45 protein-coding genes are annotated in these 57,671 nt (G+C 41.5%); 25 read left to right on the plus strand and 20 right to left on the minus strand.

Features of this window, described 5'->3' with window-relative positions; genetic code table 11:
• The 8 genes from VK664_RS24710 to VK664_RS24745 all read left to right on the plus strand — a co-directional run.
• On the plus strand, nt 1-465 hold a 465-nt coding region (locus tag VK664_RS24710; protein ID WP_461401397.1), incomplete at its 5' end, for a peptidoglycan recognition protein family protein.
• A 2,191-nt stretch (nt 466-2,656) separates the two neighbouring features.
• The gene (locus tag VK664_RS24715) at nt 2,657-3,049 is read left to right on the plus strand and encodes a GlcG/HbpS family heme-binding protein (protein ID WP_461401398.1); all 393 of its coding nucleotides are present in this window, start codon (nt 2,657-2,659) and stop codon (nt 3,047-3,049) included.
• Between the two features lie 36 nt (nt 3,050-3,085).
• Entirely contained in the window at nt 3,086-3,898 is an 813-nt protein-coding gene (locus VK664_RS24720; RefSeq protein WP_461401399.1) for an SDR family oxidoreductase, read from the plus strand.
• Nucleotides 3,899-3,965: 67 nt separating this feature from the next.
• Nucleotides 3,966-4,436 (plus strand): Dps family protein, encoded by a 471-nt coding sequence (locus VK664_RS24725; RefSeq protein ID WP_461401400.1) that lies wholly within the window; start codon nt 3,966-3,968, stop codon nt 4,434-4,436.
• Nucleotides 4,437-4,862: 426 nt separating this feature from the next.
• Complete coding sequence (locus VK664_RS24730) at nt 4,863-5,744, plus strand: helix-turn-helix domain-containing protein (protein WP_461401401.1); 882 nt, start codon at nt 4,863-4,865, stop codon at nt 5,742-5,744.
• 139 nt (nt 5,745-5,883) lie between these two features.
• Nucleotides 5,884-6,717 carry a type 1 glutamine amidotransferase domain-containing protein gene (locus VK664_RS24735; protein WP_461401402.1) on the plus strand — a complete coding sequence of 278 codons (834 nt, stop codon included), beginning with the start codon at nt 5,884-5,886 and terminating at the stop codon, nt 6,715-6,717.
• 22 nt (nt 6,718-6,739) lie between these two features.
• Nucleotides 6,740-7,720 (plus strand): aldo/keto reductase, encoded by a 981-nt coding sequence (locus VK664_RS24740; RefSeq protein WP_461401403.1) that lies wholly within the window; start codon nt 6,740-6,742, stop codon nt 7,718-7,720.
• Between the two features lie 46 nt (nt 7,721-7,766).
• Nucleotides 7,767-8,102 carry an NIPSNAP family protein gene (locus VK664_RS24745; RefSeq protein ID WP_461401404.1) on the plus strand — a complete coding sequence of 112 codons (336 nt, stop codon included), beginning with the start codon at nt 7,767-7,769 and terminating at the stop codon, nt 8,100-8,102.
• Nucleotides 8,103-8,231: 129 nt separating this feature from the next.
• Here the strand turns inward: VK664_RS24745 and VK664_RS24750 are convergent, their stop codons facing one another.
• A complete protein-coding gene (locus VK664_RS24750) occupies nt 8,232-8,681 on the minus strand; it encodes an ester cyclase (protein WP_461401405.1) in 450 nt (149 codons plus the stop codon).
• A gap of 176 nt (nt 8,682-8,857) precedes the next feature.
• A complete protein-coding gene (locus VK664_RS24755) occupies nt 8,858-13,078 on the minus strand; it encodes a sigma-54-dependent Fis family transcriptional regulator (RefSeq protein WP_461401406.1) in 4,221 nt (1,406 codons plus the stop codon).
• A 343-nt stretch (nt 13,079-13,421) separates the two neighbouring features.
• On the opposite strand from VK664_RS24755, the gene VK664_RS24760 reads away from it, so the two are divergent.
• Nucleotides 13,422-14,162, plus strand: coding sequence for an SDR family oxidoreductase (locus VK664_RS24760; protein WP_461401407.1), 741 nt, complete (start codon nt 13,422-13,424; stop codon nt 14,160-14,162).
• Between the two features lie 102 nt (nt 14,163-14,264).
• Nucleotides 14,265-15,017 (plus strand): SDR family oxidoreductase, encoded by a 753-nt coding sequence (locus VK664_RS24765; protein WP_461401408.1) that lies wholly within the window; start codon nt 14,265-14,267, stop codon nt 15,015-15,017.
• 511 nt (nt 15,018-15,528) lie between these two features.
• Here VK664_RS24765 and VK664_RS24770 read toward each other — a convergent pair.
• The gene (locus VK664_RS24770) at nt 15,529-16,731 is read right to left on the minus strand and encodes a ScyD/ScyE family protein (RefSeq protein WP_461401409.1); all 1,203 of its coding nucleotides are present in this window, start codon (nt 16,729-16,731) and stop codon (nt 15,529-15,531) included.
• A gap of 649 nt (nt 16,732-17,380) precedes the next feature.
• On the opposite strand from VK664_RS24770, the gene VK664_RS24775 reads away from it, so the two are divergent.
• Nucleotides 17,381-19,930, plus strand: coding sequence for a TonB-dependent receptor (locus tag VK664_RS24775; protein WP_461401410.1), 2,550 nt, complete (start codon nt 17,381-17,383; stop codon nt 19,928-19,930).
• 183 nt (nt 19,931-20,113) lie between these two features.
• On the opposite strand, the gene VK664_RS24780 is transcribed toward VK664_RS24775, so the two are convergent.
• On the minus strand, nt 20,114-20,770 hold the full coding sequence (locus VK664_RS24780) for an SdpI family protein (RefSeq protein WP_461401411.1): 657 nt from the start codon (nt 20,768-20,770) through the stop codon (nt 20,114-20,116).
• A 21-nt stretch (nt 20,771-20,791) separates the two neighbouring features.
• A complete protein-coding gene (locus VK664_RS24785) occupies nt 20,792-21,058 on the minus strand; it encodes an autorepressor SdpR family transcription factor (protein WP_461401412.1) in 267 nt (88 codons plus the stop codon).
• Nucleotides 21,059-21,375: 317 nt separating this feature from the next.
• Between VK664_RS24785 and VK664_RS24790 the strand changes: the two genes are divergently transcribed.
• From VK664_RS24790 to VK664_RS24800, 3 genes are all read left to right on the plus strand, one after another.
• Nucleotides 21,376-21,510, plus strand: coding sequence for a hypothetical protein (locus tag VK664_RS24790; protein ID WP_461401413.1), 135 nt, complete (start codon nt 21,376-21,378; stop codon nt 21,508-21,510).
• 16 nt (nt 21,511-21,526) lie between these two features.
• Nucleotides 21,527-21,898, plus strand: coding sequence for an SDR family oxidoreductase (locus VK664_RS24795; RefSeq protein WP_461401414.1), 372 nt, complete (start codon nt 21,527-21,529; stop codon nt 21,896-21,898).
• Nucleotides 21,899-21,997: 99 nt separating this feature from the next.
• The gene (locus VK664_RS24800; RefSeq protein WP_461401415.1) at nt 21,998-23,482 is read left to right on the plus strand and encodes a Gfo/Idh/MocA family protein; all 1,485 of its coding nucleotides are present in this window, start codon (nt 21,998-22,000) and stop codon (nt 23,480-23,482) included.
• A 208-nt stretch (nt 23,483-23,690) separates the two neighbouring features.
• On the opposite strand, the gene VK664_RS24805 is transcribed toward VK664_RS24800, so the two are convergent.
• From VK664_RS24805 to VK664_RS24815, 3 genes are all read right to left on the minus strand, one after another.
• Nucleotides 23,691-25,145, minus strand: coding sequence for a RagB/SusD family nutrient uptake outer membrane protein (locus tag VK664_RS24805; protein WP_461401416.1), 1,455 nt, complete (start codon nt 25,143-25,145; stop codon nt 23,691-23,693).
• 49 nt (nt 25,146-25,194) lie between these two features.
• On the minus strand, nt 25,195-28,479 hold the full coding sequence (locus VK664_RS24810; protein ID WP_461401417.1) for a SusC/RagA family TonB-linked outer membrane protein: 3,285 nt from the start codon (nt 28,477-28,479) through the stop codon (nt 25,195-25,197).
• Nucleotides 28,480-28,920: 441 nt separating this feature from the next.
• On the minus strand, nt 28,921-29,280 hold the full coding sequence (locus tag VK664_RS24815) for a hypothetical protein (protein ID WP_461401418.1): 360 nt from the start codon (nt 29,278-29,280) through the stop codon (nt 28,921-28,923).
• Between the two features lie 113 nt (nt 29,281-29,393).
• Here VK664_RS24815 and bla point away from each other — a divergent pair, with 113 nt between their 5' ends.
• Nucleotides 29,394-30,200 carry a subclass B1 metallo-beta-lactamase gene (bla, locus tag VK664_RS24820; protein ID WP_461401419.1) on the plus strand — a complete coding sequence of 269 codons (807 nt, stop codon included), beginning with the start codon at nt 29,394-29,396 and terminating at the stop codon, nt 30,198-30,200.
• A 17-nt stretch (nt 30,201-30,217) separates the two neighbouring features.
• Here bla and VK664_RS24825 read toward each other — a convergent pair whose 3' ends face one another.
• Nucleotides 30,218-30,484: a helix-turn-helix domain-containing protein gene (locus VK664_RS24825; protein ID WP_461401519.1), complete on the minus strand. Its 267-nt coding sequence runs from the start codon at nt 30,482-30,484 to the stop codon at nt 30,218-30,220.
• A 208-nt stretch (nt 30,485-30,692) separates the two neighbouring features.
• Here VK664_RS24825 and VK664_RS24830 point away from each other — a divergent pair, with 208 nt between their 5' ends.
• Both VK664_RS24830 and VK664_RS24835 read left to right on the plus strand, forming a co-directional pair.
• On the plus strand, nt 30,693-31,202 hold the full coding sequence (locus VK664_RS24830) for an SRPBCC family protein (protein WP_461401420.1): 510 nt from the start codon (nt 30,693-30,695) through the stop codon (nt 31,200-31,202).
• A 213-nt stretch (nt 31,203-31,415) separates the two neighbouring features.
• Nucleotides 31,416-31,889 (plus strand): Dps family protein, encoded by a 474-nt coding sequence (locus tag VK664_RS24835; RefSeq protein WP_461401421.1) that lies wholly within the window; start codon nt 31,416-31,418, stop codon nt 31,887-31,889.
• Nucleotides 31,890-31,904: 15 nt separating this feature from the next.
• Here the strand turns inward: VK664_RS24835 and VK664_RS24840 are convergent, their stop codons facing one another.
• The 6 genes from VK664_RS24840 to VK664_RS24865 all read right to left on the minus strand — a co-directional run bounded on the left by VK664_RS24840 (nt 31,905) and on the right by VK664_RS24865 (nt 42,112).
• Nucleotides 31,905-37,016 (minus strand): adenylate/guanylate cyclase domain-containing protein, encoded by a 5,112-nt coding sequence (locus tag VK664_RS24840; protein WP_461401422.1) that lies wholly within the window; start codon nt 37,014-37,016, stop codon nt 31,905-31,907.
• 6 nt (nt 37,017-37,022) lie between these two features.
• The gene (locus VK664_RS24845; RefSeq protein ID WP_461401423.1) at nt 37,023-39,146 is read right to left on the minus strand and encodes an NAD(P)-binding protein; all 2,124 of its coding nucleotides are present in this window, start codon (nt 39,144-39,146) and stop codon (nt 37,023-37,025) included.
• 2 nt (nt 39,147-39,148) lie between these two features.
• Nucleotides 39,149-39,943, minus strand: coding sequence for an acetoacetate decarboxylase family protein (locus tag VK664_RS24850; RefSeq protein ID WP_461401424.1), 795 nt, complete (start codon nt 39,941-39,943; stop codon nt 39,149-39,151).
• 244 nt (nt 39,944-40,187) lie between these two features.
• Entirely contained in the window at nt 40,188-40,796 is a 609-nt protein-coding gene (locus VK664_RS24855; protein ID WP_461401425.1) for a hypothetical protein, read from the minus strand.
• The gene (locus VK664_RS24860) at nt 40,789-41,280 is read right to left on the minus strand and encodes an RNA polymerase sigma factor (protein WP_461401426.1); all 492 of its coding nucleotides are present in this window, start codon (nt 41,278-41,280) and stop codon (nt 40,789-40,791) included. Before VK664_RS24860 ends, VK664_RS24855 begins: the two co-directional genes overlap by 8 nt.
• Complete coding sequence (locus VK664_RS24865) at nt 41,270-42,112, minus strand: alpha/beta fold hydrolase (RefSeq protein WP_461401427.1); 843 nt, start codon at nt 42,110-42,112, stop codon at nt 41,270-41,272. The genes VK664_RS24860 and VK664_RS24865 overlap by 11 nt, the downstream gene beginning before the upstream one ends.
• Nucleotides 42,113-42,233: 121 nt before the next feature.
• Here VK664_RS24865 and VK664_RS24870 point away from each other — a divergent pair, with 121 nt between their 5' ends.
• A complete protein-coding gene (locus VK664_RS24870) occupies nt 42,234-44,825 on the plus strand; it encodes a cation-translocating P-type ATPase (RefSeq protein WP_461401428.1) in 2,592 nt (863 codons plus the stop codon).
• 252 nt (nt 44,826-45,077) lie between these two features.
• Here the strand turns inward: VK664_RS24870 and VK664_RS24875 are convergent, their stop codons facing one another.
• The 3 genes from VK664_RS24875 to VK664_RS24885 form a co-directional block, all read right to left on the minus strand.
• Nucleotides 45,078-45,992: a hypothetical protein gene (locus tag VK664_RS24875; protein ID WP_461401429.1), complete on the minus strand. Its 915-nt coding sequence runs from the start codon at nt 45,990-45,992 to the stop codon at nt 45,078-45,080.
• Nucleotides 45,993-46,091: 99 nt separating this feature from the next.
• A complete protein-coding gene (locus VK664_RS24880) occupies nt 46,092-47,768 on the minus strand; it encodes a M56 family metallopeptidase (protein WP_461401430.1) in 1,677 nt (558 codons plus the stop codon).
• A 15-nt stretch (nt 47,769-47,783) separates the two neighbouring features.
• Entirely contained in the window at nt 47,784-48,191 is a 408-nt protein-coding gene (locus VK664_RS24885; protein ID WP_461401431.1) for a BlaI/MecI/CopY family transcriptional regulator, read from the minus strand.
• 205 nt (nt 48,192-48,396) lie between these two features.
• Between VK664_RS24885 and VK664_RS24890 the strand changes: the two genes are divergently transcribed.
• The 7 genes from VK664_RS24890 to VK664_RS24920 all read left to right on the plus strand — a co-directional run bounded on the left by VK664_RS24890 (nt 48,397) and on the right by VK664_RS24920 (nt 55,865).
• Nucleotides 48,397-48,963 (plus strand): helix-turn-helix domain-containing protein, encoded by a 567-nt coding sequence (locus tag VK664_RS24890; RefSeq protein WP_461401432.1) that lies wholly within the window; start codon nt 48,397-48,399, stop codon nt 48,961-48,963.
• Between the two features lie 110 nt (nt 48,964-49,073).
• A complete protein-coding gene (locus VK664_RS24895; RefSeq protein WP_461401433.1) occupies nt 49,074-49,643 on the plus strand; it encodes a helix-turn-helix domain-containing protein in 570 nt (189 codons plus the stop codon).
• A 216-nt stretch (nt 49,644-49,859) separates the two neighbouring features.
• The gene (locus tag VK664_RS24900) at nt 49,860-52,121 is read left to right on the plus strand and encodes a heavy metal translocating P-type ATPase (protein ID WP_461401434.1); all 2,262 of its coding nucleotides are present in this window, start codon (nt 49,860-49,862) and stop codon (nt 52,119-52,121) included.
• Between the two features lie 86 nt (nt 52,122-52,207).
• Complete coding sequence (locus VK664_RS24905; RefSeq protein WP_461401435.1) at nt 52,208-52,423, plus strand: heavy-metal-associated domain-containing protein; 216 nt, start codon at nt 52,208-52,210, stop codon at nt 52,421-52,423.
• Nucleotides 52,424-52,590: 167 nt separating this feature from the next.
• Nucleotides 52,591-53,088, plus strand: a complete 498-nt coding sequence (locus tag VK664_RS24910) for a DUF3347 domain-containing protein (RefSeq protein ID WP_461401436.1) — start codon at nt 52,591-52,593, stop codon at nt 53,086-53,088.
• Between the two features lie 68 nt (nt 53,089-53,156).
• Entirely contained in the window at nt 53,157-55,421 is a 2,265-nt protein-coding gene (locus VK664_RS24915; protein ID WP_461401437.1) for a multicopper oxidase family protein, read from the plus strand.
• Between the two features lie 93 nt (nt 55,422-55,514).
• Entirely contained in the window at nt 55,515-55,865 is a 351-nt protein-coding gene (locus VK664_RS24920; RefSeq protein WP_461401438.1) for a four-helix bundle copper-binding protein, read from the plus strand.
• 154 nt (nt 55,866-56,019) lie between these two features.
• Here VK664_RS24920 and VK664_RS24925 read toward each other — a convergent pair whose 3' ends face one another.
• On the minus strand, nt 56,020-56,583 hold the full coding sequence (locus VK664_RS24925) for a D-sedoheptulose-7-phosphate isomerase (RefSeq protein ID WP_461401439.1): 564 nt from the start codon (nt 56,581-56,583) through the stop codon (nt 56,020-56,022).
• A gap of 12 nt (nt 56,584-56,595) precedes the next feature.
• Nucleotides 56,596-57,522, minus strand: a complete 927-nt coding sequence (locus VK664_RS24930; RefSeq protein WP_461401440.1) for an ROK family protein — start codon at nt 57,520-57,522, stop codon at nt 56,596-56,598.
• Nucleotides 57,523-57,671: the final 149 nt, after the last annotated feature.

Below are 57,671 nucleotides of genomic sequence, written 5' to 3' on the forward strand. Positions count from 1 at the left end.
ATTACCGTTCACCATGAAGGAGGCAAAGTGCTGGAAGCCTCCGCCGATGGAGGACAAAGATTGAAAAATATCCAGACCTGGTGCATGGGTTCAGACCGCAACTGGACAGATGTACCCTATCATTATTTAATTGCGGCTGACGGTACAATATATGAAGGCCGAAATGTTAACACTGTAGGCGAAACCAATACAGAATATGATCCCACAGGGCATTTGCTGATCTGCTTCCTGGGCAATTACGGTCAACAGAAGTTGAACCCGGAGCTATTAGATGTATTGACGCGGCTCATAGCTCATTTCTGTAAGAAATATAATATCTCTCCTGAAACCATCGCCACGCACCGCGATTACAGCAAGCAGACCACTTGCCCGGGAGAAAACATCTATCCCTATTTCCAAAACGGTTATATCAAAACGAAAGTAAAGGAGTTATTGCAGCACTCTCCGGCACCTCCGGCTTTATGAATCAATGCTTCCAACCGATTAATTATTACACTGGTTGATCAACTATCTACATCTGCATCTCATTCATACGGCCACCATACATTGTAAGATATGGGAACTTCTATATTGGAAACTTAAATACATTCCCCATTGTTTCGGGAAGTCCAAAATATTCAAGATCAGTTTAAGCGGTGATATACAGGAATGGGCCACAGGCTTTACTACCATATTGGGTCTGGCCTATGATAAAAAAGGCAATCTATATGTTTTGGAAAATACTGTTGGCGCCCCACTCCCTGCACCTGGTTTGGTCGGATTGTAAAAGTTGATCAATCCGGTAACAAAGAGGTCATTGCCACAGGCCTGTCTGTGCCAACCGGTTTAACATATGGTCCTGATGGTAACCTGTACGTTTCTAACCAGGGATTCGGTCCTTTATCAATCGGGGGCGGACAAATACTTAAAGTGACACTCAATAAATGTGAATGTGACGATAAGTATAGTAAAGGCAAATGAAAAGAGACATTTGATATGATTGAATGATAATTGTCTTATCATCAGAAGTAATGGTATATCGAATAAGACAATTGAAAGTTCAACTTATTGCTTAATGCCCGCAGAGGCTCTGACTAATCGGAGCCACTGTTATTTCTGCGGGGTGATATTTGATCAGTTTTAATTTAACAATCTGATTCAACAATCCAATTTATAAGAAAACTCATTGCTGGTTTTGCTGTAAGTCTGGATGAATATATCGACGCAACAATTTCCGCATGCCTCGTAATATCCTTTAACTGCCGGCTCTTTTAATATCCGTCTCCAATAATTATCCCGTCTTTTAAGATGACGCTTCCTAAAGGGCTTTCACCTTCTTCTGCTGCCTTTTTAGCAAGAGCAACACATCTTGCGATAAAACGATGATGTTCATTCATAGTAACAAAAGTACCTAATCCAAGTCACTGCATTGCGAACTGCACCGATCCTTGGGGTTAAGCTATTTGCGTGCGTCGCCCACTAGCCCGATCAACCCAACCAAAGGAATCATTTTCCTGTCATTTAAAACTACCTGTACTTTACTGATTTTTTTATTTCATCATTTTTCAAGACTTAATCAGCAAGCCTATTCGTGCTACTAAGTTTTCCTGGTTAAATAAAATGACTTATTTAATCAAACTATCCTACCACAGAATTTACACATTTGTTTTATATCAGAGTGATTATTTTATGGTAATTCTTTTGCGAAGTAATACAAATCAGGTTATGCCGAAAATGATGTCAACTGAAAAAAGAAACACTTTTCACATATTATTTAACCGGCGATTCTTGTTTACATGTCTCTTAGCTATAATTCTCCTAGGTGGAACAAAACCCTTTGCACAAAGGGATGCAACTCCTACTGCAGTTTGGATTTTGCCCGGAGTGATTTATCAGGCTCCAAAGCAATTAAAATTTTCCTGTCAATACGGAATAAACTCAAACCAATCCATTAACGCCATCTATGTACAGGCCTTTATAAATACAGGTAAGCATGTTACGCTGAACCCTGCTTATTTATACTTGCGGTCATCTCCGCTCGGATCACGCCACCTGCATGAGCATGGTTTTATGAGTGCCGTCATTTTATCATTGCCTTTAAAACATGTTTTAATAGACGACAGAAATCTTATTTGGAGCCGTTTCCGGCGAGGCACAGCCAGCTATCATTTTTACCGGAACCGGCTCAGAATAATTAAGCCTTTTACATGGAAGTCCCGAGAGTGTAAAGTATATGCCTATGATGAGGGATGGTTTTTTATAAACAAAGGCCAATGGACGAGGAACCGGCTGGCAGCCGGCTTTTCCTGTGATGTAGTGAGCTGGTTTATCGTTGATGTTTCATTTGTGAGACAGCATGATAAAACGAGTAGAATCATGAACTTGTTTTTTATAATGGGAACGATTCAGTTAATGCACAAAAGGAATCAATAACACTCCGCCTTCATCAACCAATTCACATTATATGCCAAGTCTGAAAATGAAGCTTGTTGTCCTGTGCGTTCTCTCTTGCTTATTGCAGTAAGAAAAATGAACGTAACAGGCAAGGAAGTTGACTCAATCGGGAAAATGAAAAATGATTTTGCGCATCAACTTTACATCAACAAAGAGCAAAGGGGATTGATAGATAAAAAGATGCTTTGGTTAAAACAATTTTCAGCATTTAAATACATTAAAAATGGACATCTCTCTACACGAAGCTCAGACTGCTATTCAGCAAGCAAAAGGCAAAGCCGAAGAAATTAAAATTCCAGTGAACATTGTTGTTCTTGATACCGCAGGTTATCTGAAATCATTTATCCGCATGGATAATGCGTTCTTAGGATCTATTGACATAGCCATTCAAAAAGCCAAAACATCCATGTTGTTTAGGGCGGACTCTGAAGCAGTAGGCGATTTTCTTAAACCGGAAGCAGCCGCATATGGATTAGAAAATACGAATGGAGGCCTGGTTGGCTTCCCCGGTGGAAAACCTATCGTCAAAGACAAAGAGATCATCGGTTATATTGGTGTATCTGGGGGGGCCGTACCGCAGGATCTGCTGATCGCCACTGCTGGCAGCCAGATTTAGATAAATCATTTCTCACCATAAAAACAAAGTTAAATTATGAAAGACAAAAAGAAGATCCTTATAACCGGGGCCGGCTCCGGTTTTGGAGAAGGAACAGCAATTGGGTTAGCCAGGTTGGGGCACCAGGTAATTGCTTGTGTCCAGATTTCCCCGCAAGTATCCGAATTGCGCAGAAAAGCAAAAGAATTAGATCTTGAGGAAAACCTGCGGGTGGAAAAGTTAGACATACTGGATCCATATGATATAAATTATGCCCTGACATGGGATTTTGATATCCTTTTCAGCAACGCTGGTATTGGCGAAGCAGGTCCGGTTTTTGAAATTCCGGTCGACCTTGTTCGCAGAAATTTTGAAACCAATGTCTTTGCCCCGCTCAATCTTGCCCAACAGTTCGTTGCAAAACTGATCAGAGAAAAAAGAAAAGGTAAAGTGGTGTTTACTTCTTCGATGGGCGGGTTGTTTACACCGGAAGGTTTCGGCATTTATGTATCCACGAAACATGCGCTTGAGTCCATCGCTGAGGCGCTATCCGCGGAATTGAAAAAGTATAATATCCAGGTGCAGACCGTTAACCCGGGAGCCTATCTGACCGGCTACAATGAAACCATGGCAGATAATCCTTTCCGTTGGCTGGATGATAATAAGCATATCACGAAGAGAGCGGAGATGAAAGCGATTTTCGACTCGCTTTTAGGAACTCCACAAGGCAGGCTTGATCCCGCGGAAATGATTGACGCGATGATTAAAATCGTGCCTTCGGAAAAAGGGAAGTTCAGGAATGTGGTACCGCAGTTTGTGGAAGATATGCTGAAAGAACATCAGCAGAAAGCATGGGAAGTGCAGATCTAATTACATATTTTAATCTTAAATTAATTGGAAGACCGCTGTATCCTATGAATTTTTTAAAAAAAATAAGATGAAACCAAATCTTGGAATTTTAGAGACCCATTTGCAGGCAGTTAGCCAGGAAATGAATAAGTTGCTGGCTGATGAAGTCGTATTATATATAAAAACCAGAAATTATCATTGGAATATTGAGGGTCCGAATTTTAATGAAATGCATATATTTTATGAACGACAATTCCTCGAACTGGATAAAATTATGGACCAGATTGCCGAAAGAATACGAACCATTGGCCATTATACCGAAGCCAGGCTCGAGGATTACCTGAAGCTGACTAAACTGATTGAAACGCCTCATACCAATTTTCAAAACGATCAATTAAAATACCTTCTTGCTTCTCACGAGACCATTATCAATAACCTTCGTCGGCTAATTCCACTTTTTGCTGATAAACATAAAGATATTGGTAGTAGTGATTTCATAACACAGCTACTTGGAAAACACGAAAAGATGGCCTGGATGGTCAGAGCCTATCTTGGTTAAAATTGGATTTAATAAATGTTTTAATTTTGCGTAGAGACATTAATAGCGATTTCTGACAAATCACTTGTATATGTTGACAATACTTTTGCTATGTTGACAATGGGATGCAAGTAAAAAGCAGACACTCTTCGTTGTATCCGCGGATTTAATATGACTCTTGCAGTCAAACTCGTATGGGTTTAAGTTACAGGTAACCCCCGATATTTAAAGATCCGATTCGCTAAATAGCGAAATATCGTGACCGGAAAATTGGTGCTATTGTTACAAGTTATTACAATTCAAGTTGTTATTTTTTGGCATTTGCTTTGAAATTATTGAATCAGTTATTCCTGATTATATCCACATTGCTGATTTAAATTCCCGCAGTTCCTAAGTTCAATCAGGCAATTTTAAATTGAATAATTGTATAAATTTAATTCTGATTGTATGAACCAGCCAACTAACAACTCAACAGGATTCTTTCAAACCTCGGTGGCAAATCATAAGATTCTCCAATTACACGGTTGGCCGGCAATTCAATCGGTCACCCACGATGCGTACCGGAAGGGTTCCTTGTTTTTGAGTGATAGTTCATTGATTTTTGTGGTAGAGGGGGAACTAAAAATCCGCTACGGAAAAATGGAATATCAGCTTGGTAAGTACCAGTTAGTCTTTCTACGAAAAGATATTTTGGTGGAATATGAAACTGGTGGAACAAGTTCGGTTGGCACTGAAAGGAGTGAATATATTTTTGTTTCATTAAAATATGAACTCGTAAAAGAGTTTACCAGGTTAGCGGAATTATCTGTGAGCACAAAAGAAACATCAGCGGTTACGATAAGTACTGTCGACCAAAGATTATTAAGGTATATTGATTCACTCAAATATTACTTTAATGAACCGAAGAAGGTTGAAGATAACCTGGTCAAAATTAAATTATTGGAATTATTATTTTACCTGGCGGGGAGTAACAAGGCCGTTTTGGAGCAGGTGCTTGATCTGAGGGAACGTTTTCGAAGTGATATTACTGCTACAGTTGCGGATAACATAATGAATTCTCTTTCTTTAAATCAATTGGCTGATTTATCAGGAAGAAGTTTATCTAGTTTCAGAAGAGATTTCATGGCCATCTACAACATGCCACCTTCGCAATGGATTAGGCAAAAACGATTGGAAAAGGCGCAGGAGCTTTTGCAAAGTACCACTATGACAATCACCAATATTTGTTACACATTAGGTTTTGAAAATATAGCGCATTTTTCAAGAATTTTTAAATCTCATTTCAAGTATTCTCCATCGGAGTACCGTATTAATGTCCTTGTCGCATGACTTCAGCGCATAAATTTTCTTTATTCTTAAGCCCCTTTCAAACTAACCACGAGCTAGTGTTTCGTTTGTAGAAAAATATCACCTGGTAACCTGAATCAGCAATGATCAAATTAACATAAACTCACTTAAATTAACAGCCGTGAACACAACATCATTTAAAGCTGCCAAAGGCACGGTTCTTTTGATTACATCAAGCACGGATTCTATAATTTTAAAAGACGGCACAACCGCTGATACGGGTTTTTATTTAAATGAGCTAACAATTCCCATACAGGCAGTTGTCGACGCCGGTTATGATATAGTCCTGGCAACTCCCAAGGGAAATAAACCGGTAATGGATCGCTCATCTGCTATTGCCGCACATTTTGATAACAGCGAAGAAGCCCTCAAGAGGGCATTGGAATTTGTTGAAAAGTATCCAGCAATGCAAAATCCGGTTACGCTTCAGTCTGTTGTGGAGAATGGACTTGACCAGTATACCGGCGTGTTTGTGCCAGGTGGGCATCCGCCGATGGTTGACCTGATGCAAGATCCGTATCTTAGTGCAATTCTTGAACATTTTCATACCAACGCAAAGCCTTCCGCATTCCTTGGCCATGGTCCCATATCTATTGCATGCTCAGTAGGGGATGCCAGGGCTTTCCGTACTGCGCTCACAGAAGACAACATACCAGCAGCGAAGAAGGCATCAGAGGATTGGCAATATGCAGGCTACAGCATGACGGTTTTTTCCAATGATGAAGAACATTATGCAGAAAAGAATGTGTTCGGCGGTCATAAAGCCCCATTCTATGTTGCCGATGCTTTGAAAATTGCAGGCGGGAAGGTGGAATTCGCAGAAGGTGGGATTTTCAAACCGCACGCGGTCGTAGACCGGGAACTGATCACGGGACAAAATCCACCCACAGCGCATGAGTTAGCCAGACTTTTTGTAAAAGCCCTAAATGAAATCAATGCCAGGGTTGCAGTTTAAAAAGGTGATAAATAATAAAGCTATGAAATATAGAAAATTGGGCAATACTAACGAACAACTATCTGCTATAGGATTGGGCACCATGGGTATGAATCATGCCTACGGTGAGCCGGATGATAAAGAATCAATTGCTACCTTGAACCTGGCCATTGATCTGGGCATTAACTTTTGGGATACAGCTGATATCTATGCCAAAGGCGAAAATGAGAAACTGGTATCTGAGGTTTTGGCTCCGAACAGAGATAAAATTTTTATTGCAACAAAATTCGGATTCAGATGGGATGATAACAAGGTTAACTCGTTTGATGCGTCTGCTGCTTATATTAAGACAGCCGTTGAGCAAAGTCTGAGGCGCCTGCGTGTAGATTATATTGACCTGTATTATGCGCACCGTGTAGATCCGCAGGTACCTATTGAAGAAACAGTGGGTGCTATGTCCCAATTGGTTAAAGAGGGTAAGGTTAAATACCTTGGGTTGTCGGAGGCCTCTGCCACATCGATTAAAAAAGCTCATGCCGTACATCCGATTGACGCGCTGCAAAGTGAGTATTCTCTGTTAACAAGGGACGTAGAAGCGGAAATACTTCCTTTGACCAGGGAACTGGGCATCTCCTTTATCCCCTTCAGCCCGCTAGCTCGAGGACTGGTAACCAATACGCTCGATATCCGTACACTTGCGGATAACGATTTTCGCAGGACTTTGCCCCGCTACCAGGAAATGTATGCTGAAAATAACAGGAAATTGGCCGAAGGATTTGCTGCAATAGCAGAATCTAAAAATGCTACTCCAGCCCAAATGGCACTTGCCTGGGTTTTGAGTCAAGGTGAACACATTATACCTATTCCCGGTACTAAGAAAACCAAATACCTGATGGAAAACGCTGCCGCTGTGGATGTGGATCTCACTCCGGACGATTTGCAAACAATCGCTCAACTTCTTAAAAAATATCCAAATACCGGCGCCAGATACTCCGAACAACATGAAAAAATGACAAATAATTAAGTACTAAGAGCCTCTTTTATATATTGCACCGATTAACAAAAAGACAATGAAAAATGTCAATCGACTTTATGAACTAAGAACCTATTTCGCAAACCCAGGCATGTTGGATAAGTTGGTAAGTAGGTTTGAGCATCACACTTTCCGTTTTTTTGCTAAACACAAAATGCAGGTGGTTGGGTTTTGGCTACCACTGGATAATCCGGAAAATAAGTTAGTTTATATCCTCTCATTTGCTGACCAGGAGGCCTGTACGAAATCCTGGTTGGCTTTTAAAAACGATTCTGAATGGATGGCAATAAAGGAGGAAAGTTCAAGTCACGGCGAACTGGTAGCTTCGATAAAATCGGTATTTATGCATAAGCCTGATTTCCTCCCCGATTAGATAAAATTTCTGTCCTGATTTAATAATTTAATACATAGACATCATCCCGATCCTTATTTTTTATAGAATCGCAAATCGTGCGAAGCTTATAATGATCCGTTCCAACTTGCGAGTTTTATGTATGCTTCTTCAAGGTTGTTTTGTAAGTTGTTGATATACTTCCCAGGCACTTCGTTCCACTCGGTTATGCGCTAATTTGTTATCCCGAACTTCCCATATAGCGATTCCCGTCATATTTATAGGCTGGCGGTTGGGTTTCAATCCAAACATGCCGTTATGGAAACCAGTAAATCTCCATCTTGACACTACTTTTGAGCCATCCTTACTTTCAAAGATATCCAGGCTTTCTAAATTGCTGTCGCTGATTGTTTTCAGAAATCCTGCGACCCACTGCTTAAATTGCTCGCGGCCTTTGATTTCTAAACCAGCAGTAGTAATCGTAAAATCTTCGACCATAAGTTCATCAATCAGGTCTAAATTATAAGGGTAGCTCCAAACGTTATTCCAAAAATGAAGGACCTTATCCATCGGAGATAATTCCGACAAAGGCTGTTGTTGATATGTATTTGAATTTGTCATAATTATAAATTTATACTACTGTTTGAACAATAACTGAGGATAGCTTTGTAACTCTACTGACAATATTAACAAGTACTCTCTGCGGACGAAGTTAACTATCCGTTATCGTCTTGCTTTGACGATAATGGTCAATTTATTTAGCTGGACAAACTCAGTAAGGGCAAGTGTTGCTTTTATCAATGATGGTCTCTTCTGATGCCCAATTTTTTCATTCGGGAGCTCAGGGTGCTTGGCGGAATTCCCAATAATTCGGCAGCCCCACCTTCACCGGAAATTCTGCCCTTGACTTGTTTCAAGACTTTCAGGATATATTCCTTTTCGTTTTCGAAAATGGTTTGAATGGTAAAACCTTCGGGGTCGGCCCTGGTAGCTGATGTCGGTTTTTGAGGGGGAAGATGTATTTCTTTAATGGTGTCTCCCGTAGTAAGTAGTACGCTTCTTTCAATTAGATGTTCCAGCTCTCTGATATTACCGGGCCAATGATAGTTTTTTAATTCCTGCAACGCTTTGTGGCTTAAGGTCGTTATTTCTTTGCCGGCCTTTTTGGAAAACCGCAGGATAAAATGTGCAGCTAATTCCGAAATATCTTCTACTCTTTGTCTTAATGGCGGCAATTGAATGGGGAAAATATTTAACCGGTAAAACAAATCGCTCCTGAATTTTCCTTCCTCCATTAACTTTTCAAGATCACGGTTGGTAGCTGTAATGATACGTACATCCGTTTTGATAGTCGTTTTGCCTCCGAGACGTTCTATTTCTTTTTCCTGGAGCGCTCTGAGTAATTTTACCTGCAGTTCCAAAGGCATTTCTCCAATCTCATCAAGGAATAAAGTACTGTGATTGGCCAGTTCAAATTTGCCGATCCTTCTATCAAAAGCTCCCGTAAAACTTCCTCTTTCATGACCGAATAATTCGCTTTCGACCAGGTTGGCGGGCAATGCTGCACAGTTGATTTTAATCATCAACTTATTCTTTCGGGGCGAGGCGTTATGAATGGCACGCGCAATCAGTTCTTTCCCCGTCCCGGTTTCGCCCAGCAGCAGGACAGTACTATCAGAAGCTGCAACTTGTGATACCAGGCGAAAGATCTTTTTTATCTCCTGGCTTTCACCAATTATTTCCGCGTAGTTGTGTACAGTTTCAATCTCTTCTCTCAGGTATATTTTTTCTTCTTCCAGTTGCAGCCTGTACTTCTGGATTTCCACCAATTGCTGGTTGACCTTTTCATTGGCGATAATATTGGCAACTGCAATGGCTATCTGGGAACAAATGCTTTTTAAGAGATGAAGGCTTGAAGCCGGAAGGCCCAAGTCATCGGTTTTGAAGCAGAGTAAAGCAATATTTTTATCTCCTAATCGAATTCTCAAGCCAGTTAGGTTTCTTAAACCGGAAGCGAGGGCCGCATCGAGGTAAACAGGAGGCTTGTTCAGGGTGGCCCATTCTGCTACCTTAAAAGTCACCGGCACTTCGGACTGAAGAATTTCGTTGAGAACACCATCATGTACATTAACAGGTGATTCCAAAATTTTTTTGAACGCTGGATTCTTGAAGACTTCATTCTCCAGGTCATAAAGGAATTGAGTCACAGTTTGCCCGTCTTCGCCCAAAATACTGATCACATAGTTTTCAATGGAGAATAACTTATTTAATTGCTGTTTTAATACTTTGGCAAAAATATATTTGTCCCGAACAGATGCAATGGCGTTACTGAAATCCAAAAGCATGGACTTTTCTTCTTCTCTTCCTTTTACTTCATCGTTGGCGATGATATTGGCAATAGCAATAGCTATTTGTGAGCAAATACTTTTGAAAATCGGCTGTTGAATCGCAACCTCACTAATGCCCTCCCTCTTGAAATTCATGACAGCAATATTTTCCTGTCCAACCCGGATCGAAATACCGGCCATTGTTTTTAAGTTGATGTCTTTTGCAGCATTAGTATAGGTAGGGGGTGTGGGAGAATTAAGCCAGTCTTCTACACTAAATGTAACCAGGTCTTCAGAGTTCAGAATCTTATTGAATACACCGTCATTAATATCTGTATCCGCATGAATTAATTTCTGAAAATCAGGATGCTGCGCAAAATCTGCCTGCGGATCAAATAAAATAGGCCGATGTGTTTTTTTGTCCTTACTCAATGAATGGATAACATAGTCGTCCACCCCGAACAATTTCTTCAGTTGCCTTTTCAGAATTTTAGCCAACACCTGTTTGTCCCTGACCGAAGCCATTTCATTACTGAATTCCAGTAATCGCGTCTTCTCCACCTCTCGTTCTCTGATCTTTTCGTTGGCCCGGATATTGGAAACAGCGACTGCTAATTGTGCACAAACACCTTTTAACAAAATGCTTTTCGTATTGATTGCTCCTTTATGATCACAATGAAAATTGACAAACCCAATATTGTCCCCGCCAACACGAAGGGGCACGGTAAGATAGTGTTTGAATCCAGCTTCTTTCCAAAGTTTGACATAACCGGGCATCCCAGGTTGTCCGGCAACCTCTTCCACATCAAACAAAACGGGATCTTCCCCGTTCATCACTTTTCTGAATATCGGATCTTTTGTACTGTATTTGCCGGAGGTTACCTGATTAAAATTCGGGGATCTTCTTCTTTCATCCGTAAACTCCAACACAAAAGCACTATAGGTATCCCCACCTTCATCTATCTGGGCAATTCCAAATTCTTCCACAGAAAGGAGCTTTTTTATTTTCGTGTTAACCACCTGAAATAAATCCTCTCTGCTATTGAGGGTTGCAATTTCGTTGCTCAGGGAAAGCAGGACCGTTTTTTCTTCCTCTCTTTTTGCAATTTCTTCGTTAGCGAGTATGTTAGAGACCGCCACGGCCAGCTGGGCGCAAACGCCTTTGAGCAGAAGGCTCTTTACATTTATTGCAGGATGGGTATCAATATGAAAATGTGCACTGCCGATAAGAGTGCCGCCAACCCGGAGAGGGACACACAAAACCTGCTGAATCCCTGCTCTTTTCCAGAAACCCACATACCCTGGAATGCCGGGCGTTTCGGCAAGTTCGTTCACCTGGAACAGGACCGGTCCTTCCGCGTTCACAATCATACTGAAAACCGGGTCTGAAATATGGTAACGGCCAGTTGTTATTTCGAGTAAATCTGGCTGATTTTTTGATTTGTATTCGAGATCCAGGACAAAAGCGCTGTACGTCTGGCGATCTTCGTTTATTTGCGCAATACCGAATTCATTAATAGAAAAGAGTTGTTTTAGTTTTGTATTGAATATATTATATAAATCACTCCTGCTTCTTAAAGCACCGATATCATTGCTTAACGAAAGTAACAGATTTATATCTTCCTCTCTCGCCTGTATTTTTTCATTGGCCAGGATATGGGAAACGGCGACTGCTAACTGTGCAGATACGACTTTGATCAACCTATGTTTACTATGGATAGATTCTTTATCCCCGCAGTCAAAAGTTAAACACCCGGTGTTAACACCCCCGACCCGAAGTGGCGCTACTACATGGTATTTGAAACCTGCTTCTTTCCAGAACTGGACATAAGGCGGCATCCCTGGCTGTTTGGTCACCTCTTCCACATCAAATAAGACCGGGGACTCGGCAGTAACGATCTTTTTGAATATAGGATCTGTGACAGGATAGCTGCCGGATGTTGTAGCGTTAAATTCCCGGAGTTTTCTTGTCTTATCCGAGAAATCCAATATAAAGGCGCTGTATGTTTCTCCGCCTTCATCTATTTTTGCAATAGCAAACTCTTCTACGGAAAGCAATTTTTTTATTTTCGTATTGATTACCTGAAATAGATCATTCCTGTTATTAAGTAAGGCAAGTTCATTGCTTAGAGAAATCAGTGCCGCGTTTTCTTCCTCCCTTTTGGCACTTTCTTCACGAGCAATCAGGTTTGCAGTAGCGATAGAAATCTGAGGTGTTATCTTTTCTAATAATTCCACGGCTTCAGTGGTGAATGACTTATTTTTATTTGACAATAAAACAAATAGCGCAAACCTTTCCTTTCCTTCCAGTAATTTGATGGATAGCAATTCCTTTATCCCAGTACGATGAATAAGAGGAACATTTTTCTTTCCACCCAGTATAAGTAGTTCCACATCCTGCACAAGAGGGGTATCCAGATCAGTGGCACCGTCATCATCCACAAAGTACTCCTCGTGCACCTGGTGTGTAAATTCAGCAGTTCCCGGTTGGTCCTTTTCAGGAGGTAAAATATAGCATTGGCAATTCTTAGTCTTCTTGTTACAACGAAGTATGAAACTGTCGTCAAAGCTGATGTGTTGTTTTAAAGTAGTGCGGATCAGGTGCAACAGGTCTTCCCTGTTGCGCACGCAGGCAATTTCATTGCTTAATGACAGAAGTATTACGCTTTGTTGCTGTTCCTTGTCGTGCATAACCTGTTTGTGTAAGGATCTTTGAATACGGAATGCAATGAATTGGTAAGAATAGGGAAGGATAGACGATAACGCCTGGAGGTGCGTGTTTCATTTTGACCTGTTTAATAAGGTAAGGAGAGTGCAAAAAACCATCGGGAGATCGACAAAGTCCCATCTGCGCCATTGCAAAGATAGTGCTCGGGATCACAATCCTCATCAAATAGCATGCAATCACCCGATTTAAATGAAACAGTCAAAAAACTTGAACGATACAGAAAATGTAAAGTTGATTTGGCAGGTCACCTTTACAGCAGCATAAAATGAGGAAGATTTATTTTCTAAACCCAGCAAACCTATTCTTATGGACATTTTAAAAGAAAAAGTAATCCTGATCACTGGTGCCTCAAGAGGTATCGGTGCCGCTCTTGCCCAGAAATTGGCAAGTGCCGGGGCTAAAGTAGTTATAAATTATACAGGAGGCAAAGAGGCAGCCGAAAAAGTAGTAGAAGAAATTAAAAAAAAGGGAGGTGATGCAATAACCCTACAAGCCGATGTGAGTAAAGGGGATGATGTAAAAAATATGTTTGACGGAGCGATCGCACATTATGGCCGAATTGATGTGCTGATAAACAATGCCGGCATTATGATCACCAAATTATTGAAAGATACAACGGATGAAGATTTTACCCGTCAGTTCGATGTGAATGTCAGAGGCACGTTCAACACTTTGCGTGAAGCCGCAACCCGGTTGGCTGATAATGGTAGTATTATCAATTTTTCTTCTTCCAACAACAGAATTATGCTTCCATCTTACTCCACTTATGCTGCCACCAAATCAGCTGTGGAACAGTTAACCCGGATCTTCGCTAAAGAAGTGGGTGCAAGAGGTATCAACGTCAATTCGGTTTCTCCCGGCCCAACAAACACCGAATTATTTATAAAGGGTAAATCACAGGAAATGATTGGCCGACTTGCTTCTCTTTCGGCCTTTAACCGGATCGGCGAACCGGAAGACATTGCAAAAGTCGTTGTCTTTTTAGCAAGCGACGAAGCGAAATGGATCAGTGCTCAAAACATTGGAATAAATGGAGCTATGTCATAGTAATTATTTTTCTGTTTGCCCGGCTACATGATTTATAGGTTAAATGAGCAATTGACCGATTTAAATTCTATTAAAACTGCATCAATAAACTCAAAAAAAGTTATGACAACATTAAAAAACAAGGTAGCCCTGGTAACAGGCTCAGCCCGCGGGCTAGGAAAAGCAATTGCCGAAAGATTTGCAGACTTAGGTGCAGATATCATTATTAATTATTCAAAGGACAAGGCATCAGCCGATGAAGTAATAAAAAATATTACTTCTAAAGGGGTAAACGTTCTCGCAGTTCAGGCGGATATAAGTAAGGTTGCAGAAATAGACAGATTATTTGCAGAGGCAATAAAAGCCTTCGGAAAAATTGATATTGTAGTAGCAAATGCGGGAATTGAAATGGTGGAAGTTCCGGTAACCGAATTCACGGAAGAACAATTTGACCGGCTTTTTTCAATTAACACAAAAGGTAGTTATTTCACCATGCAGCAGGCAGCCAAAAATATTGAAGACAATGGTCGCATTATTTATATTGCGTCCAGCACAACTTCATTTCCTGTTCCTGGCATGGCGGTTTACGGTGGAAGCAAAACCACCCCGCGGTACCTGGTAAACATTTTGTCACAGGAAATAGGTCATAAAGGAGTGACCGTTAATTCGATAATTCCTTTTGCAGTTGATCATTCAGGAATATTTGCAAAACCTGACAGCTTCCCTGCTCTAAGAAAACGTCTGCTGGACAGTTGTCCGATGGGAAGGCTGGCAGAAGTAGAAGACGTGGCAAATGCAGCGGAGTTTCTTGCAAGTGACCATGCTTCGTTCATATCAGGCCAGCATTTGTTAGTCAACGGAGGTGCCAGCCAATAGAGGCAGAAATGGCTTTGTATATTAGCTTTAAATGCAGACGCGGTTCTGATTAGTCCTGTGCTTTAGCTGGTAGGGTATAGTTGAAACAGTCGTGAACAAGATTGGTGAGTTGGGAAAGAAAGGTGTTTAGCGACTACCGGCAACGAACATGCGCTGATAGCTGCAAAGGCCAGATCTTCGAGATCGAGCGCCTTATTTATTTGTACGGCAGTTTCTGATATGCAGTAAGATCCCGAATAAGGTGGCTGAACCATTGTTTAGTTCGAAATCATTACTTAACAATACGCCAAATTTTTTTAAGCATGATAAACTAGTGTTTAAGAATAAGGTTTGCGGTTGTATTTTCAAATTTATCGACAACTTGCTCACCACCTATGATTAAAACAAGTTCAGTTACAGGTGTATAGTTCCCGGGGGCGACCTTAATTTTGCAGCATAGCCCCTTTGCGAAAGAATTTTTTCTCGCAAAGGTGCTAAGCCACGAAGTGTCTTCATGGTGCGATATTGCATTTTAATCATTCAAAACAACTTTCAATACCTGGCCTCCACCTGGTGAAGCACCAAATCCCCAATTTGACACATAAAGATTTTTATCCGGCCCGTAGGTCATTGCTGTTGCATTAGAAAGTCCTGTTGCAACGATATCCTTTGACCCGTTTTGATTAACCCTGATGATCCTGCCCGTGGCTGGTGTGGGAAATGGTTTCCCAGTCGTAGTTTCCAATACGTAGAAGCGGCCTTTCTTGTCAAATACTAATCCAAGTATTGCAGTAAAACCAGTTGCCGCAATACTTATCTGTCCGCCGGGAGTAATCTTGTAAATGTTGGAGGTGCCGTCAACTATCGGGAACGCTCCCAGGTTACCAACGTAAAAATTACCCTGATAGTAGTCTATTGCTGTAGGAACAAGATGACCCTGGGTAGCAGATAAATCAACAACCCTGGTTACAGTTCCACCAGTTGTTGCCTTCAGTAACTGGCCCTGATTGGCTTCTACTATATAGAAATTGTTATCTACAAAGATCATGGTAAAAGGATTGCCTTCCGGTTCAAAATCTGCACCCCTGTTTCCAACAGCAACAGGGTTTGCCACTTGCCAGGCTCCAATATCTGCAATGGCTGTATGGGTTCCATTAGTATTGATCCTTACAATGCCATTAGGAACTCCTAGAACTCCATGTGAACACCCTGCCCAAAGCAGGGCATAAAGTTTGTTGCCGATGAAAGCTACATCAGCTACACCCAGGATATCACCGCCAGTTGATATTGATGTCGGAAGTTTATCAGTTACGGTAGTTCTTTGACCCTTGGCATTAACCCTTGATATTCGTCCACCGGTTGGGCTGCCAAGAAAAGGACCACCGGCAGCGGCACTCGGTTGTATCTCCGGACATATGTCTGAAGTATTTGTTGTTCCGCCTAAACCAGCTTCCGCAACATACAAATAGCAATCAGGTCCGAACTTCAAACCACGTGGATTGTCGAAACCGGATGCGAAGACGGAAACTGTTGGTTTTGCGTTTTTCTCATACTTGTCAGATTTTTGTTCTTTTTTGAACTCTTTGCAGTTTCGGTCGTCACCGTCCGGTCCAGGATCATCTTTATGACATGAAATAAAAAGGAAAACAAATAACAGCAAAAATAATTTCCGGATTTGTTTATACAAATAAATGTCGACCAGCCGCTGTGGTCTAAGGTTTAATGAAGTTTGCATAATGAAAATTTTAGGTGAGGAAATAATAGACGGGCAATAAAAACTTAATAATGTCAGCAGTGAGCGAAGGTATTCTTCGTCAATCTCGATGGGGCGCTTGTCAAAATTATGAGCAGAAACCAGCTTACAGAATTATCGCCGGGGTAGGTTCGATCCGCGAGAGAGTGCGGCATTGCCAGTGGATACAATCGCTTTTTTCCAGTACGAATGTAGTAAACTCCGGATATATTATGTGTATGAAATATTAAAGGGTCGCATTAGGCAATGTGAAATTATGGATGAGCTAAAATTACCGTTCAGGAAGTATTACTTCCAGCAGCAGTTTCTTCAAAGTTCACAACGGCAGGTAATCTATAACTTTTTATGTGTGCCGGTAGACTGTTTGCCTACTACAAGTTGACAACAGTTAGTCCGTGTAAATAAAATAAGTCTATGGAATCAGTGGACTAATAAAAAACCATTATGTTTGCAAAATAAATAATTAAAAAAACAACTATGCTTCAACCGAACTGCTGCGTTCAACGATGTCGGGCCTATCCCTTAATGACCAACAAAAAATCAAAGGCATAAATTTTTTTACATAATTAGTCTACTAAATTTATAGAGATATCGGTCTTTAGTTTTAGTGGATGCATCCAATTCAAATACAGTGAAACGACTCATCTTAATTTCGGGATTATTATTACCCATACTGACATTTGCTCAACTGAGAGGCCGCGTAGTAAATGAGACTAACGCGCCTTTACCTTTTAGTACCGTCGCCGTAAAAAACAAATCCAACGTAACCGTTGCCGATTCTACCGGTCACTTTTCGCTTGTGGTTGATGAAAACTTTCCTTTTACTTTAGTCATCACATCCGCAGGCTATGAACGCCAGGAACGCGTGATCCGGAATAGTAATACAAACGATCTTGTTATACAGTTGCAGGCCCTGTTTCAAAGGGATACAGTTGTTATCACATCCCGCCGTCGCAGGGAATTGTTACAGGATGTACCTATTCCGGTTTCAGTAGTAACCGCCAGCCAGGTCGAAGATGCGGGTGCATTCAATGTTAACCGTGTAAAGGAGTTTGTGCCATCTGTACAACTTTATACTTCCAATCCGCGCAATACCGGTATTAATATCAGGGGTCTTGGTTCTCCATTCGGTCTTACTAATGACGGTCTTGATCCGGGCGTAGGCTTTTACGTGGATGGCGTTTATTATGCACGCCCGGCCGCAGCCACTTTCGACTTCGTAGATGTAGAACGCATAGAAGTGTTACGTGGTCCACAGGGAACATTGTTTGGTAAGAACACTACCTCAGGTGCTTTCAACATAACAACACGTAAACCCAGCTTCACGCCCGCTGCCAACTTTGAAGTGAGCTATGGCAACTATGGATACATCCAGGCAAAAAGCTCCATCACCGGGCCTTTAAGCAAGAAATTCGCAGCCAGGCTTTCTTTCTCCGGTACACAACGCGATGGACTGGTGGAAAACATCCGCACATCAAAATTTACAAATGATATCAATAACCTCGGTTTTCGCGGGCAGATATTATACAAACCATCTGAAAACACTTCTATCATATTGGCGGGAGATGTTTCGCGCCAGCGTCCCGATGGATATGCCCAGGTGGTGGCTGGTGTAGTGCAGACCAAACGCGCAGGCTATCGTCAATTTGACGCCATCATTAAAGATCTGAATTATACCCTACCCACACTGAATGCATTTGACCGTAAAATTGATCATGATACGCCATGGAATTCAGGGAATGAATTGGGTGGCGCATCGCTAACCGGAGAAACAAAACTCGGCCCCGGTACAATTACTTCCACCACGGCCTGGCGATACTGGAATTGGGATCCATCCAATGACCGCGACTTTACTGGGTTACAGGCCCTGGCTAAATCACAAAACCCTGCCAAGCACCGCAACTGGTCACAGGAAATCCGTTATGCCGGTGAGATTTCATCCCGCTTAAGTGGTGTGTTAGGCTTGTTTTTTATTGACCAGGAAGTAAAGATCGATGGTACAGAAGAATCAGGTTCGGCCCAATGGCGTTTTTCACAGAGCTCAACCAGCAATCTTTGGAAGACCCCAGGATTGTTTGAAGGATATGGAATTTACACAAAAGCTTCCATCAAATCACAGAGCGCTGCAGCCTTTACAAATGTTGACTGGGAGGTAGTAAAGGGTTTACACGTGTTACCAGGATTGCGTCTTAACTACGATAAAAAAGATGTAAGCTACGACCGCACGGCAGCAGGTGGCCTTCAAACAACCGATCCTGCCTTGCTTGCTTTAAAGAATATGGTGTACAGCAGTCAGTCCTATGTTGCTGATGCCGATGAGACTAATCTTACTTATCAACTTACTCTTGCATACAGGCCCAATAAAAGGTTGAATACTTTTGCTACTTACTCAACCAGCTTTAAACCGGTTGGTGTGAATGTCGCTGGACTTCCAACCGTTAACGGCGCAGCTGCAACCGACCTCGCGGTTATTAAACCAGAAGATGTAAAGCATTTTGAACTTGGCGTTAAGTCCTCCCCTTTTGATAATTTCACCCTGAACGTCGTTCTTCACAACACAAATATCGAGAACTACCAGACGAACGTTCAATCCCCGGAATTGGGAGTCAATCGCGGATATATTGCTAATGCTGAAGAAGTAAGGGTACGTGGTGTCGAGATTGATGCGAATTTCAGAACACAAAAGCATTTTTCCTTTTATGGAGCACTAGCTTATACAGAAGCCGAGTATATCAAATTTAACAACGCACCTCTTCCACTCGAAGAAACCGGTGCTACCGAAAATGGTTTGCAATTAGCTTTCAAAGATATCTCAGGTGGAGAGCTTCCGGGTATTTCCAAATGGGCGGGATCATTAGGCGCAGAATACAATACCCCGGCTGCATTTTTTGGTAAAGCAGGAAAATTCTTCCTGGCAGCGGATGGCTATTTTCGCTTTTCGTTTTCTTCCAGTCCTTCGCCCTCAGCTTTCCTGAATATTGACGGATATACGCTGATTAACAGCAGGGTTGGGTTCAGAACAACGGATGGCCTCTCCGCATTCATATGGGTTCGAAATATGTTTGATAAAGATTATTTTGAACAGTTATTACCGGCAGGTGGCAACGCAGGTCATTATGCAGCCGTACTCGGCGATCAAAGGACCTTTGGCATTACCCTGCGCTACAATTTCCGAGAATAATAAGCAACTGATCCTGAGTCGATCTTTAGGAACAATAAACAGGATAACCACTGAATACAATTGATAATTACTGAATACAATTCAAAGGCCTGTAAAATCCGGATTTTACAGGCCTTTGTTTTTATAAACATGATGGCGGGGCGCCAGGAAAGCAATGGTAAAATAGAAGATTGTGGCTTTTGATTAATTCAAATTGCGCCGATAAATTTTATAAGAATACAAACCAGGAATAACAATCAAAGCAATAAATAAGATGATTGTTGAAGGAATAAGTATAGACTTTGATAAAAGAAAACTGATGATAATTAGAACTATACCCCCCGCAAACCAAATCTTAGCCGCAAGCTGGTGTGTTTTTCGCCAATTCTCCGGATCATTCAATGTCCAGGGCAGCCTGATTCCAGCCACATAGTTAGGTTTCAGGTTATTCATGTAATTGCCGATAGTCATGATTAACATTCCGAAAACACCAATTGCTATCTTACTATCTATGACTATTTGTTTTTCCGCTGAAAGAATAAAAACATAATTTATCACAACCAGGAATAATGTTATTGCCAGCCCCAGTTTATGGAAAGAAGATGTCGGTGTCTCCCTGGTTACTTTGGGATCAACTCTTCGTAAATTCCGCATTAGTATATAAAGCAAAACAGACACCACAGATAAAGTAATTGTGGCAGTTAAAAGAGATTCCCGGGTTTGTACTTTTTCTATTGCCTGGTCAAACTCAAACCTGGTAGTAAAAGTCGGGGGGATAGAGTTCCAGGCAAATAATAAGTACAGTAATGGAGATACGGCAACCAGGACTATCAACGTGTTGATTAATAATTGCTTTTTCATGATTTTACTTTTTTCATGTTGTTATTTTTTTTTCTTTTTTTGTAGCCCTAAAAACCAGGCAATAACCTCGTCCAGGACAGTTGCATTTAATGAATAGTAAATAAACTGCCCTTGCTTAACAGAAGATATAATATCAGCCTGCTTTAGCAAATCAAGATGATGAGATATACTTGGTTTCGAAATATTAAAATGATCTGAAATATCCCCCGCTGTCATATCTCCTGCTTTTAATAAGTCTACTATCTCCCGCCTGGTCGGATCATTTAATGCTTTGAAGAGACTATTCATATTTAGACGATTAACTAATTATATATTTAGACAAATGTCTAAATATTATTTCATGATTCCAAATTTTTTTAATTTTATTTTTCTTCTCACGAATAATCTGTCATCCCGATTTTCCTTTTGCTTGATTTATTCTCATCTTAATCCAGGAATTATGCGACTTCACATTCAGCTGGCAAAAATCGAAATCGACTTTTTGCGGTAGTCAGCATTTTCTTTGTCTAAATCGACCAGGCACAATGTCTACATCACCCCCGGGTAGAATCTATGCATAACCATAGCTTCGGTAGCAGCTAAAAACATTTGACTAAACCTTCAAAATGAAAAGCCTGGAAAATAAGGTTGCAGTTATCTATGGCGCAGGAGGCCGATTGGGGCGGCTGTTGCTCCCACATTTGCACGCGAAGGTAGCCAGGCTTTTTCTTACGGGTCGCGGCCCGCTATATGCTTCCTAATAAGTCGGGCGTTATCATGACAATTACCGCAATCCCTTCAAGAACAGGTATCCCCCTGATGGGAGGCTACGGAGTTGCTATGGCGGCAAAGGAATCGCTCACCCGGCGCTTGTCTGTCGGGCTTGCACCTCACGGAATCTGGGTTTTAGGACTGCGCCCACAGGCTATGCCGGAAACACCAACGATCAGGGATGCGTACGAACCTCGTGCAAAGGCATCGGGAATGACCTCGGAACAGTGGCAGGAAGCGCTTGCAGCCAAAACACTTACAAAAAGGCTTATGTCGCTTGATGAGATGTCAAACATTGCGGTTTATATGGCTTCTGATATGGCAAGCGGGATGACTGGTACCACTGTGAACCTGACCATGGGGAGCCTCGACGACTAACATATTTGGTAAGAAACATTTATCGGGTTAGATGTAACTGAAGCATTTTATGTAATTTCAGGCGGTTATCTGATTTATCCCATTCATAAATTTGCTTCGATGAAACAAAAGGAAAATAATCCAAATTCGCGCCGAAAATTTATAAGAAATTCTGCATTGTCGCTCGCAGGTTTCTATATAGTACCCAGGCATGTTCTGGGTGGAAAAGGTTATATCTCTCCGAGTGACAAATTAAATATCGCCGGTATAGGGGTAGGCGGAAAAGGAACTTCAGACATAAACAATGCCTTCAACAAGGGAGCCAACAATGTTGTAGCCATGTGCGATGTAGACTGGGGCAGCGGTAAAGCATCCGCTACAAGGTTCCCTGATGCCAAACGTTACTCAGATTTCAGAAAAATGCTGGAAACGGAAAAAGGGATCGATGCCGTTACCGTTTCCACTCCAGACCATATGCATGCTGTTATAGCGATGACAGCTATGCAACTTGGCAAACACGTTTATGTACAAAAACCACTGACCCACGACATTTATGAGGCAAGAATGTTAACTGAGGCAGCCAGGAATTTTAAGGTAGTGACACAGATGGGTAACCAGGGTGCATCGGGAGAAGGAACCAAACAGATGGGTGAATGGTTTGATAAGGGCCTTATCGGAACAGTCAGTGAAGCACATGTCTGGACCAACCGCCCGGTTTGGCCACAGGGTATACCAGTGCCGACTGATAAGCCCAAATTACCTGATACCATGACACCTGAGAACTGGGATCTTTGGGTTGGAACCGCACCTATGGTTGATTACCATCCGCTCTACCATCCATTCAAGTGGAGAGGTTGGTGGAACTTTGGAACCGGTGCACTAGGCGATATGGCCTGCCATTTATTAGATCCGGCTTATCGTACATTGGGCCTGGGATATCCAACAGAAGTAGAATGCAGTGTTGGACAGGTCTTTATCAAAGACTGGAATGCTGAATATATTCCTGAAGGATGTCCTCCTTCATCACTGGTGCAGCTGAAATTTCCAGCTTCAAAGAAGAATAAATCGGTAGTAAAACTAAACTGGCAGGATGGAGGATTGCGTCCTTTCCATCCGGACCTTATTCCGGCTGATGATCCATTGGGAGAACGTGATAGCTCCAATGGTGTGCTCTTAATTGGCACTAAAGGAATCATGGTTTGCGAAACCTATGGTATCAATCCACGGATTTATAAAAACAATGGTGAAAAAATAGAAGTACCTAAAGCTACACCTGATCCAAATGTTGTCAAATTGCCGGAAAATGGCCACCAGGCAAAATGGGCCGAAGCTTGTAAAGCAGGTTTTGGCTCTCCCCTACATAAAGGGTTGACTTCTTCCTTCGACTTTTCGGGCCCACTTACAGAATCAATCCTGATGGGTAACCTGGCAATTCGGAGTTATAATCTGCGTCAACCAGGTGCAAATGGTCGCGGATTTGTTTATCCGGGCCGGAAAAAATTATTGTGGGATGGCACCAATATGAAGATCACCAATTTTGACGAAGCAAATCAGTTTGTAAAACGAACTTATAGAGAAGGCTGGAGTCTTGGAAAAGGTTTCTAATCGCTCTCAGCAAACATAATCAGCTAAAACAAGGCTCTGAATAATCAGGGCCTTTGTTGTTTATGCAGGTAGATGACATTTAAAAGACCTCCAGTTAAAGTTTTGAGTTATAAGTGATGAGTTATGAGTGGGAAATACTAAATGATGAATTCAAACTTACTCATTCATCACTCACTCATAACTCATAACTCATAATTCATAATTCTCTTCAGTATCCCGGATTCTGCGTGATCTTATCCCTGTTTATATCAATCTGGCTTTGTGGTATTGGAAACACCATATCATTTGCGTTCAAAAGCCTTACAAGCCTCAACTGATCTTTTTTGCTATTTAGAACAGTGATTGCACGATCTGTACGTACAAGATCAAACCATCGATGACCTTCAAACGCAAGTTCAACCCGGCGTTCCTGTTCAATAGCGAGGCGGAATGCCTGCTGATTTGGAATATCGCCAGCAGTTTTTACTGGTACCCCACCCCTCACACGAACCTCGTTCAAAAATGACATTGCTTCACCAGCGGGCTGGTATCCTGTTTCGTTAAGGCTTTCAGCATACATGAGTAAAACATCTGCATATCGAATCACCGGGATATTGTTACCGTTATCATTTTTGGTTGCCGGCACATCAAAATATTTTTTTACAAAATTATATTGAATGGTAACCCCGCTGGCATTAACATAAGATGTAGCAAGTGACAGGGCCTTTCTTTTATCATTGGCTTCGTATGCATTAGTCATATCAACCGAAGGTTGATTATTACCATCACCACCAAATGCAATTACAGCATTTCCGGAATTCTCAGGCGAAAATGAATTGGGCCATGGATTGCCTTCTCCAACTCCCCCAGACCTGAACTGCACCTCGAAAACAGACTCTTTATTATTTTTATTGGCTACACGAAATACGTCTCCATAATTTGGCAGAAGTCCATAAACATTGGAAGCAATAACTTCTTTTAGCCGGGTTGCAGCTTCAGAGAATTTTTTCTCAGTAAGCAGAACCTTTCCCAATAAGGCTTTGGCAGCTCCCTGGGTAGCCCTTCCAATATCCGGACCAGTATATGAAACAGGCAAGGCTGCAGAAGCCTCCGCAAGATCTTTTTCAATCTGCGCATATACTTCGGCTTTAGGGTTCCTCCCGTATTCGTAACCTTCATCCGGATCCTTAATCTCCGTTACAACCAGGGGAACATCTCCGAAACTACGCACCAGGTGAAAATAAATCAGGGCCCTGATAAACTTCGTCTCCCCGATTGTACGGTCTTTAAGTGCAGCATCCATTTCGATCTCGCCAATTCTGTCAAGCACCGCATTGCAACGCGATATTCCACGGTATGAATCATTCCATCTTGCCAGGATAAATGGATTGGTCGTGCGAATATAAAAACGGTCAAATTCATCCTGGTCGGTTACTGATCCGGAGGCTACGGGTTGCGTATCATCCGAACGTATATCACCAAAAATATAGTTGTTAATATGAATGCCCGGAATTTGCAAAGACGCGTACACCCCGCTCATGGCGTTTTTGATGTCGTTTGCATTCTGATAAAAATTGTCAGTTGTTACAGATGAAATCGGGGTGAGGTCCAGGAAGTCTTTTTTACAGCTGCCTGCCAGCAAGCTGCCAAAGATCATTAAACTGTATATGATGAAGGGTTTCATAATTGTATTGTTTAGATAAAATTGAACTGTTTTTCTTTTCCACAAACGCTTAGAATCCAAGATTGATTCCAAGTGTGAATGTGCGTGCCAGCGGATAAGCGCCATAATCGACACCTCCTGTAAGTGGCGAACCCGCTACTGTTGCCCCGGCATTATTAGTGACAGGAGTGGACGCTTCATAATTACTTACTTCCGGATTGTAGTTCAGATAATTGGTCCAGGTATAAACATTCTGAACAGCGAAATAGATCCTTGCCTGCTGCAGCCAAACACGTTGCAGGATTTGTTTCGGCAATTGATATCCGATTGTAATATTATTGATACGGAGATAAGAGCCATCTTCTACCCAGCGTGATGAAACAGCGTTGTTCATGCCAGTGGTGCTTCCATTTGCCCTTGGAATTAACCCATCACCAGGATCAGATGGAGAGCGCCACCGGTTCAGAACATGTGAAAGCTGGTTCTGTGATCCTTCCACGTTTTCAAAGAATCGTCTGCCCAGATTAAGAATCTTTGGTCCTTCAACGCCCTGGATGGCTATATTCAAATCAAAGTTTTTAAAGCTAAAGGTGTTGGACATGCCATAGATGAAATCAGGCTGGTTATTTCCTATCACGGTTCTATCGTCTGCATTGATGACTTTATCACCATTGACATCTTCATATTTTACATCACCAGCTCTTGAGGTAGGTGTATGCGGGTAACCACTAAGCTCAGCATCGTCTTTGAAAATGCCTATCTGTTTATATCCATAGAAACTGCCGATAGGTTCGCCGATCAATGTAATATTTGTTTCCCCCACTCCGCTTCCACTCTTAATGGCATCTCCTGTAGGTCCTAGTGCTAAAACCTTGTTCCTGTTAAAAGATAGATTAAGACCGGTATTCCAGGTAAAGGCCCCGGTTAGGTTGCGTGTATTCAAAGCAAATTCCCATCCCTTGTTTTCCATTTCACCGATATTCTTAAACGCAGTGCTGAAGCCCGTCAACGTAGGCACATTTACGGAAAGCAATAAATCTTTTGTATTCCTGATATAATAATCTGCAATCAGGTAAATCCTGTCATTAAATAAACCGATATCGAGACCAACATCCAGTTGATTGCTTTTTTCCCAACCCAGTTTTGCGTTTCCCAACGAGCTGGGTGCAAGCCCTGTTACCAGGTTATTATTAAAGCTATAATTATCCGAACTCACGGAAGCAACATATGGATAATCGTTATTGAACGCATTATTTCCAGACATGCCATAGCTAACACGAAGCTTTGCTTCGGATAAGAAGTCAAAATTTTTCATGAATGTTTCTTCTGTGATCCGCCAGCCAATGGAACCCGCAGGGAATGTACCCCAGCGATTTTCCGGACCAAAAACGGAGGCTCCATCACGCCGGATAGAAGCATTCACGAGATATTTATTTTTATAGCTGTAACCAACCCGGGCAAAATACGAGTTGGTAGCATTCTGGGTTTTAAATGAAGTCACCGCAGTAGGCAGCCCGGCGGCATTAAGCGTCTGAACAATATCATTTGCAAAGGTGGAACCATCGGCCCTGCTCGATTGATAATTCGATTTGTAGCTCTCCATTCCTATTAATGCGTCAATGTTATGATCATCATTAAATGAGCGTTTATAACTTAGCGTGTGATTGAATAACCAGCTCAAACCCTGGTCAGAAAACGCGTGAGCGATCGGGAGGTTGGGCGGGAGTAATTGATTCAATACAATTGCTGAGGTACGATATGCATTCCGGCGGTTTGAATTCAGGTTCACATTTCCTGAAGCACGATAAACAAGGTTGTCAATTATTTCGAATTCGAGGTAAGCGTTTCCGAGAAGATTAGTAGTCTGAAGTTCACTTTTGAATTCAGTTATATTTGCAACCGGGTTAGTGATCCCCGGCCAGTTATACGGTGCCGCTATTGCAGTCTCTGAAGAATAGGTACCATCCGCTGCATACAAAGGAGCCATAGGTACTGCAGAGAGGGCAGCATTGATAATTCCATTATCCGCCCAGTGGCCATTGGCATTCACCTCTTGTTGCACCCTGTAAGAAGGATTTATATTTATGCCTAGTTTCAGCTTTTTTGAAACATTCACATCTACCCCTGCTCTTACGGTATACCTTTCGAACTCGGATTCTTTAATAATTCCCTCTTGTTTAAGATATCCTCCCCCGATGAAAAACTGCGCTTTATCAGTTCCACCGGAAACAGAAAGCTGGTAATTGCTGATTGGTGCACGCCTGAATATTAGATCCTGTAGATCGTAATCAGGAAGCTCTGCTATTTTCTGGGGATCATCAAAATTCAGCCACGGAAAAACTTCGCCTCTTGGATAGCGATAACGCAACACTGACCTCATGCTGTTTGGATCAGAGATGTTCGCACCGGGAACATTGTCCAGGTAAGCATTATTGGCAGCCTCTTTAGAAAGTTCAACCATCTCCGCCGAATTAAGCAGGTCGATAGTTTTTGTTACTTCCTGGAAACCACCATATACATCCAGGTTGATATTTGTGCGGCCTGTTTTACCACGGCGGGTAGTTACAATGATGACCCCGTTAGAGCCCCTTGATCCATATATCGCTGTAGAAGATGCATCTTTTAATACATCAATGCTTTGAATTTCGCTGCTGTTGAGTAAGCTGAATACATTGGGACTAACGATATTTCCATCCACGACTATAAGCGGTGAATTGCCCGCACTGATAGAACCGAGCCCTCTCACCTTTATAGCGGGGGTGCTACCCGGCGCGCCATTGTTTTGTTGAACTACGACACCTGGTACTTTCCCCTGTAAAGCCGTTGCAACATTTGATACAGGCATGTCTTTTATTTCTTTCATTGGCACTGAAGAAATTGCTGCCGTTACCGCGGCCCTGCGTTGCGTTCCATAACCTACTACAACCACCTGGTTGAGATTGCTGATGACCGGATCCAGTACAATGTTGATTACATCCTGGCCACCGATCGCCACCAACTTTTCTTCATATCCTATTGAAGTAAACAATAAGCTATCGCCCAAATTTCCGTCCGGCACTGTCAAAGAAAATTTCCCGTTAACATCCGTGGTGGTACCGATTGAAGTACCCTTAATAGTTACGCTCACCCCGTTAAGAGGGTTCCTGCTATCATCTGTCACAGTTCCGGTGATCAGTTTTTCAAGTGAAGCAACATTAGTCGATGTATTGGTACTTCCCGGAACGTCAATTGATCCTGAAAATTTGATATGGCGGGAATCTGGCTCTGCAGCACGCGGCATTTCAACTACAGACTGTGCATGTACGATGAAAAGCGACATTGTCATGTACAGAAAAAGAAGTAATTTTTTCTTCATAGACAAAAAGTTTGAGTTTGATCAAATAGTAAGATTGTCGTTAATTGGTTGATCGGTCAAATGCCTGATAAGTCAAGATAAATGATCGCTGCAAAGAGATGCAGTTTCCCGGGGCGTGGATAGCAGAATTGCATGACAAAACCGTTTTTACTCAACTGAAATAATAATTTAGTATGGTAACGACACGGTTTGTTGAATCGTAATTAAATATATTGAATTTCGAAACATGGCGCGCCGCATAAACTGCAATTGTGTTAAGCGGCATCCTTAACCCGCATCAGCTTTAAGGCAGCAACAAAAAACACCCTAAAATAAAAACAGGGAATCTACCGGTAGGAAAACAGTTTCATTGCCATAGCTTAAGGCTAATGCTAAAGCTCATGTGCTTTTATATATCAAATTTTCTTTTAAGGAAAGTCTTCTTTTATAAATAAGGCTTTTTTATCTCGAAAGAAAGTTGCCGGGTAAACGCAGACCTTGTTCGTCTGCCACCACTTTTTCCATGGCTTTCTGAAGTCCTTTTGGTATGACCTTTTTTTCCTCTTCGGTTAATGGCTGAATGAGTTCGTGAAATTCGTCTTCGTCATCATAATATCCAAAATACAAGTGATACGAATTATCTGCATGCACCCGTAAAGCTATTTCTTTATCCTCTTCGTAAACGTGCATATTGATAACGGACCATTGCTCATCGTCCATAAAATCAAAATGGATCTCAAGGCTATCTTTACTTAGTACTTCATTAACTAGTTTTTCGATCATCTCACCTGCATGGTTCTTTACCAGGTCTTCGTAATTCATATACATATCTTTGAGGCCTCAAGGTAAGTTTTCCTTCGGTAAAAAAACATTTGCCAGAAAATATGCAGCAGAAATCTGCGATCTGTTTATCTTCCATACAGAAATGAAATAACATGAAATCAGCTACAGGTAACCTAAGACAAATAAAAATATTTCTGTTTACCGGATTAATTTTTATTTCTTGCCAGGAGTCGCAGACCCGGAATGATAAGATAGAAAAGATGGCACTTCAACCCGATATAATAAGGGTAGATTCAATAGTTTATCAAACAGAAAACTTAATTATTCAAAGGCTTTCAAATCATATTTTTGAACACCAGTCATTTTTGACCACCAATGATTTTGGAAAAGTAGAATGTAATGGAATGATCGTAGTAAATGGTAATGAAGCTATCATTTTTGATACGCCGGCAGACAATAAAAGTTCGCAGGAATTGATAGATTATGCGAATAAAGTAAAGTGGAACATCAAAGCCATCATTCCCACACATTTTCACGAAGACTGTGTTGGTGGTTTGGAAACCTTTCAGCAATATGGTATTTCAGGTTATGCATCTAACCAAACAATCAGTCTACTGAAAAGCAAAGGCAATAAGTCCACCCAGATGCTGAAAGGTTTTGACGACAGTCTTACAATGGCAGTCGGAAATACAAAAGTATATGCATTATATTTTGGAGAAGGACATACTAAAGACAATATCATAGGCTACTATCCTGAAGATAAAGTCATCTTCGGTGGTTGTTTGATTAAGGAAACCGGGGCCACTAAAGGTAACCTGGAGGATGCAAATGTAATCTCATGGCCTGCAACGGTTCGTAAACTTAAACAAACCTATCCTGATGTTCAGATTGTAATACCCGGCCATGGTAAATCAGGGGGAACTGAATTATTTGATTATACTATAAAACTTTTTGAATAACAAATCAGGCCAGGAAGTTAAGCCATAACTGTCTCCTTGTTAAACTTCGCCCTGTAGTCCAAAGGCGAAAGGCCAGTTATTTTTTTAAACACTTCTCTGAAAGCTTTATCATCTGAATAGCCCTCTTCATACATTACCTCAAAAATATTTTTCCTGCCTTTTTCCAAAGTGTTTTTTGCAAATTCAACTTTAACACGCTGCCGATATTCAACAGGGGTATTACCTGTGGCTTTGATAAAACGCCTGTCGAAGTTTCGCCTGCTGATTGCAAGTTTTGAGGCCAGTTCTTCGAAAGATGCTGCTTAAGTTGGTTTGCCCCTCAGGAACAATGATAGTCACGTGTTTCATGATAAGAACTTAAGAAAGCAATTTACACTATAATGTTGTCCGAATCAACCCCACAGAATGTCTATTTCACACCCACTCCCTTACATATTAAGCCATTAACTTTATGGCGGCCTCAACAAATCTAAAAAATCAAAATCCTTAAAAATGAATACTCCGGATTTTAACACAAGTATATTGGTAAATCAAACCCCGGCTGAAGCTTTCCAGGCAATAACAAACGTCCGCGGTTGGTGGTCTGAAGAAATCGTAGGAGGCACAGCAAAATTGAATGATGTATTTAATTATCATTTCAAAGATGTTCATACCTGTACCATAAAATTAACAGAAGTAGTTCCTGGCAAAAAAGTCGTCTGGCATGTCCTGGATAACCATTTCAACTTTACAAAAGACAATAGTGAATGGAAGGATACAAAGATAATTTTCGAAATTTCTGAAGTCGGCAACAAAACACTGGTGAATGTTACTCACCTGGGACTGGTGCCTGAATATGAATGTTTCGATATTTGTTCAAATGCATGGACCCGGTATATCCGGCAAAGCTTATTCGGCCTGATAACTACCGGTAAAGGTCAGCCCAACCGCTCTGATAATCCACAAACTGCCGACGAAAAAAGACTGGCAGATTCTGCGGCAGTCGGCAAATCTGTTAATTAATTAATTTTACCCATTTGGAATAGTGTCCCGGGTAGAGTGTTATAATCAAATTCCTGATATAAATTTGTATCTTTAATACCCGTTCAAAACTATTTCCGCACTCTATCTCTTAATGCAAATCATGCATACCGGCTCAACGGCCTTCCCAGCCGCCTGATCCGGAAATTAGTTACTTTCATTCCGAACGATATTTTTTGACGCAAATTAATAGTAATGAAAACAGAAATTGGAATTAAACCTGCAAACGCAGCACTCGTAGCTCAGTCATTAAACTCACTGTTGGCTGATGAACATGTTTTATACATCAAAACCAGGAGGGCACATTGGAATGTAGAAGGTCCTGACTTCCTCACGATCCATCGCTTTTTCGAAGAGCAATATAAGGAGCTCGAACAACTCATAGATGATATTGCAGAGCGTATCAGAACCATCGGACACTACGCCGAAGCTACACTTGCCGGATTTTTGGCAGAAACACATCTGACTGAAGAAACAAGAACGAATAACGATAGTGCAGGGTTTATGAAATCATTGCTATCAGATCATGAATCAATTATTATTCATCTGCGTGAAAATATAGATCGTAGTGCTGAAGAATGGAAAGATCTCGGAACCAGCGATTTTATTACCAGCCTGATGGAAACACATGAGAAAATGGCATGGATGCTGCGTGCGCATTTCAAATAAAAAACTAACGAGGCGTCAATCAAGCTTTTCAGCAAAATACATATCCAGTTCGCCCTTATTTTTTGCCTCAATTTTACCCCTGTAAATAAAATTGAATTTCTCTTTTACCTGCTGATAGGTAGCTTCAGATATATTAATTTTTGAAGGTTCAGAATTCTGTTCCATCCGGGCAGCGATATTTACCGTATCCCCCCAGATATCATATTGCAGTTTTTTTGCTCCGACCACGCCGGCAATAACAACCCCGGTATGTATCCCGATTCTTAGTTCCACTTTATCATTTTCGTCAACACCGGCTAATTGCTTAACTGCAAATTGCTGCATGTCAAGTGCAGCCATGATCATTTTTTCGGCACCATTGTCCAATGTGTTACCTATGCCCCCGATTGCCATATATGCATCACCGATCGTTTTGATTTTTTCCAACCCATATTTACCCATGATCCCATCAAAGGCACGGAAGTAGTTATCAATCATGCCGATTAATTCTTCAGGGGTTATCTTCTCGGATATCTTTGAAAAGCCTTTTATATCCGCCATAAGCACAGTTACATTTTCTAAACGTTGTGGCGTGGTCTTTCCGGTTGCTTTCAGTTCTTCAATGGCTTCCCTGGGGAAAATATTTTTCAACAATTCAGATAGTTGCTCTTTTTCTGTTTCCAGGGTAACCGTTCTTTCTTTCACAAGTGTCTCCATATTGCTGTTCAGGTTGGCATTATCAAGCAACATGGCTATTTGAGCAGAAATCAGATTAAGCAGGCCAATGCGATTTGCATCAAACACCCCTTCGTTTGAGTAGTTTTCAAGATATAAAATCCCAAAAAGATCTCCTTGTTTAAGTATCGGAAAGATCAACACCGATTGAGGTTGATGCAAAGCAAAATAAGGCAGGGCGCTGTATTCTGTTTGTTTGGATGGATTGTTAATAATAGATGGTTCCTTAACCCTGGCAACATACCTGATGCTTTTTAATGGAAGCCGGTCTGCATCCGGGTATTCGGTCAGAGACCTTGCACCCTCGCGATTATTATACGATGCCTTTATTACCAGGTCTGCCCTGTTCCGGATCAATATATAACCGGTATCGGCGCCGGAATTCTGCATAACAGTCTGCATCAGTTGTTCAATCACCTGGTTAATATCTTTTGCACTGTTTACAGCCTGCGAAGCTTCCAGCACAAGGTTAAGATCAATATGCTGTAAAGAGACCGGTTGATTTCCCATCTGCATTTTCTCCAGGATACTTTGCCCGACCAGTTCACTAAACTCTTTCTCAATATGCCGGACCTTTCCAATTGCTCCCCATTGCAGGTAAGCATTCCTGGCATTATCCAGGTAAGTTTTTGCAATGATCGCGTTGCCGGAACCTGCATGATACCTTCCGGCAAGTTCATTTGCCAGCGCCTTGAAATTTATATAAAGATATTTATCTGCACTTTTTATAGCTTTCTCATATAAAGTTGCCGTACCCCCGGTGTTACCAGTGATCCTGGCCAATTCTGCCTGGAGCAAAAAATATTGGGGCTCAAAATTATCCGGGCAGTATTCGCACCATTTCTTAAGTTTTTTAAGATGAACATTGAGCATCTTAAGATAAGGGCGGGCAGGTGTAAATTTTTTTTCATGTGCCATCGCACAAATCAAGCCACCATAGAAATTATACTCCGCATACTCATAACGGTGATATATAAACGCCATAAACCTGGCACTATCCAGGTATTGCTTAAGGGCCTCCTGTACAAAGCCGAATTGGTAAAGAATATTCATGTAAGCGATATAGGTATCTGCTGCACATGAGAAAGATGAAGAAGCGACGATCTGAGAAAGCCGTTCCGGCACATTGAATGCCTGCCCCATCAAAATTATACTGTCTTCAATACCGCGCAAACAACGGATGGCGTGATAATAACCTTCCAGGAAATGCCTTGTTTCCAGGTCCCCACGCTGATCTACTACGCGCAGATAATTTTCACAAGACTGTTGCAGTTCAGGAAGGGGAAAACCAAGAACAAATTTTTTCTGGTGATAATGAAAGATCCCGTAGCCTGCGTAAATTGGATCTCCGTTCGCAAGACAGCCATTTATGATCTCCTGCATATTATCAAACTCGGGCCTCACAGGCTGTGTCCAATGTTGAACAAAGTTGTGATAACACATTCCAATTTTCCATTTCAAAACAGTATAACCAAGCTGTTTGTTAATCTGGATACCTGTGTCAGCCAGTTTCTTCCCTGTCTGATAATCACCAAATGATTGGGCCAGGATCATTCCATAACCCATATAACCAAATGAAGCAACCCCGTTATTACCATACTTCAAAGAATAATTGACCATCTGCATTACGCCCCAGGCAAAAAGATTCTGATCATATTGATATGAGGGTGGTGATACGGCGAGAGTAAATTCAAGAAACCGTATTTGTTCAGGATCTTTCATAATGGCATGTTGGGGCAAATTGTCCATTATTTTGCCTCTTAACAACCATTTAGCCTTGATGATATCCTTAAAAACGGCAAGCATTATTACCGGCTTTGATCTTGGCATATATAAACCGTAAAGTCCAAAACCAGTGCGACCGGCCTCAACCGCTTTTTCCTTCTCATCATTCGAAGTGTACATATACACCTTCAGCATCAATACTTCAAGTTTATCAAGCCTGGTTTGAGAATGCCCATATAATTCATCCAGGTCTTTCTCAGCTTCTTCATATTTTCCTGTCTGATACTTGCAGGCTGCACCCAGCAGGTAAAACTCAAAGAGTTGCCGGTAATGATCGATGAAGTTTAATGATTGCCGTCCAGGATGTAAGTAGTTTATCGCGGAATCATAAGCCGTTGCGCTGCTTGCCTTTCTGCCCGCACGCAAATTTATCTCTATGAGATTGTCAAAATCTTCCTTCTGCTTAATAAACTGTCTGCCTTTATTAAAATGACTGGCAATAATAAATATTTCTTCTTCTATTTCTGCAGCAGTGTAATTTTTTAGTTTGAACTGTCCGGCCCGGAGATTAATAACAGCAATCTCTTCTTCATTTACCAGTGAGAGACAGGCCTGGCGAATCCTGTCGTGTGCAAACTGGAAACGAACATTACCAATACGGTTGATGTCTGTTTCGCTGATATTATGGGATGACCGTGTATAATGATCAAGATTATCATCTGCGGCTATAAGGTAGCCGGTATTAATGACTTCAGGCAATACATCCGCAACCTTAAATAAATTTTCGTCGATAAGATTCACTGCAGTCAGCAGATCAAAACTGTCACCGACACAAGCCCCCGTTGTCAGGATTTTTTTCTGAAGTTCGCTCAGGTTATTTATTTTCTGAATCAGCAGCTCAACTACATTATCGCCCAGGTTGAAATCAAGCAATCCTTTCTCGCTCCATTGCCATAGACCGGATTCATCTTTAGCTAGCACACCTGTTTCGTTCAGTGAAGTGATCAGCTGTATTGTAAAAAAAATATTACCCTGTGTTTTTTGAAATATCCGATCTACCAGTTGAGCGGGTCTCTCAACCTGGTTTTGCAAAGTATCAAGAATAAAATCACCTATCGTGTTTTTTGCCAGTGGCAACAACTTTATTTCCTTGATATCAGACCGCTGTTGTTGCCTTGCAAGCGAAATTACGAGTGCATGTGTAGGATCAACTTCATGATCCCGGTAAGCACCAATAAAAAAGAACTTCCTGATACTATTGTTTAGAACTATTAGTTCAATGAGCTTGATAGATGCAAGATCGGCCCATTGTAAATCATCAAGGAAAACGATCAGTGTATGTTCGTCTGAACTAAAAGCCGCGATAAAATTTGAAAAGGTTTGCTGGAATCGATTTTGTGATTCATCAGGCGACAAGTCATCGACAGGGAATTGCTTGCCGATGAGAATTTCAAGTTCCGGAACTACATTGATAACAATTTGTCCATTACCTTTCAGGAAATCAATTAGCCTACGCTTCCAATAAATGAATTTATCTTCGTCTTCACGCAACAAATTCCTTATGAGATCCCGCATGGCAGCGATCAGGGCAGTGTATGGGGAATTTCGCTGAAGAGCATCAAACTTAGCCCTGGTGATAAATGTGGATGTTTCTACCATTGTGCGCTGAAACTCCTGTACCAACCGGGTTTTACCAACACCTGAATAACCGCCGATATAAAGGGCCTGTTTTTTTTCCATCTTTGCAAGCTGGTAGGCATCATTCATCAGAACAAGTTCGGGATCGCGCCCCATCAATTTTGCAGAAATAGTTATCCTGCTGACATAGTCTTTTTCCCCCAGCCTGAAATTTTCGCGGTAATTATCATCATTGAAAAATCGAATGCATTGCTCAAGATCGTGGATCAATCCCGTTGTGCTCTGATACCTGTTCTGGGGATTTTTGGCCAACAACTTCAATACGATATCGTTTAGTACTTGCGGAAGATAAGGATCAACCACATTTAATGCTGCTGGCTGCCGGGCGATATGTGCATACAACAGCTCCGAGGAACTGGTGCTGACAAATGGAGGTCGCCCGGTAAGCATTTCATAAAATATAACACCGATCGAATAATAATCAGAACGAAAATCAATTACCTGGTTTATGCGCCCGGTTTGTTCGGGACTTATATAGTCGAGATCTCCGGCACTGGCAAAGGCAGAATAATTATCCGTTTCTTTTTTGAAGACGCGTGAGGCTTTCCGGAAATCTGATAGTTTACAGATAGCTTTATCAGGATCAATGAAAATATGTTCAGGCCGCAAATTGCCTATAATCCATCCCCCTGCATGAAAGGCCGACAACATGCGGCATATACTAAGGGCCAGGCGTACAAACGCAGTTGGTTTAATTTTTTTCTGTTGATGAATATACTGCTGCAATATGAAGCCTGCACTATCTTTGAAAATAACCGCTATTGAACCTTGCTCCTGTACAACATTCAGAGGTTGCAGGGCTTCGCTCCAGTTTTTTTCTATCACAAGCTGCACCATGTTTTTCAAAGATTGTATCTGGTGCTCGTTTGGGTTACGATAAACCTTCGCGATAAATTTTTCATGGCGCAATAAATCCTCTACCCGCATCATACTAAAAAGCGGAGCATCAACCATCGTTTCAATAGACTCAAATCCCTTAATTGTAACCACGTTCTTTTATAGATCTTTTTCTCCCGGAATCTCAAAGTTCTGTCCGGATATGGCCCGGGCAGTTTGTAATCCGGCCATTGCAGTGGCTTCTATGCAACCAGCATTAAAACCATTGTTGATCCAATCGCCGGTAATATATAAGTTAGGAAATAAATGTGTCTGATCGGTGTTCAGGCGATAAGCTGAACTACCGGTGAATGACATAACATACAATTCTGTAGGATCGATATTCGCCCTGAAAAACTGGTCATCAAACCGCGCTTGTCCCTGGCCATTTTTGAGATCAATGAGTTTACTGAAATCAAAATCGTTCTGCCCCTTTGAAATACCTGGCCAGATATATGTCGACAATTGTTGCAGGTAATCCAATGCACATTGTTTTGCAAAGTCCGTTTGAACGGTTGGAAAATTAGTGTCGGTAAAATTTGATTGCATGGCATTTTGCAGAATCTGGCCGGCATTTGGTGCTGGTGTTGGCCCGCAGAAATATGCGATGTTAGCCGGTGTAAAGCCAGCCGGCCAGCTTTCACGGTCAATCAGGTCGCTCATATCTGCCCAGGTATCATAGGGCTCCTGGAAAGACCCCAGAAGGGCAAGGCCGTCTTTAACAAAAGGCCATTGCATATCAGCGATGGTAGTATTGAGCCATAGTTGAAAGGCAATAGTACTTACCGGGACAACATTTTTTACCATGTTTTGCCAGGCGGTACTTTTCAGTATGAGTTCTTTGGCTACGGTTGGCAAGGCTCCTATTGAAATACCCAGTATCACTAGATCGTAATCCTGTCCATATATCAGTTGTTTTTGTTTTACAGCCGGCCAGGTTGAATAATAAGATTCCAGGTTCACGTTTTGTTGCGCGATCTCTGTGCCCTGTGCCAGGTATTGGACGTTAGGGAAATTCGGCCAGCAAGGCAAATCATTTACAGTTACCAGCGGATCATAAGTTGTATAACCTTCAGCGAGTGTTGCCTGCACATCGATGGAAATCGTGCTGATGTTATTATGAATATCAAGACCAAGATTAGTTACTTTGTTGAAGAACTGGAAGTTAACCCCGCGTTGAAGGAGCACCTGGTACATTGGTCCAAAAATCGCGTCCCCCATACCCGCCATCATCCGGTAATAAACATGTCCCTTAAAAGTAAGACCAAGCCTTAACAGTCCTCTCATTGCAACTCCCGCTTCGAAAGTATATTGCTCCTTCCCACCAAAAACAAGCCCATAAACCGCCTGAACAATTGTAGAATTGATGGAGATTTCCGTGGCACCGTGTTTGGCCAGCCAGTCCCGGTAGTCATAGTTGTTTATTACATCAAATCCCTTTTCTATTACATTATCTTCTACCATACCAACCACAGAGACAACACCCAGATCTGCCATGATAAAAAATCTTCGCAGTTCGGTATCATGATCCATCACACCATCCGCGATACCTTTCAACCAGGTCATAAAATGACCTAATATCTCTTTTACAAGCAGGTGTTCACCGGCAATCGCGGCTTTCAAAGCTGCATGCAAAAGAAATCCGCCCGTGTTTTCCAGGGCATGTTCAACATCCGTTACGAGTTCGCCGAATTTTAATTTCAGCCACGCGAATTCACCGGCTATCCCGGACGCATGCACCTTTGCCTGGACAGGGGCAGAAGTTTTTTGAATAAACTCTTCATGTCGATCAAGAATAAAATTCACGATCTTCTGTACAAAATCTTCCATGGTTGGCGGTGGTCCACCATAACCTGGCGTTATCGAATTTGTAGGTAATACAAATGGCCAGCTCTGCCATTCGTTATTAACCTGTTCCTGCAGCGCTATAAAATCATAACCGGTAAACGCTTCCTCCCAGGTTGCAAGGGGACTTCCAGGGGTTCGGTTGTTGGCTTTATACACCTCCTGGATAATATTGAATGCATTATCATAAAAGCCAAACCATAGATGAAGTCCATGCTCCTCAATCCGCTGCCCTACGGAAGCGTTACGACCACTGGCACCCTTGCCACCCAGCCTCCATCCCATATGGTACACAGTGATTTCATATTTTGATTTCCAATCCGGATCAGATGTTAGCTGAAATACTGAAGTCAGTGAGCCCATTCCTCCACCCAAAACCGCGATTTTTTGTACTGCCATGCTTAGAATTTTATGAATTCGATGTATGAAAGCGCCCAGTTATAATTCATGTAAAAGGCACCAAGCGGTTGTTCGAGAATGCTGGGAGAACTGAATATGCCTTCCGGGAGGTAAGAAGAGGTTTCATTAACCAGTTCAAGCCCTGCAGGCGCTATATCTATGTTTTCAAAATCAATTTTGTAAACCGAGCTTACATAACCATAAGGTCCGTGCTCTATAACCGGTAATACCAACATTGGCGAGATATCCTCGAAGCCCTGCACAGTGCTGTCAGCTTCCATCAAACTCATGATCCCGGTGGTAGCAGAAAGCATCGGTTTACCTGTAGACCTCGCCGTTACTGTATAACTGCTATCATCAACCGTAAAATCCGCCATTTCTTTATTGAACTCCCAGAACAATCTTCCCCCTGCCACCGCTGCATAGCTGTCCAGGTATAGGACCGGCAAATAACAATACGGCCCCTTTGAGTCATACCTGCTGTCTGAAAACTGAACATAAGGTAACATCACAATAAATTCATAGTAGTGTAGCTTTAACTCAGGCAATACACCGCCCAGGATATGTTTCTCAACGTTCGGATTCGAATTGAGGTGGGTGTCATTAAACATCAACAGCAGTGGATGTTGTCCGGCCGGAGAGTAGCTTTGAGGTGCCAAAACTAACTCAGAAGGCAATAGTGACTGGGCAAAATCTGCATTAACATTGCCGAAGGCAAACCGGCCTTTGCAGCTGCCTTCCAGGGGAAATTGCTGTAATGCATCCAATCTTTGGTGATCGTCAATAGTTACAGACATGAGGGGGTTGGTTTGGGGGTGATCAATTATTTTAAATTATAACACACACATTATAAACCAGAAAACTGTCGAAGGTTGATGTAATTACAGGGTAAAAATAAGTGTTTACACTAATTTAGCATTTATTTCAGGTCACTATGAAATTTTTTAAGTCAGATTATCATTCGGCTCTCCCAGATCATTCTTCCGGCCTCAGATAATTGATCTCAACTCAGATCATTCGTCTCCCTTCAGATCATTCGTCTCAACTCAGATCATTCGTCCCCCTCAGATCATTGGTGATCCGAAGAACTTGCTTTAATATCTTCATTTCTTTCTTCACAGCATTGCGGATAAACCAGGTAAAAATTATCGCTGCAACCAGGTAAGACAAATCAATCAAAATGAGAACAGGGATAGTGAAATACAAGCTGAATTCGGGGGTCAGCATATAGAAACCGATTGTATATAGGATAAGGATGATAGCTGTAATGGGACCGTTCACTGTTTTTCGAAAGCGGATATATGTTAAAGAAGCGTTGTTGGTCTTGATAGCAGGTTCCGCCAGGTCAATATTGACTGACAGGAAGATGCTGAACAATTCTATGATAATCCTAAGTATAATGCCGCCTAACATTAAACCGGCACCTATAATGCTGATGGGTTGCTGAAACCTCGCGACATACGAAAAAAATGCCCAGAGACCTGTTGCAATGATTATTAAAATGAATAAACCAGTCAGCTGCAACCTGGCAGCACGCTTCATTTGCTGCCTGGCTATGACAATGGTATTCAAAATATCCGCGGAACTATCACGATTATTGCTTTTCGAATCCTGCCACAATTTTTTCAGGTCATCTAACTCATCACTCATTTTCAAGTATTTTTTTGAGTTGTTTTTTTATTCGGTGGATTTTAACCCGAAGATTTCCTTCGCTGATTCCGACAATAGCCGAAATCTCCTGGTACTCAAGTTCATCAAGGATCATCATTATGATTAATCTATCCACTTCACCCAGCTGGCCGATTGCCAGGTATAACGATTGATTTCTGGTAGCTGAAAGCTGGTTTGGATCATCAGCAACAACAGTATGCACATCATCTATCGGAATTTTGAAATTGTCTTTTTTATCACGGATGTACTTCAGGCAGGTATTGACAGTGATCCTGTAAATCCAGGTCTTGTGGCTTGAAGCATTTTTAAATTTACTAAGCGCCTGCCATGTATTGATAAAAACCTGTTGGGATAAATCTTTCGCCAGGTCGCTGTCTCCTTTCATAAAACCCAGGCACATCTGCAGAACCATAGAGCGGTATTCCTGATGCAGGGATTCGAAGAGAACCTCGTTATTTGGCATGTTTGTTTAAATAGTTATTTACCTGTGCGTATAACCATGCGGGTTGATCAAACATAATAAAATGTTTACTGGAGTCCGCTATCACGATTTCCTTATTTTTCAGATTGCTATATTGTTTCTCATAGTTGGATAATATCACTTTTTTGTCCGGGAAAGATGCACCCAGTATGAGTGTCTGGGTATTGATAGCGGACAGTCTATCCCTCAGATCGAGTTTAAGCAGATCAGTGTAACCGTAAACATAAGTTTTTCTGTCGGCTTTGATAGACCAGTTATTAAGTTCTTCAACTTTTGAAGTTACATTGGTCATATATGCAGAGGTACCATTGACCATTTTTTTGAAATCTTCAGGTGACACTACGAGCAGCCTGGTATTATAACTGTTGTTGTATGTTACGCTGCTGGCCGGAACTCCCGGCATCATTAACTCCCTCATGCAGGGAAGTGATTCAATAATTATAAGTCCAGCCACACGATCTGGCATTTCCGCAGCTATGTCAACCCCTAAATTTCCACCCATGCTATGCCCGATCAAAGTAATATTTGAAAGTTTTTCATTCCTGATATAGTCTGCCAATTGTTTTTTAATAGCATCATACCAGGGCGTATCAATGGCTTTTAATCCATCAAAGCCAGCATAAGACACCAGGTGGCTGGTATAGGATTTATCAAGGTTTTTTATTGTTTCCTCCCAAACGGACCCTGGAACGGTAAATCCCGGCAAAAAAATAATGTGACTTCCTGTACCTGATTTTGCGACGGATATCGCTTTTTGACTAATTACGAACTGGGCCAATAAAATCATTGAGATGAGAATCGCTGTCTTTTTCATGATTTGTCAGATTTAAATTTTTCATTTGAACCGAAAACATGAAAATTGTTACAACCTCGTTGATAAATTCTGAGTAATATGTTCAGGCATTTCTTAATTTGATACCTGAAGTCTAAACAACATGGCGCTCTACTATCAACTGACAAAAGAAGAAGTATTACAGCAATTACAAACTTCACCAATCGGCTTAAAGGACGATGACGTAAAAAGATTACAAAAAAAATCCGGGTATAATGTCCTTGCAGATGCCAAACAAAAAAGCCGCCTGGCCATTCTCATCTCCCAATTTGCGGATATAATGATCCTCATTCTGATCATTGCGGCAGCAATCTCATTTGTTGCAGGCGAACACACTGATGCTTTTGTAATACTGGCTATCATCATAGCAAACGCCTGGATGGGTTATTCCCAGGAATACAACGCTGAGAAGTCTGTCAGGATGCTTCAGAAAATGGTGGCCCAGTCCACAGTCGTTTTGCGTAATGGGCTGCCAATGAAAAAGGAAGCGAAGGATTTAGTGGCAGGCGATATTATTTTGTTGGAAGCCGGTGATATTGTTCCTGCTGATTCCAGGTTACTTGAAGTGAATGCGCTAAAAACTGATGAAGCATCGCTAACCGGGGAAAGTCACTCAATTGAAAAAATCACAGATCAAATCCAGGAACCTGATCTCGTTCCGGGCGATCAGCATAATATGGTTTTCAAAGGCACTATAGTGAGCAATGGTTCAGGCAAAGCCGTGGTTACTGCTATAGGGATGCAAACAGAGATAGGAAAAATAGCCGGCTTGCTGGAGGTCGGAATTCAAAAAACACCACTTCAGAAACGACTAGCGGTTTTCAGCAGGCAACTTGCGGTTATTGTTATTATTATTTGTGTTATCGTTTTTGGCTTTGGATTGTACCGGGGCGAACCGATATTTGAAATGTTCCTCACAGCACTGTCATTAGCTGTTGCAGCCCTGCCCGAGGCTTTACCTGCTGTTATCACCATAGCACTCGCAAACGGGGCAAGAAGGATGGTGAAACAAAATGCCCTCATGCGAAAACTACCTGCTGTTGAAACCTTAGGTTCGGTTACTTATATATGCAGTGATAAAACAGGAACGCTTACGCAGAACGTGATGACTGTTGAAAAAACAAAGGCCGCATCTGAAAGGGAAGATCTGTTCACTTATGCTATGCTGCTTAATAATGAAGTGAGGTTTTCAGCAGATAATGATCTGTTAGGCGACTCAACAGAAACCGCACTGGTTAAGTACGCTATTACAAAGGGAAAAACCAAAGAAGAAGCCGGCAACAAATTCCTGCCTGTCGCAAAACTTCCCTTTGATTCAGTAAGAATGCGTATGAGCACCTTGCACGAACATGAGGGCAAATGGATCCTGTTCGTCAAAGGTGCGCCAGGTAAAATAGCAGAGTTATTTTCACCACGATACAAAGATCAGGTTCCCGGCCTCCTTGATCTGAACCGCGAATGGGCTACAGAAGGGCTAAGAGTACTATTTTTTGCGTATAAAATATTCGATCAAAATCCAGGTCAGATAACAGAAACCATGGAATCCGGTCTTGATTTCCTTGGAATGGCAGCCATGATTGATCCCCCGAGGCTGGAAGTGATAGAAGCAATCAGGCAATGTAAAACAGCAGGTATAAAAACGGTAATGATAACGGGTGATCAACCGCTCACCGCATTGGCCATTGGAGAAAGACTGGGAATGATTGAAGAAAAATCAATGAACGTAAAATCAGGTGCGGAACTTCAACAAATGCGCGATGATGAATTTAAAAGCCAGGTCAGAAATATCCTGGTGTATGCACGGGTTTCGCCTGAACAAAAACTCAATATTGTTAAAACTTTACAATTAAATGGTGAGTTCGTAGCAATGACCGGTGATGGAGTAAATGATGCCCCTTCAATAAAACAGGCAGATATAGGAATTGCCATGGGAATAACCGGAACTGACGTTACTAAAGAAGCCGCAGACATGATCCTGCTCGACGATAATTTTGCCACTATAGTAAAAGCCGTAAAGGAGGGGCGAAGGATTTATGACAATATCCGGAAATTTATTCTTTATGTATTAGCCTGCAATTTCGGAGAGATACTCACCATCTTTTTTGCGCCAATAATAGGACTTCCCATTCCCCTGCTCCCTATCCACATATTATGGATAAACCTGGTTACTGATGGTTTACCCGGACTTGCCCTGGTTGGCGAACCTGCAGAAAAAGATATAATGACCCGTCCACCACGGCCACCGGGAGAAAATTTATTTGCAGGGGGCCTTGTCCCAAGGATAATATTTACAGGTATCATCATGGCAGCTGCAGCCATTTTTCTTCAATGGTTTACAATTAAAGAAGGTTATGATAGCAGGACCCAACAAACCGCAGTATTCACCGGTTTGTGTTTTATGCAACTGGGCAATGCATTATCTGTACGTTCAATCTATCACTCGATGTTTAGAATTGAACTATTTTCAAACCGGGGACTCTGGGGCGCGATTATCTTAACTGTTGTTTTGCAATTATTGATCGTTTACATACCGGACCTTCAACCGATTTTCAAAACAGCATACATTGATTGGAACCTGATGAGTGTAATACTACTTGTGACAGTTGCCTCAGTATTGATTCTTGAATTATTAAAATATATTACCAGGCCAAAAAACAATGGAAGCAAAATATCCGTGTTGGCTACAATCTCCTGAAATAATAAAAGCCCGGGTAGAAACCCAGGCCGTGTTTAAAATCCAATATCCTATGAAAAACCGATTAGTTATATCCCAACAATGTGCCAACTATGAAACTCAATGTCAGCGATGGTTTCAAAATAAGGTCGATTTATTTTGTTTCCATTTTGGGAAAGTTTTTTTCATATCGGGAATAATTGGTTATTCGGAGGGGTTTATCATATTCCGCGGCTATTTAGATTGTTTACATTATTATCCAAAAGCGGAAAATCAATCAATCGAGACTCCCTTAGATCCACCAGAGTTTTTGTAGCTGATCCGGCCACCACTTTTTTTCAGATACTTTGTTTTGAATTTATTATGAAGGCTGTCATTCTGTTTAACCCCGTTTACTGTTAACGCTGTTTCGTCCAGTATTAAAGACTTAACTGCTTCTTTGTTATCAACAATCTTTTCCCTCACAACATCATTTATCATCCCCTCTAATAATTTTCGATCTTCATTTGCCTGCTTACGATCAAGTTCGGCTTGCTTACGATCCTCTACTGCCTGATCACGATCATGGCCCGCCTGCTCTCTATCCTTTTCAGCTTGTTTCCTATCCATTGATGCGCGCTCCCTGTCTTTGGTTACCTGGATGCGGTCCTGTTCAATCTGCTCGCGTTCGTTTTGAACCTGTTTTTTATCCTGCACTGCTCTTTGGCGATCCTCATCGGCCCTCTGCCGATCCTCTTCCGCTTGTTCGCGCTGCTTTTCCACTAGTTCCCTGTCTTTATCAGCCTGGTTACGATCCAGGTCAGCCTGGTCACGATCGCGGTCGGCTTGCTGACGGTCTTTTTCTGCTTGTACGCGGTCCTTATCTGCCTGTTCACGATCTTTTTCAACCTGTAACAAGATCTTTTTTACTGTCGCATCATATTTAGAAAAATCTTCTTCAGGAATTTTTTTACCATCAATATTCATCTCAACGATTTTGGATCCCTTCATCCTTATCTTATGGCGATGGCCGTCATCCTGGTAATCAATCATAGTCTCACCCGACTCGTCCGTGGTAACACTTCTGAGATTTATAGAAGACCTGGTTTCTTTTTTCTGGGTTACTGTTTTCTGTTGTGCCCCCGCAGGGCTAACCTGTAGGAGCAGGGCTAAAATGGGCAAAGCCGTCAATAATAATTTCATTTTCATTTTGTATTTTTTTATGTAAGAATTGGGCAAAACGATGCCTGTTCGCTATTAAGCGAATTTGTCTCATGTGTTAAACTGTTGGAAAAATCGGTTAGGGTTTCAAATTCTTTTTCTATCAATCTCAGCTTTTGAGCTGTTCTTTTTAACCCTGTCCAGTTTTGCGCTTACTTTGTCTTTTTCAGCATGCATTCTATCAATATCCGCCTGTTCCCGATCTCTGTCTGCGATGATCCTGTCAGTTTCAGCTTGTTGACGATCCTTTTCGGCCTGAAGCCTGTCTTTTTGAGCTTGTTGACGATCTCTTTCTGCCTGGGCACGATCCTTATCAAGCTGTAATTTCAGTATTTTAGATTGTATCAAATCATTGTCGGCCTGCTTAAACATTTCTTCAAGTAATTCCCTGTCCTTGCTGTTGCTTGCTGCAAATTGATCTTTGTTTATTTGTTTAAGATATTCATCCTGGAGGAATTGACCTGCATCTATTCGTTGCTGAGTCAATTCAGAAAGCAACTCATTTGTATTTGAATGTTCCTGGATCTGTAATATTTTTTCATTGCTGGATGATTGGTCCTCAAAAATTGTTGTTTTTTGAGATCCTCTTTTACCTGCAGGCCGGCGACTCAATTTTTGAGAAGGTTCCCGGGTTCCAGGATTGAGTTCCTGGCTGATTATCGTTTGCGCATCTGCAGCATGGTTCCCTGCGAAAGATGTCAACGGTTCAGCAGATAGCTTAACAGGTGTTGAAACTACCGAATTTAATATTTCCGGCTTTTGCATCGCTGATAAGAGCAAAACAAAAATGACAATATTTGTGATAAAAAAAACGAATTCAACAGGCGACAAAATCCTGTTCTTATGATGAACGAGACGGATCATTCGTTGAAGCAAAAGGTTTTGTTTTCCAAACAGCCCAAGCACATAACCCGATTGTTTCATTGAATGTTCCTTGAAACTTATGATTGCATTGAGATACTCAGCTTTATTTCCTGTGGTAGATATGACCAGGTCATCACAACAATTTTCTCTTTCAATACGAAGAAGAGAAGAAACCCATAACAGTCCGGGATTAAAGAAAAATATCAGTTCAGCCACGCGTTGAATGAAGTTTACCAAATAGTCATGACGCCGGATATGCGCCAGTTCATGAAGCAATATGGATTCTACTTCCCCGGCCGGGAGTTGTGTAAGAACTCCCGCAGGGATCAAGACTAAAGGTTTAAAATATCCAACAACAGCAGGTATTTTTACTAATGCCGACTCCATAAAAGCAATCTTTTTCCTGATACCCAGCTGCTCACTTAACAGGTGAAATTTTGATTGCCATTCACGAGAAGGCGAAAAAAGATTTTGATTCCGCAATTTATGAACATAGAACAGATCCACTATTATACTGGCCGACTTAAAAAGAAGAACGATCAGCCAGGCAGAAACTATCCATTGAGCGTTTGCATTTAGAAATACTACCAGCGTTATATAATACTGGCCAAATATCGACTGATTGAAAAGCAGTTTTGTATCTGCCAGGTTTTCCAGCATCCGTAATCCCGGGGATGTTACTGTACCCGTGTTCCATTCAATCATGAAGGTGGTACTAACAGCACCAATAAAAAGAAAAAACAGGATGGAAAGTATGCCATAACGTACCGATGCATAAACCTTTCTTGTGCAATAAATCACGATACCCGCAAGAATCGTGAGTATCAACCCCTGCCAAAGGGAATGGATAAACGTCCAGCTTAGGCTATGCAATAAATTATCAATGAAAGCTGCGCTCATATCTTAAGATTACAATTATTGTTTATCGTCTGACAGTTTTTTTGCAAGATCCTTCAATAGCTGAAGTTCCTTTTTTGATGTTTTTTCATTATCGAGCAAGGCAAGAACCAGGTTGCTGACCGAGCCATTGTACATCGAATCAAGGAACCGGCCCAACATAAAACCCTTTGTTTTTTCTTCTTCCAGCAAAGGCCGGTAAATATGTTTCATACTCGATTCATCGCGGGCAAGCATACTTTTCTCAACCATGACCTGCATTAGTTTTAATGTAGAAGTATATTGTACCGCTTCCTTCTGAGTATTAAGGATATCATGAACAAAACGCACAGTGGATGGACCATGGCTCCATAGTATCTGCAAGACGTCCATCTCAGTTTTGGTTGGCACGGGTTCCTGATTTTTTTCGTTCTTCAGCTCCTTCATAAACCTAAGGTACGATTTAAAACGTACGTTCCAAATACTAATACCATTTTTTGAAAATTTTAAGAATTGCCTGTAGTCACCCATCAGCGATAATTTTTCTTTAATGGATCCCCTTAACCCCTGGAAATGGTTTAATAGTAATATTTAAGACTAATTATGCAGTGACGCTGACACCAATCCTATATTTTTGAACGAACTAAACATTATGCATCTCTACATTAAGAATATGGTTTGTGAACGTTGTATCACGGCAATTCGCCGGGAATTGGAAGCAGAGGGCATTCAGTATAAGGATATTCAGTTGGGAGAAATTGAACTAACCACCGGATTATCTAAGGACAAATTGGAAAGACTAAGCGATAATCTTCAGCAGGCGGGATTTGAAATACTTGATGATAAAAAGTCCCGCATTGTCGAAAAAATAAAAAATACCATTGTCTCGCTGGTACACTACAATGAAAACGAGTTAAACTTCAAATTATCAGCCGTACTGGAAGATAAACTGGAGCTGGACTATCATTATCTCACTACCCTTTTTAGCTCGGTAGAAGGAATCACCATAGAAAAATATACTATCCTTCAACGAATCGAAAAAGCGAAGGAATTATTGATGTATGATGAATTAAGTCTTAGCCAGATCGCAGATAAAATGGGATATAGCAGCGTTCAGCATCTCTCACAGCAGTTTAAGAAAATTACAGGATTAACGCCTTCACATTTCAAAAATCTGAAAGAAAATAAACGAAAACCTCTTGACAAACTCCATGATTAATTAAATCAACCTCAATTAATTATCCGCATAATTATATAAATCGCAGTCACAATCATATAACAAAGGAAATCCAATGATATGTTATTTTGCAATTTGCAAAACACCAATCAATGGAACAGCAAAAGCTTTATATAAAAGGAATGGTTTGCGAACGGTGTATTGAATCAGTTCGTGAATTACTGCAGGATCTGTCATTAGCAGTAAGTCAAATTTCACTGGGTGAAGCAATCATAGAAACCGGGACTCCGATAAATTACCGTCTTGTTGATGAGCGCCTGCAGAACCTTGGCTTCAGTCTTCTCCAAAACAGGAAAGAGAGATTGGTCCACGAGTTAAAGGAGCTTGTCGAAGAAGTTTATTCAGGTAAATTCGTCTTTGAACCCAATTTCAACTTTTCCCGTTTGGCAATTGATAAATTAAACCTCGCGTATGAAAACATTTCAACGATATTTTTGACGGTTGAAAACACCACAATTGAAAAATTTATTCTTCAATATAGAATTGAAAAAACAAAATCTCTGCTTACAACCACAAATAAAACAATTACCGATATCTCTTTTGCGCTTGGGTTCAGCAGCGTATCACATCTCTCCAAACAATTTAATAGCATTACGGGCCTGACTCCGTCTGCATTTAAGGAGTTAACGCGAATTCAACACATTCATAACCGGCAACTTTAATTCCCGATTACTAACTCTTCCCGGATTCCAGGTTTCAATCTGTACTGATAATTTGTACTGATAATTTGTGCTGATGATTAAGGTTGATCATTTGTGATCATAAAATTATATACAACTTATACTTTAAAGTATAATAATCATCCCGCCTGCCTTTCCGAACTTTGTAAACAGGTCGGAAATAATCAATATGAGTACAATACAACAAAAGATGAATAAATGAACAGTACAATTTCAATTCAAAACAAAAGACAGGCAGTTAACGAAGGAATGATAAAAGAAACCTTTCCAGTTTTAGAAATGTCCTGTGCGGCCTGTGCGATAAGCGTGGAATCGATGTTGAAATCGAAAGATGGAGTAAAAGATGCCGGTGTAAATTTTGTGAATCAAATTGCCTGGGTTGAATATAATCCCGGAGTTGTAACTAAAGCAGATTTGCAAAACACAGTCCGTTCAATTGGTTACGACCTGGTGATCGATACAGAGAACAAAGAACAGATTCAAACAGACGCCCAATCGAAACGTTACCGGGAATTAAAAACAAGAACAGTATGGACCGCAATATTATCTGCACCCGTCGTAACAATCGGTATGTTTTTTATGGATGTTCCGTTTGGCAACTGGATAATGATGATACTATCTGCCCCGGTTATTTTTTATTTTGGCAGAAGCTTCTTTGTCAATGCTGCTAAACTAGCTAAATATAGAAAAGCGAATATGGATACCCTTGTTGCGTTAAGTACCGGGGTGGCATTTTTCTTTAGCTTGTTCAATACTATATATCCCCGGTTCTGGCATCTGCGCGGCCTGCATCCGCATGTTTATTACGAGGCTGCTGCTGTAATCATTACATTTATTTCGCTTGGAAAACTCCTGGAAGAGAAAGCTAAATCGAATACTTCTTCGGCCCTGAAAAAACTAATAGGCTTACAACCGAAAACCGTGACAATAATACACGAAGGCGGCCATCAGATGGAGGTCCCAATATCAGTGGTAAAGGTTGGAGATACTTTGTTGGTTAAACCTGGTGAAAAGATACCTGTCGATGGCATAGTGATAAGCGGTGAATCTTATGTAGATGAAAGTATGATCAGTGGAGAGCCTGTACCGGTTCTAAAAACGGGGAATGCAAAATTGTTTGCAGGTACTATCAATCAAAAAGGCAGCATCCGTTTCAAAGCGGAACAAGTTGGCGGAGACACTGTGCTGGCTCAGATAATAAAAATGGTCCGGGACGCGCAGGGAAGCAAGGCACCCGTTCAGCAACTTGTTGATAAAATAGCCGGGATCTTCGTGCCAGTTGTTATTGGCATCTCTTTGCTGACATTCGCAATGTGGATGATACTGGGTGAAAATAATGCCTTTACTCATGGCTTGCTCAGTGCACTTACGGTACTTGTGATTGCCTGTCCCTGTGCTTTGGGCTTAGCCACACCTACTGCTATCATGGTTGGTATCGGCAAAGGTGCGGAAAACAATATTCTTATTAAAGATGCTGAGAGTCTTGAATCAGCCTATAAGATTGATACAGTTGTTCTCGATAAAACAGGTACAATTACTGAGGGCAAGCCGGCCGTGGTTGCCCTCAGAATACTAGCTGAAAATCGAAAGCAGCATCTGTTATCCATACTCCGCTCACTTGAAGCAAATTCTGAACATCCGCTTGCTGAGGCTGTAGTCAAATATCTAAATGATGAAACCATCGCACCGGTAACTTTTAAAGATATCAAAAGCATAACGGGGAATGGGATCACAGGGAACTACCAGGAAAAAAATTATAGCATTGGCAATCTTAAACTCATGAATGATCTTGGTGTATTTATCGCCGAATTATCTTCGTATGAAATATCAGACTTGCAGTCTAAAGGCAACACTGTAGTCCTGTTCGCTGAAGATCAACACCTGGTTGGGATTGCTGTCATTGCAGATAAAGTCAAAAGAACATCACGGGAAGCCATTCAATCCTTATTGAATAAAGGCCTGGAGGTTTACATGCTGACAGGTGATAATATGCAGACCGCAAGCGCAGTAGCCGCTGAGGCAGGATTAAAAGATTTCAAAGCCGAAATGATGCCCGACGATAAGGCGCGTTTTATCAAATCTTTACAGGAACAGGGGAAGGTTGTCGCTATGGTTGGTGATGGCATTAACGATTCACAGGCGCTGGCCCAGGCCGACCTGAGTATTGCTATGGGCAAAGGATCAGATATCGCTATTGATGTTGCAAAAATTACCCTGATTAGTTCAGATCTGAACAGCATCCCAAAAGCGCTGAAGCTATCAAAAAGAACAGTACGGGCAGTCCGACAGAACCTGTTCTGGGCCTTTATCTATAATATCATTGGCATACCGCTGGCCGCGGGGATTCTTTACCCGGTTAATGGCTTTCTTTTGAATCCCATGATAGCCGGAGCTGCGATGGCGCTTAGTTCCCTAAGTGTGGTTGGCAATAGCTTAAGACTAAAGCTCACCAAATTGTAATTAAGATAATGATACCTGTTATTGTATAAAAGCTGACGCAATGTATCAATAAACAACAATAAAATCTTTTAAAAATAAATATTAAAATGCAAAAGCTAAAATTCAAAACAACAATAAAATGCTCAGGTTGTGTAGCTATGGTCGCTCCGGTCTTAGATGAAAATATAGGAAAAGATAACTGGCAGATTGATCTGCAGGCGCCCGAAAAATTTCTGACTATTGATCCACAGCAAACAGTCAACGAAGCCCAACTTTTGAAAGCGATAGAATCAACAGGTTATAAGGCTGAACGAGTCAGTTAAAATTTATTTCCTTCTTAGACCGGCTAAAATAAAATCCCGAAAAGGGATTTTATTTTTTCGGGCCTCAATAAAAATAAGGTCATATAAAATCTTATAACCTTAATCCATTAAAGTATAACAAGCTCCAGCCCCGGATCTGCTAGATTTGCATAATAAACTTAGCTATCATGAAAAAAATAATGACTTTGTTGTTAGCAGGTGCGACCCTGCTTACAATACCAGCGGCATCTTTGAGCCAGGACAGTTCTGCAACAACAGCGACCTTGCTCGAACAATACTATAATATCAAAGATGCTTTAGTAAACAGCAATGCAAAAAGCGCTGCAAATGCTGCAAAGCAAATTTCAACCGTGTTAAAAAAATTGCCTGATAATAAGTCAGGAATGAATCAGGCGGCCAATGCAAACGCTTTACAACAGAAAATACAGGCTGATGCAAACACTATAGCGGGCAGTCTGGATCTTGTAAAACAGCGGGCCGCATTCCAGGCACTATCGGAATCGGTAATTACTTTAATTAAAACCCAACGACAATTGAAGCCTGCTTATATCAAGTATTGTCCAATGAAAAAAGCCTATTGGATAAGCTCTTTTGAACAAATAAAGAATCCATATTATGGAAGCAGCATGTTAACCTGTGGTAACATAAGCGAAACTCTGAAATAGGTACCGCGGAAAAAGAGCGGAAAAAGATATGATAATTCTTAAAGTTATGATGATACTTATTTTGTTTTATGAATAACTTACTAATACCGTTGTTGATATTACTTTCATTGAATGCCAGTGGTCAGCATCCGATGTCCGGCGCTAAACATGCGGTACAGGAACGCCAGGGATTCATGAATAGAAAAGGAAACAAGGTTATCTATCATCTTTATGTAACAGATACCGTTGTTAATTACACTGGTAAAAGTGTAAAGGCTATTGCTATCAACGGCCAGATTCCGGCGCCGGCACTTCATTTTACCGAGGGAGACAGCGCAGAGATCCATGTCCATAACCTGATGCACATGGAAACATCTATACATTGGCATGGACTTATTTTACCCAATGATCAGGATGGTGTCCCCTATCTTACTACAGCACCAGTGAAAGGACATACTACAGCTGTTTATAGATTCCCGATAGTTCAAAACGGCACATACTGGTATCATTCACATTCCATGTTACAGGAACAATCCGGCATGTACGGTGCTTTTATTATTCATAAGAAAGAAAAAGCCTTAGCGGCTAACGAGTACACAGTGTTATTAAGCGATTGGACTAATGAAAAACCTGAACAGGTCGAACGTTCTTTGCACAATGCAACAGACTGGTATGCTATCAGGAAAAACGCAACACAGGATTATCTGCAGGCAATAAAAGAGAAGAGATTTAATACTAAGATTAAGAATGAGTGGAAACGCATGATGGCCATGGACGTAAGTGATGTGTATTATGATCTTTTTACCACTAATGGAAAACGGGAAGATGAAGCTAAGCAGTTTCAACCAGGCGATAAGGTACGCCTGCGTATCATCAACGGAAGTTCATCCACTTATTTCTGGTTACAGTATTCAGGCGGCAAAATGAAAGTAATAGCCACGGACGGAAAGGATGTAGAACCAGTTGAAGTTGACCGTTTGATAATAGGTGTTTCCGAAACATATGATGTAATGGTTACTATTCCTGACAAGGGCAGCTACGAATTCAATGCAACTTCCGAGGACCGAACCAATAATACAAGCTTATGGATAGGTGACGGAACCAGGCACTCAATCAATCCGCTCGCGCGTTTGAAATATTTCGAGGGGATGAAAATGATGAATGGCATGATGAATGTGGACGGCACTATGAACGACATGGGGATGAACATGAGCCTCCAGCAAATGGACATGAATACAGTAATGTATCCTGAAATAGTTGACAGCAATGCAAACATCACAACCTTAAATTATGCTATGCTGAAATCGCCTGAACCAACTACCCTACCCGCTGGTCCCACCCGTGAAATGAGATTCGAACTAACAGGCAACATGAACCGATATGTGTGGACGATCAACAACAAAACCGTTTCTGAAACAGACAAGATACTTATCCGCAAAGGTGAGAACATCAGGATGATCATCTATAATAATTCGATGATGCGACACCCTATGCATTTACATGGACATTTTTTTAGAGTGGTGAATGGTCAAGCCGAATATTCACCATTGAAAACCGTATTGGATATCATGCCGATGGAAACCGATACCATCGAATTTAATGCTTCTGAGAGCCGTGGGGACTGGTACTTTCATTGTCATATTCTATATCATATGATGGCAGGTATGGGACGTTTGTTCAATTATGCTGATGCGGAAATAAATCACCAATTATCTTCAGGTATAACCCAGCCGCCAGCGGTTCAACATGTTCCAAATTTGAAACAGGATGCAATTTTACCTGGTGATACATTTAAACAGAATCTGCGAAAAGTTTACCAGGATGACAGGAGATTTTATGCTTATGCCCAGGTTGGCCTCGAAAGCAATGGAAGTGACGGAGAAATTGCTTTTAATAGTACAAGATGGGTGCTGCAAACCGAATGGCGCCTTGGTTTAAACCGCAACAAAGGATACGAAAGTGAAACGCATATTGGCCGGCTAATTGGCAGAAATCAATGGCTGATGCCATATATCGGATTTGACTGGCGTTATAGAAGACAGGAAGAAGCTGAAAAAAATCTCTTTGGCCAGGTCAATACAAAAGATCAAAGAGCTGCACTTTGTTTTGGTATTCAATATACTTTGCCTATGCTGGTTAAAGCTGATGCAAGAATAGATACCGACGGCAGGGTGCGCCTTCAACTGGGAAGAGAAGATCTTGCGGTGAGCAAGAGATTAAGATTCAACTTTTTTGTAAATTCAGATAAGGAATTTATGACGGGCCTGAGGTATATCATGACAAAGTATTTTTCAATTTCGACTCACTATGATAGTGATATGGGATTGGCCGGGGGCATCACCCTTACTTATTGATAATATCTGTTTGCAACCTTAATCGTGCCTTTGCTGAGATTACTAACTATCACCGGCACGTTCTTGGAGTGTTTATCAGAAAACCCTTTATTTATGGAAAGATTTCATAATTATCAAAGCTGTATTGAAGCCTGCCTAAGATGTGCAGCAATCTGTAATTACTGCGCATCTGCATGCACCCAGGAAGAAGATGTAAAAATGATGGCCCGGTGCATCCAGTTAGATATGGAATGCGCGGCAATTTGTTATGCAACAGGGCAGTTGCTTAGCCTCGGATCAGATAAGTCTATGGAACTTTGCCGTATCTGTGCCGACATGTGTGAAGCCTGCGCCACGGAATGCGAACATCACCGGCATGCCGAACATTGCCAGGTCTGTGCACGTAGTTGTCACCATTGTGCTAAAGAATGTCGCGAAATGGCTGGCGTCGCTGCCTTACCTTGAATATCAAATCAGGGCTTGCCTAAAAATTCCGGCGCCAGTGAATGATTATAGCGCCGGTGTCCTAAAACATTGTATACATAATTACTATACCAGCCCTGGGAGGAGAAAATTCTTTGTAAAAAAGCGGGGTTAAATACGTACAATTGGGAACGGGTTATTTCACCATCCCTTCGATAAAAGAATAGCAAATCATGTGGCAAATGCCCATTTGAGCATCTTCCACCCGGCCATAATGAGTAGAATTGATCACTATTGTAAAATCTGCAAGTTCGGCAAGTTTACCCCTTTTGCCCCCTGTGAGAGCAATAACATAAACGCCGTTATTTTTTGCCCATTCTACTGCAGTAACCACATTTGGCGAACTGCCGCTGACACTAAGCACAAATAATGTATCCCCCGGTCGTGCAAAATTTAACAGTTGCCTGGAGAACACTTCATGGTAAGCATAGTCATTTCCAATTGCCGTCAACCAGCTTACATTATCATTTAACGACATACATCTGAATGGCTTCCCCATGGCATCAGAAGCACTCTTACCAAGATCCGTAACAAAATGTGAAGCATTTGCTGCACTTCCACCATTACCTATAACAAACAACTGGCGATCCTGCTTCCAGCTTTCATGAATCTTCGTTATTAAAACTTCCACAGAATCCAACGGAATTGCTGCGAGTGCATCCTGTTGACTATTTATATAGGCTGACAAATAATCGTGCATAAATTAAAATTATCATTGATTTTTTAATTGACTTGCTAATATAAGGCCGCCCACCGGCACTGCCTGCTCCTTGAGTGCTGATAAAGTAATAATTGGTGCGGGTACAAAAGCCTTCATCAGGTAAGATGGCAATTTTTCAGCTACCGCGTTAATTAATTGCTCGCCAATCAACGAAAGACCTCCTCCGAGTATGACCACTTCCGGGTGTAAAAGATGTATTGCATGGGAAAGACCGAAAGCAAGGTTATCCATGGTTTCATCAAAAATGAGCATGGCCCTGGGATCATTGGCATCCACAGCGGCTTTTAAATACTTTGCTTCCCCTTTTTGATCGCTTCCGGCTAATTCCGATAAGATCCCTCCTGGATAATTCGCGACAACTTCCCTGATTTTCCTGTCTACTGCCCAACCTGAACAACAGGCTTCAAGAGTAATCCCAGCTTTATCCATTCTCAGGTGACCTATCTCCAACTCACCGGGCAAAATGCCATGATAAATTTTGTCATCGATTACCAGCCCTGCTCCCACCCCGGATCCAAGTGTAATGTACAATACAGGGTTATAACCCTTCCCGGCACCGAAAGTTGCTTCTCCCAGTGCTGCAACATTTGCGTCGTTATCAACCCGGACGGGGCAATCAGTTATTGTTTCAAGCCAATCCTTAATAGGGAAACCCGACCATCCCTCAACCTGGAACGAGGTAGCTATCTGCCCGGTAATCCGGTTGACCGGGCCACCGAAACCAATGCCTATTGCGGCGACCCTGGCAAGAAAGTGTTCTTTCATGATGGCTTCAATCCGATGTTGGATTCCCACTGCTCCCTCGTTGCCAATTACTTCAAACCGGTACGATGATAAAATCCGGCCATTTGCATTTCCTGATACTATCTGGAGTTTTGTACCTCCAATCTCAATTCCGACAAAAAGTTCCTTTTTCAAGCTTAGTTATTAAAATTTATTCGTTTACCTCCGCAACAAGTTACATAATTCAAATTTTGAAATTGAGTGCCTGGCTTCTTCTTTGCAGGATTGTGAGATTGTGTAGCCAGGTCCGGGGTGAAGAGTTTTGTCGTGTACCGCTACTGAAC

Origin of the sequence: Flavitalea sp. (genome assembly GCF_035489435.1) — a bacterium.
In the GTDB taxonomy this organism is placed as follows: domain Bacteria; phylum Bacteroidota; class Bacteroidia; order Chitinophagales; family Chitinophagaceae; genus DATHKG01.

Excerpts from the sequence above, each read along its gene's own strand:
- VK664_RS24715 (WP_461401398.1), top strand. The coding sequence starts at position 2,657 with ATGGACATCTCTCTACACGAAGCTCAGACTGCTATTCAGCAAGCAAAA.
- VK664_RS24720 (WP_461401399.1), top strand. The coding sequence starts at position 3,086 with ATGAAAGACAAAAAGAAGATCCTTATAACCGGGGCCGGCTCCGGTTTT.
- VK664_RS24725 (WP_461401400.1), top strand. The coding sequence starts at position 3,966 with ATGAAACCAAATCTTGGAATTTTAGAGACCCATTTGCAGGCAGTTAGC.
- VK664_RS24730 (WP_461401401.1), top strand. The coding sequence starts at position 4,863 with ATGAACCAGCCAACTAACAACTCAACAGGATTCTTTCAAACCTCGGTG.
- VK664_RS24740 (WP_461401403.1), top strand. The coding sequence starts at position 6,740 with ATGAAATATAGAAAATTGGGCAATACTAACGAACAACTATCTGCTATA.
- VK664_RS24745 (WP_461401404.1), top strand. The coding sequence starts at position 7,767 with ATGAAAAATGTCAATCGACTTTATGAACTAAGAACCTATTTCGCAAAC.
- VK664_RS24750 (WP_461401405.1), bottom strand. The coding sequence starts at position 8,681 with ATGACAAATTCAAATACATATCAACAACAGCCTTTGTCGGAATTATCT.
- VK664_RS24755 (WP_461401406.1), bottom strand. The coding sequence starts at position 13,078 with ATGCACGACAAGGAACAGCAACAAAGCGTAATACTTCTGTCATTAAGC.
- VK664_RS24760 (WP_461401407.1), top strand. The coding sequence starts at position 13,422 with ATGGACATTTTAAAAGAAAAAGTAATCCTGATCACTGGTGCCTCAAGA.
- VK664_RS24765 (WP_461401408.1), top strand. The coding sequence starts at position 14,265 with ATGACAACATTAAAAAACAAGGTAGCCCTGGTAACAGGCTCAGCCCGC.
- VK664_RS24770 (WP_461401409.1), bottom strand. The coding sequence starts at position 16,731 with ATGCAAACTTCATTAAACCTTAGACCACAGCGGCTGGTCGACATTTAT.
- VK664_RS24780 (WP_461401411.1), bottom strand. The coding sequence starts at position 20,770 with ATGAAAAAGCAATTATTAATCAACACGTTGATAGTCCTGGTTGCCGTA.
- VK664_RS24785 (WP_461401412.1), bottom strand. The coding sequence starts at position 21,058 with ATGAATAGTCTCTTCAAAGCATTAAATGATCCGACCAGGCGGGAGATA.
- VK664_RS24790 (WP_461401413.1), top strand. The coding sequence starts at position 21,376 with ATGAAAAGCCTGGAAAATAAGGTTGCAGTTATCTATGGCGCAGGAGGC.
- VK664_RS24795 (WP_461401414.1), top strand. The coding sequence starts at position 21,527 with ATGACAATTACCGCAATCCCTTCAAGAACAGGTATCCCCCTGATGGGA.
- VK664_RS24800 (WP_461401415.1), top strand. The coding sequence starts at position 21,998 with ATGAAACAAAAGGAAAATAATCCAAATTCGCGCCGAAAATTTATAAGA.
- VK664_RS24805 (WP_461401416.1), bottom strand. The coding sequence starts at position 25,145 with ATGAAACCCTTCATCATATACAGTTTAATGATCTTTGGCAGCTTGCTG.
- VK664_RS24810 (WP_461401417.1), bottom strand. The coding sequence starts at position 28,479 with ATGAAGAAAAAATTACTTCTTTTTCTGTACATGACAATGTCGCTTTTC.
- VK664_RS24815 (WP_461401418.1), bottom strand. The coding sequence starts at position 29,280 with ATGAATTACGAAGACCTGGTAAAGAACCATGCAGGTGAGATGATCGAA.
- bla (WP_461401419.1), top strand. The coding sequence starts at position 29,394 with ATGAAATCAGCTACAGGTAACCTAAGACAAATAAAAATATTTCTGTTT.
- VK664_RS24830 (WP_461401420.1), top strand. The coding sequence starts at position 30,693 with ATGAATACTCCGGATTTTAACACAAGTATATTGGTAAATCAAACCCCG.
- VK664_RS24835 (WP_461401421.1), top strand. The coding sequence starts at position 31,416 with ATGAAAACAGAAATTGGAATTAAACCTGCAAACGCAGCACTCGTAGCT.
- VK664_RS24845 (WP_461401423.1), bottom strand. The coding sequence starts at position 39,146 with ATGGCAGTACAAAAAATCGCGGTTTTGGGTGGAGGAATGGGCTCACTG.
- VK664_RS24850 (WP_461401424.1), bottom strand. The coding sequence starts at position 39,943 with ATGTCTGTAACTATTGACGATCACCAAAGATTGGATGCATTACAGCAA.
- VK664_RS24855 (WP_461401425.1), bottom strand. The coding sequence starts at position 40,796 with ATGAGTGATGAGTTAGATGACCTGAAAAAATTGTGGCAGGATTCGAAA.
- VK664_RS24860 (WP_461401426.1), bottom strand. The coding sequence starts at position 41,280 with ATGCCAAATAACGAGGTTCTCTTCGAATCCCTGCATCAGGAATACCGC.
- VK664_RS24865 (WP_461401427.1), bottom strand. The coding sequence starts at position 42,112 with ATGAAAAAGACAGCGATTCTCATCTCAATGATTTTATTGGCCCAGTTC.
- VK664_RS24870 (WP_461401428.1), top strand. The coding sequence starts at position 42,234 with ATGGCGCTCTACTATCAACTGACAAAAGAAGAAGTATTACAGCAATTA.
- VK664_RS24875 (WP_461401429.1), bottom strand. The coding sequence starts at position 45,992 with ATGAAAATGAAATTATTATTGACGGCTTTGCCCATTTTAGCCCTGCTC.
- VK664_RS24880 (WP_461401430.1), bottom strand. The coding sequence starts at position 47,768 with ATGAGCGCAGCTTTCATTGATAATTTATTGCATAGCCTAAGCTGGACG.
- VK664_RS24885 (WP_461401431.1), bottom strand. The coding sequence starts at position 48,191 with ATGAAGGAGCTGAAGAACGAAAAAAATCAGGAACCCGTGCCAACCAAA.
- VK664_RS24890 (WP_461401432.1), top strand. The coding sequence starts at position 48,397 with ATGCATCTCTACATTAAGAATATGGTTTGTGAACGTTGTATCACGGCA.
- VK664_RS24895 (WP_461401433.1), top strand. The coding sequence starts at position 49,074 with ATGGAACAGCAAAAGCTTTATATAAAAGGAATGGTTTGCGAACGGTGT.
- VK664_RS24900 (WP_461401434.1), top strand. The coding sequence starts at position 49,860 with ATGAACAGTACAATTTCAATTCAAAACAAAAGACAGGCAGTTAACGAA.
- VK664_RS24905 (WP_461401435.1), top strand. The coding sequence starts at position 52,208 with ATGCAAAAGCTAAAATTCAAAACAACAATAAAATGCTCAGGTTGTGTA.
- VK664_RS24910 (WP_461401436.1), top strand. The coding sequence starts at position 52,591 with ATGAAAAAAATAATGACTTTGTTGTTAGCAGGTGCGACCCTGCTTACA.
- VK664_RS24915 (WP_461401437.1), top strand. The coding sequence starts at position 53,157 with ATGAATAACTTACTAATACCGTTGTTGATATTACTTTCATTGAATGCC.
- VK664_RS24920 (WP_461401438.1), top strand. The coding sequence starts at position 55,515 with ATGGAAAGATTTCATAATTATCAAAGCTGTATTGAAGCCTGCCTAAGA.
- VK664_RS24925 (WP_461401439.1), bottom strand. The coding sequence starts at position 56,583 with ATGCACGATTATTTGTCAGCCTATATAAATAGTCAACAGGATGCACTC.